Source organism: Campylobacter concisus UNSWCS (assembly GCF_000466685.1).
GTDB lineage: Bacteria > Campylobacterota > Campylobacteria > Campylobacterales > Campylobacteraceae > Campylobacter_A > Campylobacter_A concisus_A.
Genome location: NZ_ANNG01000039.1, coordinates 1 through 46,135 on the forward strand (window position 1 = coordinate 1; position 46,135 = coordinate 46,135).

Below are 46,135 nucleotides of genomic sequence, written 5' to 3' on the forward strand. Positions count from 1 at the left end.
ATTGACTACTAAAATTTGGCTTCGCTTACAGCTTAGCTCAAATTTTAGAGCCGAAATTACTCGTTCATGAAATTTTAAAATTTGTCAGAATTTCCTAAATAAAACGCATGCAGTGCGTTAGCACGATTGCATGCGCCTTGAACGTGCGAAGGGATTGGGGGATTTAAAAAGGGGGATAAGGGGACGGCTTTGCTTCGCTAGCTCGCAACTGCAAGCAGACCGTAACTCAAGTCCCCTTGTCTCCCTTCTAAATAAAAAGAAATTTAAAGATTTAATCAAGCAGTCTTTACAAATTTTAAAATTCCACTCACTCGCAAGAGTTGACTACTAAAATTTGGCTTCGCTTACAGCTTAGCTCAAATTTTAGAGCCGAAATTACTCGTTCATGAAATTTTAAAATTTGACTATCTGTATTTAAAATTTAAACCAAAAAACAAAAAATTTATCCCAAATTTTACTAAGGGCTAAATTTTTACATGCCTCTTTTTATCTCTTGCTCAAGCCTTTGAAGTTCAGCGATCCTGTCACTAGTGCTTGGGTGCGTTCTAAAAAGCACGCTAAGCTTGCTAGTTAGCGAGCCAAATGGATTTACGATAAACATATGCGCGCTTTGCTCGCTTGCGTTTTGCATGACGTAAGAATTCGAGTAGTTTTCAAGCTTTGTTAGCGCGCTAGCTAGCCACTCTGGGTGTCCCGTTAGATAGGCTGCGCCTTTGTCCGCCTTATACTCGCGCTCCCTTGAGATCGCCATTTGTATGACTGTGGCAGCTAGAGGCATCACAACGGCGATGATTAGCATAATTACTGGGTTGGCGTTTCGCTGCGAGTTTTGATTTTGCCCTGCCACGGTGCCTATCTTGGCGAAATTTGCGACCATCGCGATAGCACCAGCTAGTATGGCTGCGACTGAGCCAGTTAGGATGTCGTAGTGCCTTACGTGACTTAGCTCGTGAGCTAGCACGCCTTCGATCTCGTTTTCATTTAAAATTTTTAAAAGCCCCTCGGTTACTGCGACGGCTGCATGGCTTGGATTGCGGCCTGTGGCAAAGGCATTTGGCACCTCTTCTGGGATGATGTAAATTTTTGGCATCGGTAAATTCGCCTTTTGTGTGAGGCGAGAGACGATCTCGTAAAAGCCGTGAGCGTTGCTCTCATCGACTGGGATGGCGTTATATCTTTTTAGCACGAGCTTGTCGCTGAAAAAGTAAGAAAATAGGTTCATGCCAGCTGCCATCAAAAAGGCGATCATCATGCCTTGTTCGCCGCCCACGTAGCCGCCAACAGCGATAAAAACTAGCATTAAAGCAACCATTAAAAAAGCGGTTTTGAAAATTTCCATTTTTGTCCTTATTCTTTTATAGCATTTGGCAGGATCGCTGCGTCGATCTCAAATTTCGCAAGCTCGCAAAGGCTTGCTTCACTTTGGATCAAAACGGCGATAAGCGCGTCAAATAGGTAGTTTTGCGCAACTTTTGCCAGATCTTTTGCTAGCGTAATATCGGCAATAATAAATTTTGCTCCAGCGGCGTTTGCGATGATAGCTTCGTTTATGTCATTTGCGATGATGCTAAAGTTTGCTTCAGCTTCTAGCGCTCTTTTTATCAAATTTCTATCAAATTTAAAGAGATTTTGCCTGCTGTTTGAAATTTCATCTTCGCTTTTGCAAAGAAATAGCGGTTCAAATTTGATCAGCTCATCACCCAAAATTTTCATCTCTCACCCTTTATGCACTCTTTACAGATGTATTTTCCGTCTCTTAGCACCATTTGGTCGATGTCGCTAAAGACACCGCATTTGCTGCACTCCTCGAAGTTACTGGTGCTTATCTTGTCGCTTTTTTTTCTATTTTTAAAAAATATGATGTAAATCGCAACCAAAATCGCTACAAAAAGCAAGTATTTCAACGTATCTCCTCTTGGTTTTTGAGATTAAAATATATGTAGTTTCTGTTTTTTTCATTGTAAATTTGCGCGTCTATGCCTGAAATTTCATCCATGACACTTGATCCCTTGTAGATGAGAAATTTAGTGCTCTCATCATAAAATCCGTCGCAAATTTTTATAAGCTCTTTTGTCTTGCTAAGCGCCCTTGAGGTGATGAGATCAGCCGTAAATTTATCTGAAAGCTCGATCTTTTGGCTATGAACTTCTAAATTTTGCAAACCAAGCTCGATCTTAGCATAGCTTAGAAATGATGACTTTTTGGCTATCGGCTCAAAAAGGTGCCACTTCGTGCACGGCATCGCAAGGGCTAAAAATATCGCTGGAAAGCCAGCTCCACTGCCTATATCGATCGCCGTTTTGGCGCTTAGGTCAAAAATCTCAAGCGGCTTTATGCTATCAAGCACCTGCTCGCTTATATCTTTATAGTTGCTTAAGCTATGAACTTTATTAAATTTAGCAAAAATTTGAGCGTAAGCCTTTACTTTTTCGTCAAAAACTGCTGGCAAGCAAAGCTCATTTTTCATCACAAGATGTGCCCCATTTGCTCTTTTTTGACCTTTAAGTAGCCTTCGTTAAATTTATTTGGCTTGATGACGATAGGCACGCGTTTTACGATCTTTACTGAGCTTAGTCCGTGAAGTTTTAAAGGGTTGTTTGTGAGTAAATTTACCTCTTTTATGCCGTAGTGATTTAGGATAAAATCAACCACTTCATACGTCCTCTCATCAGCCTTAAAGCCTAGCTGGTGATTGGCTTCTATCGTGTCAAAGCCCTTGTCTTGGAGGCTATAAGCGTTTATCTTGTTTAAAAGCCCGATATTTCTGCCCTCTTGACGCAGATAGATGACCATGCCGCCATTTTCTTCGATATATTTTAGGCTCGCTTCTAGCTGGTCGCGACAGTCGCACTTTAGGCTCCCGATCGCATCGCCAGTTAGGCATTCGGAGTGAATTCTAAGATTTACTACTTCGCTCAAAGGCTCTTTGTAGATCACGAGGTGCTCTTTTGCCCCTTCTTTGAAGGCTTGAACCTTATAAGTGCCAAATCTTGAGGGTAGATTTGCGGCGTTTGAAATTTCTATTTTCATTTTAAATTTACTCCAACTGTGCTAAACTAGCTAAAAATCACGCATTTTAACAAAGAAAAGGCAAAAATATGTTTAAACGTTTTAGAAGATTAAGAATAAATCCAGCTTTAAGAGACATGGTAAGAGAGACTAGCCTTAGCGTAAATGACTTCATCTATCCGCTCTTTGTGGTCGAGGGCAAAGGCGTTAAAAACGAGATCGCTTCGATGCCAGGCGTCTATCAAATGAGTATCGATGAAATTTTAAAAGAGTGCGAAGAGATAGTAAATTTAGGCATAAAATCGATCATTTTATTTGGCATACCAAGCCTAAAAGATAGCGTTGGTAGCGACGCACTAAGCAACGACGGCATCATCGCAACCGCACTTCGTGCCATAAAAGATAAATTTCCAAATTTGGTAGTCGTCACCGATCTTTGCTTTTGCGAATACACAGATCACGGTCACTGCGGCATAATCGACCACGTGCATAACACCATCGACAATGACGCAACGCTTGAAATTTCAGCTAAACAAGCCTTGATACACGCTCAAAATGGCGCCGACATGATCGCACCAAGTGGCATGATGGATGGCATCATCGCAACGCTAAGAGAGACACTTGATAGCAACGGTTTTGAGAATTTACCAGTGATGGCGTACTCAACTAAATTTGCCTCAGCTTACTACGGACCATTTCGTGACGTGGCGCAAAGTGCACCAAGCTTTGGCGATAGAAAGAGCTATCAAATGGACAGCGCAAACCGCTTGGAGGCGATCAACGAGAGCTTGCAGGACGAGGCGCAAGGCGCTGATATCTTGATGGTAAAGCCAGCGCTTGCCTATCTTGACGTCGTTAGAGAGCTTAGAAATTTAACACTTCTGCCACTTTGCGTCTATAACGTAAGCGGCGAGTACGCACTGCTAAAAGCTGGCGCAAAAGCTGGCATCATCGACTATGAGCGCGTCATGATGGAGACATTAATCGGCTTTAAAAGAGCAGGGGCAAATTTGATCATCACCTATCACGCAAAAGAAGCGGCTAAAATTTTAAGGGGCTAAGATGAGGCACTTTTTGACGCTAAATGACTTTAGTAAGGATGAAATCGAGCAGATGATAGATTTAGCCCGCAAGATCAAAAAAGAGGCAAAGACTAGAGAATTTAAGCCTTATCTTAAAGATCAAAAGCTTGCGATGATATTTGAAAAAAGCTCAACTAGAACTAGAGTGAGCTTTGATGTGGGCATGCATGAGCTTGGCGGATATGCGCTATTTTTAAGCAAAAACGATATACAAATAGGACGTGGCGAGCCGATCCGTGACACCGCTAGAGTGATAAGCAGGATGTGTGATATGGCGATGCTAAGGGTCGATAAGCACGAGACGCTAGAAGAATTTGCTAAATTTTCAAGCGTGCCAGTGATAAACGGGCTGAGTGATAAATTTCATCCAGTTCAACTCATGGCAGACTATCTAACTATGCTTGAATTTAGCGCAGGTGAGAAGGTCGCATACGTAGGAGATGGCAACAACATGACTCACTCATGGCTCATGCTAGCAAGCAAACTAGGACTTGAGCTAAGAGTCGCCACGCCAAAAGGCTACGAGGTGGATGCTGAAATTTTAAAAATGGCCAATGAAAACGCAAAAATTTCAGGTGCGAAAATTTTTATCACAAATGATATAAAAGAAGCGGTAAATGGTGCCGATGTAGTGACTACGGACACTTGGGTATCGATGGGTCAAGAGGCCGAGAAAGAAAAGAGGCTAAAAGACTTTGCCGGATACTGCGTGGATGAAAATTTGATGAGTTTAGCTAAAAAAGATGTGATATTTTTGCACTGCTTGCCAGCTTACAGAGGCTACGAGGTGAGCGAGGCGGTCTTTGAAAGGCACGCAGATGAAATTTTTAGTGAGGCGGAAAATAGACTTCATGCACAAAAGGGCGTGATGGTCTGGTTAGATGAGAGAAGAAGATGAGTGAAGAGAAAAATATATATGATGAGATAGATGAGATCGGTAATAATCTTGGGCTAAGCGAGCCTGAAAAAACGGTCTTTGAGATAGTTTCAACGAAAAATCCAAACGAGCATATCTTAAATTTAAAAAGTGGCTCTTGGGACTCGAAAGAGCCGTGGTTTGGCATTGATGAAAATCAAAATTTACACACGGTCATTTCTGTACAATCGCTCTCAGCTTTGATAGAGGCCTTAAAAGAGTCACAAAAAGAGAATTTTGACCTGAGGCTTGAAAAGACGATCTGGCAAAATATCCCAGTTGATTTTAGTGATGTTTGGGTGGTTGCGATGGATGAGATCAAAAAGATCGCTCACGATAAAAAAAGCAGGCAGTTTAACATAGATCTTGAAAAACTAGTAAAAAATATAAAAAAAGAGCATCCAAATTTATTTGTAGATATAAAAGAGATGATCCAAATGGCAAGGAGCAGGGCAGATGATTGATTTTAGTGCGTATGTGAAGTATTCAAGGCCAGGGCCAAGATATACGAGCTATCCGACAGCACCGGAGTTTAGCGATAAATTTAGCTACGAGGCTTATATAAAAGAGCTTGAAAACCGCGATAAAAAAAGACCGCTTTCGCTTTATTTGCACTTGCCTTTTTGTAGGAGTGCTTGCTATTTTTGTGGCTGTAACGTCATCTACACTAGCAAAGAGGACCGCAAAGAGAGATATATAAGATATATAGAAAAAGAGCTTGAAATTTTAGCTCGCCACCTAGATACAAGCACTGAGGTCTTGCAGATGCACTTTGGTGGCGGCACTCCGACATTTTATAACGCGGCTCAACTTGATGATATCATCAAACTTATCAAGGCTAAATTTAAAAATTTCTCAAAAGAGGCTGAGATAAGCTGCGAGATAGACCCGAGATTTTTGACAAACGAGCAGCTTGATGTGCTCATATCTCACGGCTTTAACCGCATAAGCTACGGCGTGCAGGACTTTGATGAGAAAGTGCAAAAAGAAATTCATAGAATTCAGCCTTATGAGATCACTCAAAATGCCGTAAAAATGGCTAGACAAAAGGGCATAAAATCAATAAATATGGACCTGATATACGGTCTGCCATATCAAAGCTTAGAGAGCTTTAAAAAGACGCTTGAGCTTGCTCTTACGCTTGATCCTGACAGGCTTGCGGTATTTAACTACGCTCACGTGCCGTGGATAAAAAAGTCGATGCGTAAATTTGATGAGACAACCCTGCCAAATCCAGAAGTGAAGCTAGAAATTTTAAAATTTACAGCTGAGTTTTTAACTAAAAATGGCTATAAAATGATAGGAATGGATCACTTCGCAAAGCCAAATGATGAGCTTTTTGGCGCTTTGGCAAATGGCACTTTGCATAGAAATTTCCAAGGCTATACGACGAAAGGTGGTGCTGATCTTATCGGTATAGGCATTACAAGTATCGGTGAGTGCAAAAGACACTACGCGCAAAATCATAAAGATATGGACGAGTACGAAAAGGCGATCGATAGTGGAAAGTTGCCATACGCAAAGGGAATTTATCTAAGCGATGAAGACTTGCTTAGAAAAAGTGTGATCATGAGTTTGATGAGTAATTTTGGGCTTAATATCAAGGCAGTCGAGGATGAATTTCATATAAATTTCTTTGAACACTTCAAAAACGAGCTTGAAGAGCTAAAGAATTTAAGTGAATTTGTCGATGTTACGACAGATAAGATCAGCGTAAATGAGACAGGAACGCTGATAATACGAAATATTGCAATGTGTTTTGATGAGTATCTTAAGAAAATTCCTGAAAATTTAAGGCGATTTTCTAAGACAATATAAAAATTATTTTTTTGTCATAAGATATTTAAAATATATTTAATACTTTTTAGTGTATAATCCGCGAAAAAAGGTCGAGCCAAAGCTTGACAATAAAAAGGTAAAAGGATCTAGTTATGAAAAAGATATTGGCAATTAGTGCCTTGGCCGCAGCAACACTGCTGTCTGCTCAAGATGTTCCTTATAGGATTTTTCTAGCTTCATTCGCTCAAGATGATAGCGCTGCTAGAATCGATAGTGCTGTTAGTAAAGTAAACAGCAAAATATCAGATAGCAGACTAACTACTGGCGTTTATGAAGTTGGTGGAAGAAAGTTTTTATATGTTGATACAACTCCAGTTTCTGAAAATGAAGCTAATGAGTTGTTAGCTAAAGTTCAAAATGAGTCAGGTTATAAAGATGCTTTAATGAGAGCTAAGTCACCTGTAACAAATGCTCAGTCAGCTAAAAAATCTAATATAGAGCAAACTATATCAGCAGAGCCTAAAGCAGCAGCTACAGCACAAGCTGATGATAGTGTATTGACTTTGGATCAAGTTGTAAAAACTATTTTAAATGAAAACCCAAGCTTAAAAGCTACAGAATTTAACTACTTACAAGTAGGCAAAGATCTAAAAATAGCTAAAAATGCTTACTATCCAACACTTGATGCAGCTGCTAGAGTAGGATATGAGAGAAAACGTCTTGATGACGGTCTTACAACAAGAAGAGGCGATGGCAGAGTATCTGGCGCATCTTTAACTTTAGTTGAAAACCTTTATAATGGTGGTGCTGATAAAAACAGAATCAACTCTCAAAGTGCAAGACTTGACTCAGCTGCTTACACAGTAGCTCAAGCTGCGGATAGACTAACACTAAGCGCTGCAAATGCTTATCTACAAGTTCTTCAAACAAAGAGAATTCTTGACATTGAAGAAGAGAACGTAAAAAGTCACGAGGAAATTTATAATCAGATAAAAGATAGAGCCGCATCAGGTTACGGCGTAGCTTCTGAAGAGAGACAAGCTGGATCACGCTATACTTTGGCTCAATCAAACTATGTAGCTGCTAAAAATAACTATGAAGATGCACTTTCTACATTTGAAAAACTATATGGAAGAAAAGTTGCTGCTAAAAATCTGGTAATGCCTGAATTTAACCTGCCATTACCAAGCACTAAAGAGGCTGTTTATGATAAAGCTGTTCTTTGTAACCCAACACTTCTAGTTCAAAGATCAAATATCGCTATGGCAGAGTCAGTTGTAAAAGAGAAAAATGCACCATTCTTACCAAAACTAGATCTTGTTGTATCAGGTGCTTATGATCACTCAAATGTTTTATATGATGATTATGAAGAGCAAACATTTGATGCTCTTTTAAGACTAAACTATAACCTTTACAACAAAGGTAATGATAAGCTAGATAAAGAGAAGAGCCAACTTGCTGTTCAACAAGAGCAACAAACTATGGACAACCTTGTAAGAGAGCTTAAGGAGTCTTTAGAATTCTCATGGCAAAACTATGTTCTTAACCAAGAAAAAATGGGATATCTAAATCAACACGTTGAATATTCAAAAGCTACTCTTGATGCATACCAAGATGAGTTTAGAATCGGTCGCCGTGACCTTATCAACCTACTTGATGCAGAAAACGAGTACAACACAGCTTTAAAAGAGATCGCTACAACTGAGACTGCACTATCTTATGCAAAATATAGATTGCTAGATAATATGGGTATGGTTTCAGATAGTTTTGAGCCAGGCTTTGCTAAGAGATATATTCAAGGCGCTTGCAGTATTCAAAACGACTTAAGATAAAAATTTAAAAAGTGATGACCATGAGGGTCAAAGCAAAATTTTGGACGCTTACTTTAAGCGTCCTTTTTTCGTTATTAGCATTAAATGCTGTCGGGGATTTTATAAAACAAACAACGATAGCAAAGGTGGCTAAAATTTATGGAGAAGATGCAAGAAGAAGGGCATCGGCATTAAATTCTTTAATGACTTCATTGCAAGATGCAACCGAACAAGAGAAATTAATAAAAGTAAATGATTTTTTTAACTCTTTTAGGTGGGTTGATGATATGCAACTTTGGCATAAAAAAGATTACTGGGCTACCAGAATGGAATTTGTAGGAAAAGGCGCTGGTGACTGCGAAGACTATGTTATCGCAAAGTATTTCACCCTAAAGCAACTTGGAATTCCAACTCAAAAATTATACTTCACATACGTTAAAGCCTTAAGATACAACCAAGCACATATGGTTTTGGCATATTATGATACACCAAAGTCTATTCCATTAATTTTAGACAACATAAATGGTAAAATAAAAATCGCAACTCAAAGAACAGACCTCGTGCCAGTTTATAGTTTCAACGGTGATTCGCTATACTTGGCAAAACAAGAAGGTCTTGGTCAGGCAATACCAGGTGGAAATAAAAAACAAAATCCTAAGTGGATGGAACTAATAGATAGGATAGGAAAAGAGGATTTATGACGCTATTTAAACAGATTATGATCGCTGTGATAGCTTTTGGCATCGTGATTTTTATGGCTGTTGGCTACTTAAATTTTAAGAGCCTAAATGGATACATTAACGACCAGCTCGGTGAAAACGCAAGGCACACAGCAAACTCACTTGGACTTGCTTTAAAGCCGATTGTTGATCCTGAGGATATGTCTTTAGCGCAAACGATGATAAATTCTATGTTTGATAGCGGCAGATACAAGCTCATTAAACTTGAAGATGTCGATGGTAAGGTGCTTATAGAAAATTCTCAACAAACTATCGTTAAAGATATCCCTGAGTGGTTTTATAAGATTGCTAAATTTGAAGCTCCTGTTGCAACTAGCGAGATCATGACTGGCTGGGCTAAATTTGGCACACTCTATGTTCAAGGCAGCACAGCACTTGCTTACAACGAGCTTTACTCAAACTCAAAAAATATTTTTAACTTTCTAGCTTTAATGATCATCATCGCTCTTGTCGTGGCGTTTTTTGCTCTTAAGGCGATATTTAGACCGCTTGTTAAGGTTCAGGATCAAGCTGAAGCGATACTTGATAATAAATTTATCATTCAAAAGAGAATTCCATTCACAACAGACCTTAAAAAGATGGTGCTTGCTATGAACTCGATGGTTAGTAAGGTTCAAGACATCTTTGAAAGAGAGGCGGCTACGCTTAGCAAGTATCAAGAGCTTTTATATAAAGACTCTATGAGCGGCACTTATAATAGAAGATTTTTCCAAACTAAATTTAGTGAGTATCTAGCAAGTGAAGAGTATTCAAGCGGTGTTGCTTCACTTGTTAGCTTTAAAGATCTAGCTGGGTTAAAAGGCGTTCTTGGCTTTGAAAAATGGCAAAGTGTCATCATAAAAATAGCTCAAATTTTACAAGAAAAATCAACCGAAAATGACCAAAATGCGATTGTCGCAAGGTTAAATGACAACGATTTTATCTTGCTTTCTTACGGTAAAAACTCATCAAATTTCTCAGCTTTAGACGATAAGATCATGGCTGAGTTTAAAAAACTCTATGCAAATTTCTCTATAAATGATAGCGAATGCCCAGTCAATGCTGCTATTGTCGAGTACTCTCCAAGCACTGACATGAGGACGCTACTTACATCAGCTGACGTTACTTTGGCTAGTGCAAGACTGGCTGGCTGCTTTACTTGTAAAGAATTTAATGCAAATCAAAACACTCTAGTCATCGGCAAAGAGAAATACAAAGAGCTTATCTTTGACTCTATAAAAGAGGATAAATTTAAATTTGCAGCTCAAAAAGTAGTTGGTTTTGACTCAAACTTTGAGCAGTATGAACTTTATCTAAGGCTCGTTGATAGCGAGGGCAAATGGCGCATGGCATCATACTTTATGCCAATGGTAAATGAGCTAAATTTAGGTGCGATGCTCGATCTCCATATCCTAAATAGAATCGCTAGAATTTTGCCTGAAAATATCTTGCCTCAAGGAAGCTTGGCGATAAATTTAGGAAAAGAGATATTAAGCTCGGATGAAAATTTCTCAAAACTTGAAGCCACACTTAAAAAAATCGCTCAAATTTCAAAATCTAAAAACTATATAGAAATTCCAAACAAAGACGATATTAGTATCGAAAGTATAGTTAGACTTACTAAAAAATTGAAAGAACTTGGCTTTGGTTTTGGATTTGACCACTTTGATCTTAATGCAAAAGGCATTGAGAAGTTAAAAGAATTTAATCCAGACTACGTAAAGATCCAGTCAAATGTCTTAATCGACTTTTTAAGTGATAAATCAGGAGCAAATACAAAACAATCACTAGATGTTGTTTTAAGCTCAAAAGATATCATTTTGATTGCGATTGGTGTTGAGAGTGAAGAGCAAAAGAGTAAGCTAATTGAGCTTGGCATTAAAAATATGCAAGGAATTTACATAGATGAAATCAAAAATATTGGATGATAGATGCATAGCGATAAGATAAAAGACGAACTGCTTCAATGCTTGGTGATCTTTACCAAACTTCACAATAACCCATATAGTGCCGATGCTTTGACTATCGGTCTGCCTGTAAAAGATGGCGAAGAGATCGAGCTTTTTTCACTAAAGAGCTCGAAGTCTTTATTTTCTCGTGCAGCTTCACGTGCTGGCTTTGCATCGACGCTTGTCAGAAAAGATCTTGATCAAATTTCGCCTTTAGTTTTGCCTTGTATCTTGATGCTTAGAGGTAAAAAAGCTTGCATCTTGCAATCTTTCAGTGAAGACAAAAAGATGGCAAACATCATCACGCCTGATCTTTCAACTGGCACTAGCACGATAGAAACAAGCAAGCTAAAAGATGAGTATCTAGGCTATGCTTACTACCTAAAACGTGAATTTGTCCCAGAAGATACAAGCTCGACAAAGCTTATCGACGCTGGTAATGACCACTGGTTTTGGGGCACTTTAAAGCGCTCTAAGAAAATTTACTTTGACGTCGTGATAGCAAGCTTTATCATAAACTTATTTGTCCTTGCAAGCCCGCTCTTTACGATGAATGTCTATGACCGCGTTGTGCCAAATAACGCAGTTGAGACACTTTGGGTTCTAGCACTTGGCGTAAGCGTCGTTTATGGCATCGATCTATTTTTAAAATTTGTTCGTTCATATTTTCTTGAGATCGCAGGCAAGAAGAGCGATATCATTATGAGCTCGATCCTCTTTGAGCGCGTCATGGATATGAAATTTAGCAATAAGCCAAAGTCGGTTGGTTCATTTGCTAGCAACTTGAAAGAATTTGACACAGTTAGAAATTTCTTCTCATCTGCGTCGCTTGCTGCCATTGTGGATCTGCCATTTGCGTTAATCTTCTTGATAGTTACCTACTTTATAGGAAGCTACCTTGTGCTTGTGCCTATTGTTATCATGATAGCTATTTTGTGCTACACATTTTTTATAAAAGATCCGCTTCAAAACGCGATTAAAAGCACATTTGAGGCTTCAGCTATGAAAAATGGCATTTTGATAGAGAGTCTTAGCAGCTTAGAGACCATTAAAACTCTTGGTGCTAGCGGCCATGTGCAGTGGAACTGGGAAGAGGCGACTGGCGAGATAGCAAATAGAAGTATCAAGTCAAAGATCATCACTACTTCGATCACGACAGTTACGTCGTTTTTGGTACAGTTAAATACTATCGCTATCATCGTTCTTGGCGTTTATATGATACAAGATACGCACCTTACTATGGGTGGTTTGATCGCTGCTGTTATGCTTAGTTCTCGTGCGATTGCCCCTATGGGTCAAGTAGCCTCACTAGCTGCAAATTTCGAGCAGACAAAGACAGCTTATCAAAGCCTTAGTAAGATCATGCAGATGCCAGTTGAAAGACCTGAGGGCAAGAAATTTGTTAGAAGAAATTCTTTTGATGGTAAGATAGAGTTTAAAAACGTTAGCTTTACTTATCCAGACACCACAAAAGGCTCACTTGATAGGATAAATTTTGTCATTCAGCCGGGTGAGAAAGTAGGCATCATCGGTAGAAATGGCTCTGGTAAGACAACCTTGCAAAAGATAATCCTAGGTCTTTACGCACCGACTGAGGGCTCAGTGCTAATTGATGGTATCGATATAAATCAAATAGACCCAGCCGACCTTAGAAGAAATATCGGCTATGTGCCACAAGATGTTGTGCTATTTAAGGGAACGGTTAGAGAAAATATCGTTCAAAAAGCTCCTTATGTCGATGATATGCAGATCATTAAGGCGGCTAAGGTAAGTGGCGTTGATGAATATGTCAATGCTCACCCTCTTGGTTTTGATATGCCTGTCTTTGAAAGAGGCGATGGCATCAGTGGTGGCCAGCGTCAAAGTATAGCTGTGGCTAGGGCATTTTTGCTTGATAGTCCTATCATCTTGCTTGACGAGCCTACAAATTCACTAGACAATACAGTTGAGAGCAAGCTGAAAGCAAATTTAAAGGTAAATACCGTAAATAAAACTATGATTTTGGTAACTCACAGAACATCAATGCTCGATCTTGTTGATAGGCTCATAGTGATGGATAACGGCAAAATTTTACTAGATGGTCCAAGAGACGAAGTTTTAGCTAGACTTAGTGGGAAGTGATTATGCAAGAAGATATAAAAAATCAACAAAATGAAAATTTAAAGCCAGACGAAAAGCCGGTTCAAAAAAGTGACATAAAAGAGCAAGAGAGCGCTGGAGATCAAATTTTAAATAGCGTAGATGGCATCAAGTCAAACATCCAAGCTAAAAACTACGATGCCTATGACTTAAAATTTATGTCAAGCCTCTCAGAAGCTGTTTTGGCAAAGGCTCCATCAACCTCAAAAAAGATACTTTATGCAGTTAGCATAACTGTTTTTTGGCTACTTTTGTGGGCTTCATGGGCACAGATAGATGAGATAACAAGAGGTAGTGGCAAGATCATCCCATCAGGCAAAAACCAAGCGATACAAAACCTTGAGGGCGGTATCGTAGATCAAATTTTTGTAAAAGAGGGCGATGAGGTTAAAAAAGATCAGATCCTCATCAGGCTTGATAATAAAAATTTTACAAGTAGCTACGGCGAGTCAAAGCTAAGACTTGATGAGCTTCAGGCTAAATTTATGAGGCTTGATGCTGAAGCAAATGATAAAGAATTTGACTACAACGAAACAAGAGATGCGAACAATAGCAAAGCTGTAAGATACGAGATAAGCTTGCATAACTCAAACATCGATCACCTAAACGAGCAAATAGGAATTTTAACAGAGCAAATTCACCAGCGCCAAAGTGAGCTAACCGAGCTTAGAAATAAAATTTCTCAAACTCAAAATAGCTATAATCTTGTTTTAAAAGAAAAAGCTATCATGGAGCCTATCTTTAAAAAAGGTCTTGTTAGTGAGGTCGAGTATATCCAGCTTCAAAGACGTGTAAATGATCTAAAGGGCGAGCTTGACGCATCTGTGCTTGCCGTGCCAAGAGTCGAATCAACCATAAAAGAGGCGAAAAATAAGATAGAAGAGGCAAAGCTGGCGTTTAAAAATAATGCAAAAAAAGAGTTAAACGAAGTCTCTGCTGAGATCGCAAGGATAAACGAGTCGCAAATCAGCCTAAGCGACAGGGTTGAAAGAACTTATGTAAGATCTCCGGTAAATGGTATCGTTAGTAAAATGATGGTGCATACAGTCTCTGGCGTTATCAAGCCAGGTGAAAATATCGCTGAGATCGTCCCACTAGAGGATAAACTCATCGCTGAGGTAAAGGTTAAGCCAGCTGACGTTGCGTTCTTAAGACCTGGACTTGATACGATGGTTAAATTTACGGCGTATGATTTTAGTATTTATGGCGGCTTAAAAGGTAAAGTAACGCAGATCAGTGCCGATACCGAGACAAATGAAAAAACAGGCGAGAGCTACTATCTAGTCAGGATAGAAACTGAGAAAAACTATCTTGGAACAGAAAAAAAGCCACTTAGGATCAAGGTTGGTATGATAGTTTCAGCTGATATCATCACTGGTAAAAAGACGATACTTGACTATCTGCTAAAACCTATCTTAAAAGCAAAACAAAACGCTTTAACGGAGCGATAATGCAAAAGTCAGCTAGCTTTGAGCGAAATTTTAGCGAATATCAAATTTCAAGAGCGAAGTTGGCTGATAAATTTGTCATTGTAAATGATGGCAAAATATGCGATCTAATCGGAAGAGGGGTTGTTAAATTTTTCTTTAAAGACTGTGAAAAAAGCTTTGATGAGATGATAAATTTAAAAAAAGAAGAGCATATCAGCTTAGCTGGGCTAAAGATAGAAGATGAGCTAGTAAGCAGCATTAAAATATCAATTAGTGGCTACGATGAAAGCAGTGATAGCTTGGACTTTGATCTAAATTTACTATCTCTTAGTGTGCCATATAGATATGCCATATCAAATGGTTGTTTTGAGATGAGTATCTTTTTAAAAGAAGACAAAGAAGTAGTTGAGAAATTCTTATCCACTTTTAGTTATAAATTTGAGGCAAATAGTGGCAAGGAGCGCTACTTGATCGTTTTCGTAAATGAGTCAAAAATTTACGAGCAAACCTATATGTGACATAAGGAAATATGGTTATGAATGTGGTTTTTTTTACTCAAAATGGTTCGCTTAATAATCTTTGGCGAGGGTACTTTTCAGATGACGATGTGAAATTTACTCACAATAAAAAAGATTTTTTTGCAAATTTAAACGACGAGGTTGATATCGTCGGTATCGATACAAACGCTTTTAAAGATAGCCTTGATGAAAATATTAAAACCATTTATGAAAGTTTTCCAAATATAAAATGTCTAATCCTTGCAAACGAACCAAAATTTAGTGAAGGCAAACATCTGCTGGCTCTTGGTGTCAAAGGATATGCAAACTCACACATGAGAAAAACGCACTTTGAAGATGCCTTTGAGACGATTTTAAATGGCAAAGTTTGGCTTTATCCAGAATTTATCCAAGCGATGATCGGAGAGCTAACTGGCTCATATATAAATAATGAAAGTGAGACTTTGGAGAAAAAGTCTGATCTAAGCGAGCTTAGCTCACGCGAAAAAGAGATCGCAAACTTAATCTACCAAGGTCTAACAAACAATGAAATTTCAGAGCAAACAGGCATTACTTTAAGGACGGTAAAGGCGCACACTACGTCGATTTACAGCAAGCTAAATGTGAAAGATAGAATAGGTCTTGTGCTTTTGATGAAGCAGCTGCATGCGTAAAATTTTGCTTCTTTTCTTTTTTGTCTCTTCACTTTTTGCAAATAATTTTGAAATTTCTCCAAAAAATATATCTCAGTGCAAAAATCAAATTTGCAAAAATATCCTAAATCACTATGCAAATTTTATGAAAAAAATAGAACACGAAAGCTTTATCAGAAAGCTAGAACTCATAAATTCATACTTAAATTCTTTGATGCCAAGATATGATGATTTTTACAATACAAATGTCGATGTGTGGAGCACTAGGAGCGAGTTTTTAAGGCGAGGTGGCGGAGACTGCGAGGAGTACGCGATATCAAAGCGCGATAGCCTAAAAGATCTTGGCGTGGATAATCAAAAATGCCTTCTGGTTGTTCAAGAAAAAAATACAAAAAAATATCATATGGTGCTAGCTGTTTGGGAAAATTTACACAAAGAGCCTTTGATACTGGATAATCTAAGCTTTAGAGTTTTGCCGCTTTCGAAGCGCTACGACTTGGTGCCAGAGTATTGCTTGATGGATGGAAAATATTTTAAGATAAAAAAAGATGGCATAAATTTAGAACCTGTAAATATAAGAATGCAAACTTACGAAAATTTGATAAAAAAGGAAAAAGAAGAGAAATTTTGGAAGAATTAATCTTCCAAGTCGATGTCTATTTTTTCAACATTTGTTGTAATATCTTTAGTATTTTTCTCAATGTTATGTTTATTTTTTTCGATTAATGATCTGTTTTGACCTATAAGGTCTCTATTTTCTTTGATACCATCACTGTTTTGCTCGATCATTTTGCTTAGCGTCGCTATCTTTTTTTCATAGCGGATCATTAAGAAATAGATCACGTAAATTAGCAGTAAAATTACCGCCCAAGGTAAAAATTGCATATTAAATCCTTTGTAATTTTTCGTAATTATAGAAATTTTAGCTTTTAAAAAAAATAAAACTATTGAAATATGAAATTTTATATATGTAAAATTTATTTTTATTTTTGTTAAAAATGGCTCAGTCTAGCGGGTATTTTTAAAATTTTTTATAAAATTTATAGGTTTTGATTGCAAAAAAAATTAGATGAAATATTTTTCAAAATCTCCTTGACTTTTATTTTATTTTGGGCTATAATTACCACTTCACAAAACAGGTGCTGGTGTAGCTCAGTTGGTAGAGCTACTGCCTTGTAAGCAGTGGGTCGGCGGTTCAAGTCCGTTCACCAGCTCCATTTTGTAACAGTGTTTGACCAGAAAATACCAAAATAACTTATTAATGTTTAAGGTGAGATACTCAAGCGGCCAACGAGGGCAGACTGTAAATCTGCTGACTATGTCTTCCGTGGTTCGAATCCACGTCTCACCACCATTGTTATGCGGGAGTAGCTCAGTTGGCTAGAGCATCAGCCTTCCAAGCTGAGGGTCGCGGGTTCGAGCCCCGTTTCCCGCTCCAAAATTTGGGAAAGTAAACTGGGAGCTGTATCTAGATTTTACTAAACACAGTTATTCCATCTTTATTTTCATGAATTTTTAGTTGTTTGTATGTTGATTAAAATCATCTCAGCCAAGCGTTTTTCGCTCATATGGCTCAGAGGTAGAGCACTTCCTTGGTAAGGAAGAGGTCGCGGGTTCAAGTCCCGCTATGAGCTCCACTGGTTTATATGATTTTATATTGCTATACGAATTTGAATTAGATAAAGACACATATCATAACGGAGGAAAAGATGGCTAAAGAAAAATTTTCACGCAACAAGCCACACGTAAACATAGGCACTATCGGTCACGTTGACCATGGTAAAACTACTTTAACAGCTGCAATATCTGCTGTTCTTTCACGCAAAGGTCTTGCTGAGCTAAAAGATTATGATAATATTGATAATGCTCCAGAAGAGAAAGAGCGTGGTATTACAATTGCTACTTCACACATTGAGTATGAGACAGAAAAACGTCACTATGCTCACGTTGACTGCCCAGGCCACGCCGACTATGTAAAAAACATGATTACAGGTGCTGCTCAAATGGACGGCGCTATTCTAGTTGTTTCTGCAGCAGACGGCCCAATGCCACAAACAAGAGAGCACATCTTACTATCTCGTCAAGTTGGTGTTCCTTATATCGTTGTTTTCATGAACAAAGCAGATATGGTTGATGACGCTGAGCTACTTGAACTAGTCGAGATGGAAATTCGCGAACTGCTTAACGAGTACAACTTCCCAGGTGATGATACTCCAATAGTTTCTGGTTCAGCACTTAAAGCTCTTGAAGAGGCAAAAGCTGGACAAGACGGTGAGTGGTCAGCAAAAATTATGGAACTAATGGATGCGGTTGATAGCTATATCCCAACTCCAGTTCGTGCTACAGATAAAGATCTTCTTATGCCAATCGAAGATGTTTTCTCAATTTCAGGTCGTGGTACAGTTGTAACAGGTAGAATTGAGAAAGGTGTTGTTAAAGTTGGCGACACAATAGAAATCGTTGGTATCAAACCTACACAAACAACAACAGTTACTGGTGTTGAGATGTTTAGAAAAGAGATGGATCAAGGTGAGGCTGGCGATAACGTTGGTGTTCTTCTTCGTGGTACTAAAAAAGAAGACGTTGAACGTGGTATGGTTCTTTGCAAACCTAAATCAATTACTCCTCACACAAAATTTGAGGGTGAGGTTTATATTCTAACTAAAGAAGAGGGTGGTCGCCATACTCCTTTCTTTAACAACTATAGACCACAATTCTATGTAAGAACAACTGACGTTACTGGTTCTATTACATTACCAGAAGGCACAGAGATGGTTATGCCAGGTGATAACGTAAGAATTTCTGTTGAGCTTATAGCTCCAGTTGCACTTGAAGAAGGTACTCGTTTTGCTATCCGTGAAGGTGGTAGAACTGTTGGTTCAGGTGTTGTTTCAAAAATACTTGGTTAATTTATAAAATTATGCCAAAGGGGAAACCCTTTGGCTTTCTATAAGGAATATATATGAGAATTAAAATCGGTTTAAAATGCTCTGAATGTGGTGATATCAATTATACTACTACAAAAAACAGCAAAACCACTACAGATAAGGTTGAGCTCAAAAAATATTGCCCAAGATTAAAAAAACATACTGTTCATAAAGAAGTTAAGTTAAAAAGCTAATTAAGAATAAGTAGCTATTAGGGCAATAGCTCCAACGGTAGAGCGCTGGATTCCAAATCCAATGGTTGGGGGTTCGAATCCCTCTTGCCCTGCCACAATTAAGGTTAAGATTATGGAAAAATTTATAAATTATATAAAGCTATCTAAATTGGAAATAATGAAAGTTATCTTTCCTACTAAAGAACAAATTAGAAATGCTTTTATTGCAGTTTTTATCGTGGTCGCTGTTGTTTCACTTTTTTTAGCTCTTGTTGATGTTATTATGTCCTTTGTTCTTTCTAAAGTTATATAGGATAAGGAAAAATAATGTCACACAAATGGTATGCTATACAAACTTACGCTGGTAGCGAAATGGCAGTAAAAAGAGGAATTGAAAATTTAGTTAGAGATCACGGTATCGAAGATCAACTAAAAGAAGTTATCGTTCCTACAGAAGACGTAATAGAGATAAAAAACGGTAAGCAAAAAATTAATGAAAGAACTCTTTATCCTGGATATGCTTTTGCATGTTTAGATCTTGATACAGCTCTTTGGCATAAGATTCAGTCTTTGCCAAAGGTCGGACGTTTTATCGGTGAGGCCAAAAAGCCTACACCATTAACTGAAAAAGATATAAATACTATCTTGGAGAAAGTTCAAAAAAGAGCGGCACCAAAACCTAAAATATTTTTTGAGGATGGTGAAAGCGTTCGCATAACAGAAGGTCCTTTTGCTAACTTTACAGGTATCGTTGAAGAATACGATATGATACATGGTAAGCTTAGACTCAATGTTTCTATTTTTGGTAGAAGTACCCCTGTTGATATTTTGTATTCACAAGTTGAGAAGATAATTTAAGGAGCAAGAAATGGCTAAAAAAGTTATAGGTGAAATAAAATTACAAATTGCCGCAACAAAAGCAAATCCTAGCCCGCCAGTTGGTCCAGCATTAGGACAAAAAGGCGTTAATATTATGGAATTTTGTAAAGCCTTTAATGAAAAAACAAAAGATATGGTTGGATTTAATATCCCAGTTGTTATTACTGTTTATGCTGATAAAAGTTTTACATTTATCACAAAACAACCACCTGCTACAGACCTTATTAAAAAGGCTGCAGGTATAACAAAGGGAACAGATAATCCTTTAAAAAATAAAGTAGGTAAATTAACAAAAGCTCAAGTTTTAGAAATTGTTGAGAAAAAACTTGTTGATTTAAATACAAATGATAAAGAGCAAGCAGCTAAGATTATTGCTGGTTCAGCTCGTTCAATGGGTGTCGAAGTAATAGGCTAAAACCTTTACCGTCAGGTTGATTTTCAAAAGACGGAAGCAATTTATATGCGGAGAAATTTATGGGAAAAACTAGTAAGAGATTTCAAGAATTGCTCAAAAAAGTAGAGCAAGATAAAATTTATAACCTTAGCGAGGCTATCGATACAGTTAAAACTCTAGCTTCTGCTAAATTTAATGAGACAGTTGAGATTGCGTTAAAATTAAATGTTGATCCAAGACATGCTGATCAAATGGTTCGTGGTTCTGTTGTTCTACCAGCTGGTACAGGCAAAGTTGTAAGAGTTGCTGTTATAGCAAAAGATGCTAAAGCTGATGAGGCAAAAGCTGCTGGTGCTGATATAGTTGGTGCTGATGATCTAGTTGAGGATATCCAAAAGGGTATAATGAACTTTGATGTTCTTATAGCTACTCCAAATTTAATGGGTCTTGTAGGTAAAGTTGGTAGAATTTTAGGACCTAAAGGTTTAATGCCAAATCCAAAAACTGGAACAGTTACAATGGATGTTGCACAAGCTGTTAATAATGCAAAAAGTGGTCAGGTGAATTTCCGTGTTGATAAGCAAGGAAATATACATGCAGGTCTTGGCAAGGTCAATTTTACTAAAGAGCAATTAAATGAAAATATTTCAACATTTATTAAAGCTATTAATAAACATAAACCTGCGACTGCAAAAGGTAGATATGTGAAAAATGCTTCATTGTCTTTGACGATGAGCCCTTCTGTAACTCTTGATACTCAAGAAGTTATGGATTTAAAATAAGAATTTAAAGAAATTTATATCTTAGATTGGAGATAGCCGAGGCCATTGGGCTTAATTGATTCGACCCGCTCTGCTTGAAATTACCGGTCGGAAAGGAGAAAAAGTGACACGTAACGAAAAAACTGAAGTTGTTGCAAAATTAGAGAGTGAATTTAAAACTGCTGAAGCTATTGTAGTTTGTGACTATCGTGGTCTTTCAGTTAAAAAACTTGAAGTTTTAAGAAATTCTGCAAAAGAACAAAATGTAAAAGTTCAAGTTATTAAAAATACTCTTGCGAATATTGCTCTTAAAAATTCTGATAAAGTCGGAATGGAACTCAAAGATACAAACATCTATCTTTGGAGTGAAGATCAATTAGCAGTAACTAAAGTAGCCGCAAAATTTGAAGAGTCAAATTCTGATCTTTTCAAAATTAAAACAGCTTATATTGATGGCGAAGTTGCAAGCGTTGATAAAGTTAAAGCTCTATCTAAAATGCCTAGCCGTGATGAGCTTATTGCGATGCTTTTGCAAGTTTGGAATGCGCCAATTCAAAATTTCACAATTGGTTTGAATGCGCTTAAAGAGAAAAAAGAACAATCAGCTTAATTAAATTAAAAAATAATAAGGATTAAAAATGGCAATTACAAAAGAAGACGTATTAGAGTTTATATCTAATCTTTCTGTACTTGAACTTAGCGAACTTGTAAAAGAGTTTGAAGAGAAATTTGGTGTTAGCGCAGCTCCTGTAATGGTAGCTGGTGGTGCAGTTGCTGCTGGTGGTGCAGCTGCTGCTGAAGAAAAAACAGAATTTAATATCGTTCTTGTTGATTCTGGTGATAAAAAAATCAACGTTATTAAGGTTGTTAGAGCACTTACTGGTCTTGGTCTTAAGGAGGCTAAAGACGCAGTTGAAGGAACTCCATCTGTTCTTAAAGAAGGCGTTAGCAAAGACGAAGCTGAAGCAGCTAAAAAAGAGCTTGAAGAGGCTGGTGCTAAGGTTGAACTTAAATAATTTTTTATTATTTAGGCTTAATATTTCAAGAGAGAGCAGAGGCTCTCTCTTTTTTAAATTTTAGATGCCTTGTTAAAAGGCTATACTTTTCTTTCAAAATTACCACGAGGTAGATGCAATGTTAAATAGCTTATACTCAGGAAATCGTCTTAGGGTTGACTTCTCTAATGTCGTTAAAGAGATAGACGTTCCGAACCTACTACAACTACAAAAAAAGAGCTTTGATAATTTTTTAAATCTAAATAACAATCAGACAGAAAGCGGTATCGAAAAAGTTTTTAAGTCGATTTTCCCTATACATGATCCGCAAAATCGTTTGACTTTAGAATATGTTAGTTCAGAGATTGGAAAACCAAAATATACAATCAGAGAGTGCATAGAAAGAGGTCTTACATACTCTGTAAATTTAAAAATGAAAATACGCCTTATTGTCCATGAAAAAGATGATAAGACTGGTGATAAAGTTGGCGTTAAAGATATAAAAGAACAAGAAATTTTCATACGTGAAATTCCGTTGATGACAGATAGAATTTCATTTATTATAAATGGTGTTGAGCGTGTTGTTGTAAATCAACTTCATAGAAGCCCTGGCGTTATCTTTAAACAAGAAGAGAGTGCGACTGTTGCAAATAAACTTATTTATACAGCTCAAATAATCCCAGATCGCGGATCTTGGTTGCACTTTGAATATGATACAAAAGATATTTTATATGTTAGGATAAATAAGCGCAGAAAAGTGCCTGTAACTATCTTGTTTAGGGCATTAGGATATAAAAAACAAGACATTATTAAGCTATTTTATCCGATACAAAATTTAGTTATTAAAAATAATAAATTTTTAACTCTTTTTAACCCAGAGGATTATCTAGGAAGAGTTGAGTATGATATAAAAAATGAAGATGGAGAGATTCTTCACCAAGCTGGCAAGCGTCTAACAAAGAAAAAAGCCGATAAATTAATCGAAGATGGTGTTAAATTTGTTGAGTATCCAATAGAAGCACTTATTGGTAGATATTTGGCAAACCCTGTGATAAACACAGAAAGCGGCGAAATTTTATATGACACACTATCTGCTCTTGATGAGAATAAACTGGCAAAAATTTTAGCTGAGCATGAAAGTATCGAGATCATAAATAACTCCGCAGCCGGTGTTGATGACGCTATTATAAATTCATTTATCGCTGACAATGATATGCTTAAAGTTTTAAAACAAACTGAGGGTGTAGATGATGAAAATGACCTTGCTGCTATTAGAATTTACAAGGTTATGAGACCTGGCGAGCCGGTAGTTAAAGAGGCTGCAAAAAGCTTTGTAAATGATATATTGTTTAACCCTGAAAGATATGACCTAACAAAAGTTGGTCGTATGAAGATGAACCATAAGCTTTCGCTTGATGTGCCAGAGTACGTTACTTTGTTAACTAGCGAAGATATCATCAAAACTGCAAAATATCTTATAAAAGTTAAAAATGGACAAGGTCACATTGACGACCGCGACCACCTTGGCAACCGCCGTATAAGATCGATCGGAGAGCTACTTGCTAGTGAGCTTCACCTTGGTTTTGTTAAGATGCAAAAGGCTATCCGTGATAAATTTACAAGCCTAAGCAATAACACTGATGAAATCATGCCTTATGATCTTATCAATCCAAAAATGATTACAGCAACAATCATGGAATTTTTCACAGGCGGTCAGTTAAGCCAGTTTATGGATCAGACAAACCCACTTAGTGAGGTTACTCATAAGCGCCGTCTATCTGCGCTTGGCGAGGGTGGCTTGGTAAAAGAGCGTGCTGGATTTGAGGTGCGTGACGTTCACCCAACTCACTACGGCAGAATTTGCCCGGTTGAAACACCAGAAGGTCAAAATATCGGTCTTATAAACACTCTTTCAACTTATGCAAAAGTAAATGACCTTGGCTTTGTTGAGGCGCCTTATAAAAAGGTCGTCGATGGCAAAGTGACTGACGAGATAGTCTATCTAACAGCGACACAAGAAGAGGGTAACGTTATCGCTCCAGCATCAACTAAGCTTGATGAAAATGGACATATTGTTGAGGATTTGATCGAGGTTAGAAAAGAGGGCGAGATGATGCTTGCTCGTAGAGAAGATGTTACTTTGATCGACCTTTGCTCTGGTATGATAGCCGGTGTTGCAGCTTCGCTTATCCCTTTCCTAGAGCACGACGACGCTAACCGTGCGCTTATGGGATCAAACATGCAACGCCAAGCAGTGCCGTTACTTCGCTCAACTGCTCCTATCGTTGGAACAGGTATGGAGAGCGTTATCGCAAGAGATGCTTGGGAGAGCGTAAAAGCAAAACGTGGCGGCGTAGTTGAAAAGGTTGATAATAAAAATATCTTTATCCTTGGTGAAGATGAAGCTGGTCCATATATCGATCACTACTCTTTAGAGAAAAATTTAAGAACAAACCAAAATACGACATTTTCACAACATCCGATCGTTAAAAAAGGTGATGAGATCGTTGCTGGTCAGATAATAGCCGATGGTCCAAGCATGGAAAAAGGCGAGCTAGCTATTGGTAAAAACGCACTAATCGCATTTATGCCTTGGAATGGCTACAACTACGAGGATGCCATCGTTATTAGTGAAAAAATGATACGTGAAGATGCCTTTACAAGCGTTCATATCTACGAAAAAGAGATTGAGGCTCGTGAGCTAAAAGACGGCGTTGAAGAGATAACAAAAGATATACCAAACGTCAAAGAAGAGGAGCTTATGCACCTTGATGAAAGCGGTATCGTTAAAATCGGTACAGAGATCAAGCCTGGCATGATCCTTGTTGGCAAAGTATCTCCAAAAGGCGAGGTTAAGCCAACTCCAGAAGAAAGACTACTACGTGCGATCTTTGGTGAAAAAGCTGGTCACGTGGTAAATAAATCGCTCTATGCTTCTGCTTCAATGGAAGGCGTGGTTGTTGATGTTAAAATTTTCACTAAAAAAGGCTATGAAAAAGATAGCAGAACAAACAAGGCTTATGAAGAAGAGAAGACACTTTTAGAAAAAGAGCACCACGATAGACTGCTTATGCTAGACCGTGAAGAGATGCTAAAAGTTACAGCACTTCTTTCTAAAAACCCGCTAGCGAGCGATCAAGAGGTAAATAAAAAAGAGTATAAAAAGGGCTCAAAGATCAACAAAGCTGACTTTGAAAATATCAATAGATTTACCCTAAATGCTATCGTAAAGAGCTTTTCAAAAGATATCCAAAAGAAATATGATGAGCTAAAAAATTACTTCCAAAATGAGAAGAAAAAGCTTAAAGAAGAGCACGACACTAAGATAGAAATTTTAGAAAAAGATGACATTTTACCAAGTGGCGTTGTAAAACTTGTAAAAGTTTATATAGCTACAAAACGCAAACTAAAAGTTGGCGATAAGATGGCTGGACGTCACGGAAACAAAGGTATCGTTTCAAATATAGTAAGAGAAGTCGATATGCCGTATCTTCCAAGCGGACAGATCGTAGATATCGTGCTAAACCCACTAGGCGTTCCAAGCCGTATGAACATCGGTCAAATTTTAGAGAGCCACCTTGGTCTTGTTGGTTATCGCTTAGGCGAGCAGATCAATGAAATTTTTGAGACCAAAAAAGGCGAGTGGATAAAAGAGCTAAGAGCTAAGATGATAGAGATCGCAAGCGTTGCTAAGCTAATGGACGCTAAAAAAGCTCTTGGTAAGATGAGCGATGAGAAGCTTCTTGAGTATGCAAAAGATTGGAGCAATGGCGTAAGATTTGCAACTCCGATTTTTGAAGGCGTTAAAGCTGACGAATTTGCAAAACTATTTGAGATGGCAAAGATAGATAGTGACGGTAAAACCGAGCTATATGACGGACGCACAGGCTCAAAGATAAGAGAACGCGTTAACGTTGGTTGTATGTATATGCTAAAACTTCACCACTTGGTTGATGAAAAAGTTCACGCAAGAAGTACTGGACCATACAGCCTTGTTACACAACAACCAGTCGGTGGTAAGGCGCTATTTGGTGGTCAAAGGTTTGGTGAGATGGAGGTTTGGGCACTTGAGGCTTATGGTGCTGCTCATACACTAAGAGAGATGCTAACTGTAAAATCAGACGATGTTGAGGGAAGACTCTCTGCTTACAAAGCTTTAACAAGAGGTGAAAACGTTCCTGAGACTGGTATCCCTGAGACGTTCTTTGTTCTAACAAACGAGCTAAAATCACTAGCTCTTGATGTGGAAGTATATGATGAGGATGAGACAAATGAAACTAACTAATTTAAAACCAGTTGAGATAAAAGAAGAGCATAGACCTCGTGATTTTGAAGCTTTCCAACTTCGTTTAGCAAGTCCTGAGAAGATAAAATCTTGGAGTTATGGCGAGGTTAAAAAACCAGAAACTATCAACTACCGCACGCTAAAACCTGAGCGTGACGGTCTATTTTGTGCCAAAATTTTCGGACCGATCCGTGATTATGAGTGTCTTTGTGGCAAATATAAAAAGATGCGTTATAAGGGCATCAAGTGCGAAAAGTGCGGCGTTGAAGTAACAACATCTAAAGTTCGTCGCTCTCGCATGGGTCACATCGAGCTTGTAACTCCAGTGGCTCATATCTGGTATGTAAATTTCTTGCCAAGCCGTATAGGTGCGCTTCTTGGTATCAAGATGAAAGACCTTGAACGCGTACTTTACTACGAGGCATACATTGTTGATAATGCTGGCGAGGCTTATTATGACAATGAAAATTCTAAAAAAGTTGAAAAATATGACGTTTTAAACGAGGAGCAATACCAAAGCCTAGCTTCAAGATATGAAGAAACTGGCTTTAGCGCTAGAATGGGTGGCGAGGTCATCTATGATATGCTAGCTGAGCTTGACCTAACTCAAATTTTAAATCAGCTACAAGAAGAGATGGAGGCTACAAATTCTGAGGCCAAGAAAAAGACTATCGTAAAACGTTTAAAGGTTATCGAGAGCTTTTTAAATTCAGGTAACCGCCCAGAGTGGATGATGATAACAAATTTACCAGTTCTTCCGCCTGATCTTAGACCACTTGTTAATCTTGATGGCGGTAAATTTGCTGTTTCAGACGTAAATGATCTATATCGCCGTGTAATAAATAGAAATAGCCGTCTAAAACGCCTACTTGAGCTTGATGCACCTGAGATCATTATCAGAAACGAAAAGAGAATGCTTCAAGAGGCTGTTGATGCGCTATTTGACAATGGCCGTAGAGCAAATGCAGTAAAAGGTGCAAACAAGCGCCCACTAAAATCACTAAGTGAGATCATCAAAGGTAAGCAAGGCCGCTTCCGTCAGAATTTGTTAGGTAAGCGTGTTGATTTCTCTGGACGTTCTGTTATCGTCGTTGGTCCAAAGCTAAAAATGGATCAGTGCGGTCTTCCAAAGAAGATGGCTTTAGAGCTATTTAAGCCACATTTGCTTGCTCGCCTTGAAGAAAAAGGCTATGCGACAACCGTTAAGCAAGCTAAAAAGATGATAGAAGATAAGACAAATGAGGTTTGGGAGTGCTTAGAAGAGGTCGTTAAAGACTATCCAGTCATGCTAAACCGTGCTCCGACACTTCACAAGCTTTCTATCCAGGCGTTTCACCCAGTGCTTGTTGAGGGCAAGGCTATCCAGCTTCACCCACTAGTTTGTGCGGCTTTCAACGCTGACTTCGACGGTGACCAAATGGCTGTTCACGTGCCACTATCTCAAGAGGCTATCGCTGAGTGCAAAATTTTGATGCTTAGCTCAATGAACATCTTACTTCCTGCAAGTGGTAAGGCTATCACAGTCCCTTCACAAGATATGGTTTTAGGAATTTATTATTTAAGCCTAGAGAGAAACGATGAAAAAGGTGCAAACAAAATTTTCTCAAGCGTTGATGAAGTAATGATCGCTGAAGAGGCTAACACTCTTGGTCTTCACGCTAAAATTAAGACAATGGTTGATAACAAGATCATCTTTACAACTGCTGGTCGCTTGATCCTAAGAGCGATACTTCCTGATTTTGTCCCTGAAAATATGTGGAATAAGATCATGAAGAAAAAAGACATTGCGAATTTGGTTGATTATGTTTATAGAAATGGCGGCCTTGAAGTAACGGCTGACTTCCTTGATAAGCTTAAAAATTTAGGCTTTAGGTATGCTACAAAAGCGGGAATTTCTATCTCTATCGCAGATATCATCGTGCCAGACAGCAAGCAAAAATATATCGACGAAGCTAAGAAAAAAGTTCGTGAAATTCAAAAGCAATATGGCGCTGGTCTTTTAACAGATAGTGAGAGATACAACAAGATCATCGATATCTGGACAGATACAAATAATAGCGTTGCAAGTGAGATGATGAAGCTTATCCAAAGTGACAAGGGCGGATTTAACTCAATTTATATGATGGCTGACTCTGGTGCGAGAGGTAGTGCAGCGCAAATTCGCCAGCTAGCTGGTATGCGTGGTCTTATGGCAAAACCAGACGGCTCGATCATCGAAACACCGATCATTTCAAACTTCCGTGAAGGTCTAAACATAATGGAGTACTTCAACTCAACCCACGGAGCTAGAAAGGGTCTTGCAGATACCGCGCTAAAAACTGCCAACGCTGGTTACTTAACAAGAAAGCTAATCGACGTTGCTCAAAACGTTAAAGTCACGATGCACGACTGCGGTACGCACGAGGGCGTTGAGATCACAGATATCACAGAGAGTGGTGAGCTAATCGAAAGCCTTGAAGAGAGAGTCTTGGGCCGTGTTTTAGCAGATGATGTGATCGATCCTATAACAAATGAAATTTTATTTAGTGAAGGCACTTTACTTGATGAAGAGAAGGCTAAGGCAATAACAGAAGCTGGCATAAAATCAGTAAGCATTAGAACACCTATCACGTGCAAGGCGCCAAAAGGCGTTTGTGCAAAATGTTATGGATTAAATTTGGGTGAGGGCAAACTTGTAAAACCAGGCGAGGCTGTCGGTATCATCTCAGCCCAATCAATCGGTGAGCCAGGTACTCAGCTAACGCTAAGAACATTCCACATCGGTGGTACGGCTTCTACTGAGCAGCAAGATCGTCAAGTCATCGCTCAAAAAGAGGGCTTTATTAGGTATTACAACCTTAGCACATACGAGAACAACGGCAAGAAAATCGTTGCAAACAGAAGAAGTGCAGCTGTGTTACTTGTTGAGCCAAAGATAAAATCAACAATCGATGGTAAAATCGAGATCGAATATGCTCACGAAGATGTAAATATCGTAATCAAGGGCAAAAAAGAAGAGATCAAATATACCATCAGAAGAAACGACCTTGCTAAACCAAACGAACTAGCTGGCGTTAGCGGCAAGATCGAAGGCAAGATGTATATCCCTTATGCAAATGGCGACAAAGTAAAAGAAAACGAAAGTATCGTCGAGATTATAAAAGAGGGCTGGAACATTCCAAATCGTATCCCTTATGCTAGTGAGCTTAAAATTTCAGATGGCGATCCAGTAACTAGAAAGATCACAGCAGATGCAAATGGTGTGGTTAAATTTTTCATACTAAAAGGTGACTTCCTTGATAGACTAAAAGACATCAAAAAAGGTCACAAAGTAACTGAAAAAGGCTTCTTTGTTGTTGTTTCTGACAAGGATGGACGTGAGGCGGTTCGCCACTATATCCCAAGAAATTCTATCATTCAAGTATCAGACAATGATGCGGTAGAAAGAGCGACAGTGGTCTCACTACCTGAAAAAGATGACAAGCTAATAATCGCTGAGTGGGATCCATACTCAACTCCAACTATCGCAGAAGAGGCTGGTGTGGTTAGCTTTGAAGATGTCGAGCCAGGATATAGTGCGACCGAACAAGCTGACGAGGCAACTGGTCAAAGACGTCTTGTTATCAACGAGTATTTGCCAAGTGGCGTAAAACCAGCGATCATTATCACTACAAAGAGCGGACATTTGATCAAGTATCCGCTTGATCCAAAAACTGCGATCTTTGTTTCAAGTGGTGATGAAGTAGCTCAGGCTGACATTTTGGCTAAGACTCCAAAAGCTGTTGCTAAGTCAAAAGATATCACCGGTGGTCTTCCAAGAGTTAGTGAGCTATTTGAAGCAAGACGCCCTAAAAATACAGCTATCGTTGCAGAGATCGACGGTGTTGTTAGATTTGACAAGCCACTTCGCTCAAAAGAGCGCATCATCATCCAAGCAGAAGATGGCACGACAGCTGAGTACTTGATCGAGAAGAGCCGCCAGATCCAAGTAAGAGACGGCGAATTTGTTCACGCTGGTGAGAAACTAACAGACGGACTTATCTCAAGCCATGATATCTTAAGAATTCTTGGCGAAAAGGCACTTCACTACTATTTGATCAGTGAAATTCAGCAAGTTTATCGTCGCCAAGGTGTTGCGATCGCTGATAAGCACATCGAGATCATCGTCTCTCAAATGCTTCGCCAAGTCAAAATCGTCGATAGCGGAAATACAAATTTCATCGTTGGCGACATGGTTTCAAGAAACAAATTTAAAGAAGAGAACGAGCGCATTATGAAGATGGGTGGCGAGCCAGCTATCGCTGAGCCGATCCTTCTTGGTGTTACAAGAGCGGCTATCGGAAGTGATAGTGTGATCTCTGCTGCGTCATTCCAAGAGACAACTAAGGTCTTAACAGAAGCCTCAATCGCTGCTAAATTTGACTATCTTGAAGATCTAAAAGAGAACGTCATCCTTGGACGTATGATCCCAGTTGGTACTGGTTTTTATAAAGATAAAAAGATAAAAATCAAAGAAAACTAATATATTAAGCCCCGCATTTGGGGCTTAATCCTCTTATAAATTTACCCACTTAAATTTACAAAATTTCAAAATTTACAAGCCATTAATCAATATTAAATAAAATCCATAACTAAAAATATGTAACGGAGATATTATGAAAAATGTCGATCTTGGACTTTTATTTCTGCGCTTAGGTCTTGGAATTTGCCTTTTTATGCACGGCTTTGGCAAAATTTTACACGGAGTTGGCGGCGTAAAGAGCATTTTAGTTGATGCTGGACTACCTAGTTTTCTGGCGTATTTTGCCTATTTTAGTGAGGTTTTAGCCCCTATAATGATCGCCGTTGGTTTTTACTCAAGGCTTGGCGCGCTCCTAGTTTTTGGCTCAAGTCTTGTCATTTTGTATTCGTATTTTGGCTTGTCAAATTTACTTGAGCTAACTAATGTAAATGGCTTTAAAGCAGAGCTTATATATCTTTATATCGCTATGTCACTTTGTATCATCTCGACTGGCAGCGGCAAATACGCTATCAAGCAAGACTGATCTAAATTTAGCACATATCAGATGTGCTAAATTTTCACACATTTTATTTAAATTTTAATTTTATTTTATTTTTTTATAACAATTTAAGTTTGTAGCCTTTAAATTAAAAAATATCTCAAATTTAAAGGACACATGATGAACTCTATAAAAAAAGAGCCTTCGTTTCTGCTAGCCCTTACGCCTATCTTGGTTATGATCGTAGGTCTTGCGCTTGGCGTTGGTTATATGAAGCTAAAGGTTGAGCCGATCATTTTGATAGCAGCCCTTGTGGCTGGTGGCATCGCTTGGAGGCTAGGATATAGCTGGAGCGAGCTTCAAGAAGGGGTGATAGAGAAAATTTCAAGCTCATTGCCAGCACTTATGATACTTTGGGCAGTTGGTCTGCTTATTGGCTCATGGGTATTTTCAGGCACCATCCCTATGATCATCTACTATGGCGTGGATCTTATAAGCCCGCAGTATCTAGTCCTAACAGCTTTTGTCATCGCAGCTATCATATCAACCGTAACTGGCACATCTTGGGGTTCTGCTGGCACAGTTGGCGTCGCTATCATGGGCATAGCTCAAGGTCTTGATGTAAATTTAGCAGCAACTGCTGGTGCGGTAGTCGCAGGAGCATACTTTGGCGATAAGCTCTCTCCACTCTCAGACACGACAAACCTAGCTCCGATAGCAGCTGGCTCAGAGCTTTATGAGCACATCAGACATATGTTTTATACGACTATCCCAGCAACTATCGTTGCGATAGCAGCTTATCTATTCTTTGGTAGCGAGGCGGCAAGCAGTGGTGCAAATGTTTCAGAGTCGGTTTTGGCGCTTCAAGGTCAGCTTGATAAAATTTTTCACTGGAACATCATCTTACTTTTGCCTGTGCTTTTTGTCTTGGCTGGCTCGGTGCTAAAGTGGCCAACCATCCCAGTAATGATCATCGCATCTCTATTTTCAGTGCTTCTTGGTGTGATCGTTCAAGATTTTAGCTTTAAAAATGGCTTTATCTCAGTGATGACTGGCTTTAACGTCACGATGAGCGGCATTAATATGGAGTTTTCAAAAGATATCACGAAGCTTCTAAACAGAGGTGGCGTGAGCTCGGTAAATTCAACCACCATCCTAGTCATCTGCGCTATGGGCTTTGCTGGTATCATCTCAAAAACTGGCATGCTTACAAAGGTGCTTCACACCATCATGGCAAAGGTCAAATCAGCAGCAGGCGTCATCATTTCGACTATCGGATCATGCCTAACTGTCGCATTTGTCACAGGTAGCTCATATCTTTCTATCCTTATCCCTGGCGAGATGTTTAAAGACTTTTATAAAGAGAAAAATTTAGCAGCCAAAAACCTATCAAGAACGCTTGAAGACTCTGGCACCGTGATCGTCCCACTCATCCCTTGGTCAGCAGCAGGCGCATATATGACAGCTACACTTGGCGTGCCAACGGTAGATTATTTGCCATGGGCGATACTGAACTACATGGGCGTTGTCTTTGCTATCATTTTAGCTCTTACTGGCATCGGCATAGCTAAGATAAACAAGGATGCCAAATGATACTTATAAAAAATGCCAAAATTTACTCGCCAAAATTTCTTGGCAAAAAAGATATATTTATATGTAATGGCAAGATCGTCTGCATAGCTGAAAATATAGAGCCAAATTTACCAAACGTAAAGGTGATCGATGCTTTAAATTTAGTAGCCATACCAGGCCTTATTGATAAGCACGTGCATATCACTGGAGGTGGCGGTGAAGGCGGCTTTAAGACTAGGGTGCCTGAGATCATGCTTTCAAATTTAATAGAAGCTGGCATAACGACAGCAGTTGGCCTACTTGGAACTGACAGCACGACAAGAAGCGTTGAAAATTTAGTCGCAAAAGCTCACGCATTAAACGACGAGGGCATCACATGCTATGCTCACACGGGCGCATATAGCTCTAAGACGCCAACCATAACTGGTGAAATCGAAAAAGATATTGTTTTTGTTGATCCCATAATCGGAACCAAGCTAGCCATAAGCGATCACCGCTCATCAAGCGTTAGTAAAGATGAGCTAGCTCACATCGTTTCAGCCGGCAGGGTGGCTGGCATGATCAGCTCGAAGTCAGGCCACACCACACTTCACATGGGTGATGGCAAGAAGGGTTTAAATTTGATCTATGAAGTGCTAAATGAGTACGACATGCCGATCACGCTATTTCAGCCAACGCACGTAAATAGAAACGAGGAGCTTTTTAAACAAAGCCTTAAATTTATAAAAGATGGCGGTTATATCGACTTTACTTGCATGCCAGGACTTACGCCACTTGAGGCTGTAAAGCGCATCAAAAAAGAGAATTTACCAACAAACAAGCTCACGATAAGCTCGGACGGCTTTGGTAGCTACTCTAGCTATGATAGCGATGGAAATTTACTAAAAATTGGCATCGCTAGCGTAAAAAGCCTATATGAAGAGTTTATAAATTTTGTAAAAGATGGCTTTAGCATCGAGGAGGCGTTGCCATATTTTACGACAAACGTGGCAAAAAGCGTGGCCTTGCAAAACAAAAAAGGCGAGATAAAAGAAAATTTCGATGCAGATATTTTGCTAATCAATGAGAAATTTGAGATTAAATTTGTCGTTGCAAAGGGTGAAATTTTAAAAGACGACAGTGGTTTTATAAAAAAAGGAACTTATGAATAAAACTAACTTATTAACCGTTATTTAAGCTTTTTTTAAATAAAATTAGGTTTTTTTAATAAATTTAGTTGAAAGGAATTATTGTGCCAACCATAAATCAATTGGTCAGAAATGAACGCAAGAAAGTGACTGTTAAGTCAAAATCTCCAGCGTTAAAAGAGTGCCCTCAAAGAAGAGGAGTTTGCACTAGGGTTTATACTACAACTCCTAAAAAACCAAACTCAGCTTTGAGGAAAGTTGCCAAAGTTAGGCTTACAAGCGGTTTTGAAGTCATCAGCTATATCGGCGGTGAAGGTCACAACCTACAAGAACACAGTATCGTTTTAGTTCGCGGCGGTAGGGTTAAAGACTTACCAGGTGTTAAATATCACATCGTTCGTGGTGCACTTGATACTGCTGGTGTTGCAAAAAGAACAGTTTCTCGTTCTAAATATGGTGCAAAACGCCCTAAAGCTGGCGCTGCTGCTCCAAAAAAGTAAAAAATTAGGTTCGCAGACGTTGCTTAAATTTGCAAACGTTTGAGTAAAATTTCATAAAAATTTGAAGGAAAAATCAAAATGAGAAGAAGAAAAGCTCCTGTAAGGGAAGTTTTACCTGATCCGATTTACGGAAATAAAATAATCACTAAATTTATTAATTCTCTTATGTATGATGGCAAAAAAAGCGTCGCTACAGAGATAATGTATGGTGCTATTAAAGCTATCGAAAAGAAAAATGCTGAGGTTAAAGGCATCGACGTTTTTAACGACGCTATCGAAAATGTAAAACCTATTTTAGAAGTTAAATCACGCCGTGTTGGTGGTGCTACTTATCAAGTACCAGTTGAGGTTCGCCCAGCTCGCCAACAAGCTCTTGCTATCCGCTGGCTTATAACTTTTGCTAGAAAAAGAAGCGAAAGAACAATGGTTGATAAACTAGCAAATGAGCTTTTAGATGCGGCAAATTCAAAAGGTGCATCTTTCAAGAAGAAGGAAGATACTTACAAGATGGCAGAGGCTAATAAAGCATTTGCTCACTACCGCTGGTAAGAAAGAATTAGCATGGCAGAGAGAAAAACGCCTTTACATAAGGTAAGAAATATCGGTATTGCGGCTCACATTGATGCTGGAAAGACAACCACTAGTGAGAGAATTTTGTTCTTCACTGGTATGAGCCATAAGATAGGTGAGGTTCATGATGGCGCTGCTACTATGGACTGGATGGAGCAAGAAAAAGAGCGTGGTATTACTATTACATCAGCTGCAACTACAGCGTTTTGGAAGGGCTACCAAGTAAACCTAATCGACACTCCGGGACACGTTGACTTTACTATTGAAGTTGAGCGTTCTATGCGTGTTCTTGACGGCGCTGTTGCGGTATTTTGTTCTGTTGGTGGTGTTCAGCCACAGTCTGAAACTGTTTGGAGACAAGCAAATAAATATCACGTACCAAGAATTGTTTTTGTTAATAAAATGGACAGAATTGGTGCAAATTTCTTTAGAGTTGAAGAGCAGATCAGAGAAAGATTAAAAGCAAATCCAGTGCCTATCCAAATTCCAATCGGCGCAGAGGATAACTTTAAAGGTGTGGTTGATCTTGTGAGAATGAAAGCATACGTTTGGAATGACGAGAAAAAGCCAACTGACTATGTAGAAGAAGAAATTCCAGCTGAAGTTAAAGATAAAGCTGAAGAATACCGCGCAAAACTAATCGAAGCTGTTTCTGAGACAGACGATAGTTTGATGGAGAAATTCTTTGCAGGCGAAGAGCTAACTGAAGAAGAGATCAAAAAAGGTATAAAAGCAGGCTGCTTAAGAATGACTATCACGCCTATGCTTTGCGGAACTGCGTTTAAGAACAAAGGTATCCAACCTCTACTTGATGCGGTAGTTGATTATTTACCAGCTCCAGATGAGATCGCAGCGATAAATGGTGTTTATGAAGATGGCACTGAAGTGACTGTTGAAAGTACAGATGATGGCGAATTTGCTGCTCTTGCGTTTAAGATTATGACTGACCCATTTGTTGGACAGCTAACATTTATCCGTGTTTATAGAGGAAGCCTTGAAAGTGGTAGCTATGCTTACAACACAGTTCAAGACTGCAAAGAGAGAATCGGCCGCTTGCTAAAAATGCACTCAAATAAACGTGAAGAGATTACAGAGCTTTTTGCTGGTGAAATCGGCGCTGTTGTTGGCCTAAAAAGTACCCTAACTGGCGATACTCTTGCAAGTGAAAAAGATAAAGTTATCCTTGAGAGAATGGACTTCCCAGAGCCAGTTATTAGCGTTGCAGTTGAGCCAAAAACAAAAGCAGATCAAGAGAAGATGGCGATAGCTCTTCAAAAACTAGCTCAAGAAGATCCAAGCTTTAGAGTTAGCACTGATGAAGAGAGCGGACAAACTATCATTAGTGGTATGGGTGAGCTTCACCTAGAGATCATTGTTGATCGTATGCTTCGTGAATTTAAAGTTGATGCTGAAGTTGGTCAGCCACAAGTTGCTTACCGCGAAACTATCCGTAAGGCAGTTGAGCAAGAGTATAAGTATGCTAAACAATCAGGTGGTCGTGGTCAATATGGTCACGTATTCTTACGCATCGAGCCACTTCCAGCTGCTAGCGGATTTGAATTTGTTAACGATATCAAAGGTGGTGTTGTTCCAAAAGAGTACATCCCAGCTGTTGAAAAAGGTTGTAAAGAAGCGCTTCAAAGCGGTGTTCTTGCTGGATATCCAGTTGAAGATGTTAAAGTTACACTATTTGATGGTAGTTACCACGAAGTTGACTCATCTGAAATGGCATTTAAACTTGCTGCTTCAATGGGCTTTAAAGAGGGCGCTAGAAAAGCAGGTGCGGTTATCCTTGAGCCTATGATGAAAGTTGAAGTCGAGACTCCAGAAGAGTATATGGGTGATGTTATCGGTGACCTTAATAAGCGCCGTGGTCAAGTAAATTCAATGGATGATAGAAATGGTGTAAAAATCATTGCAGCTTATTGTCCGCTAGCTCAAATGTTTGGCTACTCAACAGATCTTCGCTCAATGACTCAAGGTCGTGCGACTTACTCTATGGAATTTGATCACTACGAAGAAGTTCCTAAAAATGTAAGTGAAGAGATTATTAAAAAGAGAAATGGCTAATTAACCAAAATAGGGCAGAGCGATCTGCCCTTTAAATTTAGCTGCTCGGCTAAAAAATAAACCAACTTGCAAATTTGTCCTCATAGCTCAGCTGGATAGAGCGCAGAATTCCTAATTCTGAGGTCGTGAGTTCGAACCTCGCTGGGGACACCATAACTTAGAAAAATAAGTAAAAAGTTGTAAAAAATACATTAGCAAAAACCAGCTAATTATCCTAAAAATAGACAAAAAGTTGTAAAAATAAGTAAAAAGTTATAAAAAGATAGCGAAATATTTTTTAACTGACTTTTTTACTGACTAATGTTATAATCCGCAAAATCTCAAAAAATAGGTCAGTAAAAACTATGCCAAAGACAAGCCCACAAGTAAATGACACCCTTTTGAAATCGCTAAAGCCTAAAGAGAATAAATATTTTATTAGTGACGGCGAGAATATGCTAATAGAGATACGCCCTAATGGCAAAAAATCTTTTATTTTAGAGTATAAAAGCCCTGCGACCAACAAAATGGCAAGAATAACTTTGGGGCAGTATCCGATAATGAGCCTAAAGGAAGCTCGAGCACTAAAACTGGAGCTAAAAGAGCAGATAAGCAAAGGTATAGACCCTAAAAAGAATAATACGGGCGAGGGAAAAAGATTTAAAGATATATTTCACGAATGGTTTATGAGGAAGCAAAAGCAGGTTTTGGCAAAACAACAAAAAACAATAAAAAGCTTCTTTGATAGATTTTTTTTGCCTAAATTTGGCGATATGGATATTAAGAAAATAAGTAGACGTGATATTGTTTCGGCGTTAGAGTTTTTGGAGTTTGAGAAAAAATATATAGCATTTAGTAAGGCGCTAGGAGCGATAAAAGAGCTTTACAAATACGCCGTATTGAAAGAATATGTAGAACATAATATAATCTTAGATATTGATAAGAAAGCACTTTTTAAAGCCCCTGAAACAAAACACTACGCCGCTATAACAGACGAGCAGGCGCTAACACAACTACTAAATAATATAATCTATTACAGCGGCGATATTAGGGTTAAGGCGTGCTTAGTGCTTAGCATAATGACTGCCGTACGCCCACTCAATGCAAGGTCGGCTAAATGGTCGGAGTTTGACCTAGATAATGGGCTTTGGCGCATCCCAGCCGAGCAAATGAAAATGAAGCGCCCGCACGTTGTTTTTTTGTCTGACGAACTTTGCAAATTCTTGCAATCGTATAGAGGCGCTTTTAAAAGTGAATATCTATTCCCAAGCGTAAGAAGTTTAACTAGACCTATTAGTGATAATGCGTGTCGCTGCTCCCTTAGAAATATGGGTTACTCAAACGAGGAAATAACCCCACACGGCTTTAGGGCTACATTTAGCACCATTTGCCACGAAAAGAGGGCAGAGCATAAACAAAGCAGTGATATTATTGAGCTTTGCCTAGCACACATTGAAACAAACAAGGTAAAAGACGCATATAACCACGCAAAGAATTTAAAAGAGCGTAAAGAGCTTATGTTTTGGTGGCAAGGGTTTATTTACGCCCTTTGTCCTGACATATATTCTTTTATTGAGGCTAAGTCGCAGTAGATAACACGCTGGTTTATTTTATTAGCCTTGATTATACCAGCGTCGATGAGTTTTTTTAGGGTCGGCTTTGAAATGTTTAAAATTTCCCTTGCGTATTTAGATGGGATAAAGCCGACCGCTTCACTTAGGGCTGCTATCTCGCTCATTTCTTATCCTTGATATAATCTTTCAAATCTCGCAAAGCGTTCCGTAAATAGCGGACGTCGCATTTAAAGAGCAAACCTTGTATTTGCTCGACTAAATTTATCTTTTCATTGTGTGCCTCGCAAAACGCCTCTAAATTTGCAAGGGCAGCTAAATGCTTTTCTCTTTCTGGGCTACTCATCTAATAGCTCCTTATTCTCATAGATGTTGCCAACTACAACCCACTCACCAAGTTCGTTTAGAAAAAAATGTATCCCTTCTCGTTTTCTATCAATAGGTCTAACTGCAAAACTTCCTATGTCAAAAAATATTTTACCCATTTCACCATATCGTGGATTAGGTAATTCTTCACTACGAGGAGACTGCGGGTAAAATTTCACTATATCGCCCTCGTAAATTTCTTTGCCATTTTGGTCTTTTAAGCCAGTGTATTGCACAACATTAAAACGTTCAGTATCCTCTAGTATATCTCCAAAAGAGGCGCAACTTGTCCCTACATCATCATAAATATACTCTATGTCATAGTGCATCTTCTCTAGCTCTTTATCCCACGCTCTAAATTTAATCTCTCTCATTTACTATCCTTTAATGTTTTATATGCTTCAAGCAGCCTTTCTCTCTCAGCACTTTTTAGATAAAACCAGTCATAGATAGAAAAATTTACCCATACTGGGTCTATATCAAATCTTAAAAGTGATGTATTTAATTGTTTTAATTTTCTATAATCTCTTGTGGTAAATTGCCAATCATGGCTTAAAAACCACTCCAAAAGCCCTATTAATCTCTCTTTTTCCGTTTTTCGCCAAAACATTATCAATCCTTTCAAATATTCTCAATATAAAAATAAGCCAGTGTTTGGCTATCCTCTGCTTCTCTTGCGTTATCTAGGTTTTCCCTCTAGTTGTCATCGCTCGCCCCGTTTAGATTTTTGCCTTTTAATATTTGTAGCACCTCTTGCTTTGAAAATTTAGAGGATGGGCTTAGCTCGATTTTGCTAAGCCAGTAGCGATCTAGTTTTTCGCAGTAGTATTTCATCGCACTTTCAAAGTTTAGCCGCTGTGGCAGTGGCACGCCTATCTTAAACGTGCCTTTTACTAGCTTCATCTTATCTTTTGCGCTCATAATCGCTTCGCCGTAAGTCATCACACTGCCTTTAGCTCATCGATATTAAATAGCTGCTTTAATATCTCAACATCATAAGTATTTACCCTGCCATATCTTGGGTCGATAACCGCACCCATAAAAGCGCCCTGCTCGATGCTTAGCTTTTTAGCCTTTTTGCCTAAGCTTGGGATGTGATGCCCCTTTTGGCTAATAGCGTATAAATTCATAAACGCAATTATCGTCATATACCTATCGTTGCTTAAAAGGCGGTTTATGTTGTGCTTTGCTTTTAACTGCTCTTTGTGAATTTCGTCTGTCTTGTCTTCTAGCTCGTGTATCTTTCTATCCTGCTCTTTCATTAAATTTAATTGCATTTGCAGGTAGTCGATAGAGTTAAGTGGTTTTTACGTATAGCTTCCCGTTTTTCTAATGCTAGGCAATACCTCTTTATTGACAAACATTCTAAACGGCTTTGCGTTCGGTTTATCGCTACGCATAAGCACGAAGTAAAGTTGTGGCTCGGTGATAAAAGTCGCATTTTGCTCCCTGCCTAAACTATCAAAGATGGGGTAAGTTAAACTTAGGTCATCATCAAACTCCGATATAATCGCACTTTTAACTACACTTGCGTTAGTAAGTTCCAAAATCTTACAAACGTCGCTCAAACAAAAAAGCGGTTCATTGTTTTCATCAACCGCAACTCTAACCTCGAAATTTTCGTTTTTAAAAATTTCTAAATTCATTTTATATCCTTTTTATCTGGTTGCATTGCATTTAAAATTTTGGCTCTCATCGCATTATGATTTTTTGCTAACGCTTCCAAGGCGCAGAATAGATCATAAGCGCAGTCAAGCACCTTGTAGCTTACTTCTTCGTTGCTATCGCTTGGCTCTATCTTGTAAGCTTTTAAATACTCGGCAAATTTCTGTTTAGTAGGGGACTTTCATTTTTGCCCCCTTGTAAGAAATATCCAAATGCAAGTAGCGAAAAAGGCTACAACCATTATGACATCGGTAAAATCTACTGACATTTTTGCTCCTTAGGGTATAATGTCAAAAGGCATCAGATTAAAGATTTTCTTTGTCCACTTTTGGGGAGTGGATTAAATCCACCCAAAAATTCGCAAAATCTAATAAAGGATTTGCAAAATCAGACACAGAAGTTGCAACAATCTTGTCATATGATGCTCCTTTGATTTATTTCAAAACGTATTTAATCCGTTTTGATAGAAGCATTATACAAAAATTATACGTTACTTGTCAATAGTTTTAAGTATTTTATTTGTGTTTATGGATAAAATAAGCGTAAAATATACGCCTATTTTGAAAGTTCTTTTATGATAATAGAGAGAGTATCAAGAGTTTTTAACTTGTTTTTTAGCTCTAAATTCTCAAGATAAAGCAATAAAGCTTTATTCATCGTTGCTGAAATATTGCCTGTTCTAGCGGCTTTACTTACGGCTTCTTCACCATACCCTATCGCCTCGCCAAGTTGCTTGTAAGTTAAATTTAGCTCTTTGCAGGTTTGTTTTATTAAATTTTCACTCATTTTATTCCTTTTTAAATTTATTAGACTACAATTAAACAATTTAAAAGTGTTGTAGGCTTGATTGAGCTTAGACCACTTTCAAAACGAAAGGATTATTGCCCCCTTGCTTTGCAAGGCTCGGGTCCCCGGTCTTAGTGCCGGGATACTATCTTATAATCTTATCTTTCACCTTGATTTTTATCTTCTCAAAATCAGCTTTTAACACTGAAATATTTGCGTTGCTTATCACTCTTTTTGTATCAAATAGCCTTATTTGGGCTAGTAGTGCGACTTGTTTTATACCTTGTTTATCGGTAAATTTATGATATAAGCATCCTGATTTTTGAGAAGCTTTTGAGCTAAGTGGCACACCGATAAAGGCGTTTATGTAGTTTTTTATATAGACCTTATTTAAAACAAGCACTGGGCGTTTAAAATCCGCCCCTTTGCCATAAGTTTCACTGCCTAAATTTTGCCCTACGCTTAACCAATATACCTCGCCATTAGCAACGCCAGTTCCAGTTTTTTGCTCTAGCTCTTTTTTAACCTCGTTCCACTTATCAAATTTATCCACGTGCTAGCCCTTGTATTTTTGGATTTGATTTTACAAAAAGCCAAATTCAAAAGACCTTACGACTTAAAATGGTATTTCATCGCTATCGCAATATTGGCTCACATCTATTTCATCGCTTGCACTCTCGCTAGCTTGTGGCGTGTGGGAGCTATTATTTCTTTTTGGTGCGCTCCATGTGGCTTCAAACATTAGTCCGTTAGGCTCTTTTGGGCTAAATAATGCTAGATAAACACGTCCGCCAGCTACTAGAGGCGTTTCTATATGCCCCCTAAAATAATTTGTTTTTCCGTCGTTGCTTACTGCGTTCCAAATGCCCCCTATAAATTTTATTTCCTTGCCGTCTTGAGCTTTGAAAGTTTGATTTTTAAAATAGCCTACATTCATTAGTTATCCTTTAAATTTTCTATTAAATTGTCTATGCTACTTGGGCCATTTAGATAGGCAGTAGCCTCGTCGATACTTAGCCTCTCAACTAAATTTTCAGCCTCTATTTCACTAGCGCCTCGTTTTACTAGCTCGCTTTGTAGTAGGTCGAGGGGCATTGGTTCAACTGTCAAATTTTCTTTTACAGTTGCGATTTCAACTTCAAGGGGCGCGGCTTCGATGTATTCGGTTTGTGAATTTTTGCACCAACTGAGCTGTTTGGTTTTTCCGTACTACTCAAAAGCTCGTTTAGTCCAGCTTTTGGTGCTTGGCTGGCTTCTTGTTTTGTGATAGGCTCATCCTCCGCGCTTACAGCTTCGGCTAGGCGATCATTTATCGGTAAGCGTGAAGCAACGTATTTCAGAGCTTTAGCTTTATACATTTCCTCCGCCCAGTCTAGCCAAATGTATTCTAATTTGTCTTTTTTGCTTTGGTTTTGACTTTTTAAGCGTAATTTCTCGAGCTTTTTCTTACTGACAAACTCACTGAAAACATTATCGTTGCTGTCTTTTGCATATACGATCACACCCACCAAATGGCTAAATACCCAGTCGCCGTCATCGTCGCTTCGTTCGTCATAATTTGGTGCAAAGTGTATCTTGTCATCAAGCCCATTAAACTCTAGGCTAAAATCATCACAATCATAAACGGCTACTGCTCTAAATTTCCAGCCGTTTTTCATACCTAAACTAATAAGCCCTTTGTAGCCTATTTGTAGTTGAGCGGTTTCACCACCATTTTTTAGTTTAAAAGGTACTACATAAGCTTGACCGAAAAGCTTATTTGGGTTTAGTCCTATTTGGACTATCTGCATGGCCGTATTTACTATGCTTTCAACGCTACAATTCTTTAGCCCATAATCGTTCGCCATATTCGCGATAGCACTAGCAAAAATTGAAGCCTTAGCCTTATCGTTGCCAACTATGGTTGAGATTTGGTTCATTTTTGAGCCTACTAAAGCTCTCGCTTGTTGCTCTCTTGGTTGTATTTGGTTCATTTGTTATCCTTTCAAAATTTCATTTTGTTCCATAAAAAAGCGGTCGTCGTTCGCCACGTATGCTTCGACCGCGCCTATTGCCGTATAGACGTGTTCTAGTTGTTCTTTCGTCTGCTGCAACGCTCTAAATGTCCTCAATTCCTTATCCCTTTTTTCATTCTCTAGTTTTATGCTCTTCTTTCTGTAAAAATCCCGCTCTTTCCTCGCGTGTTCTAGTAGTGTTTTTAAGGTTTCATATCTAGGTTCGCCGTTTTTAGGTTTAAATTCGGCTAGCTCGTTTTTTAAACTAGCGATAACGGCGTTGTATTGAGAAATTTGGGATTTGTAGCCGTTGATTTGATTTTGGCGGTCTTTAGCGTCTTTGATAGCGCAAGCCTCGAGGGAATTTACCTTATCGACTAGTTCTAGGTTGCGCGCTCTAGCTTCTTTGTAGTCTTGCGCCTGTTTTAGTAGCTCACGCTCTAGCTGATTGCTCGCCCAAATGCGGAAATTTTTAGCCTCTTTTGAGCGAATAAAAAAGCCTAAGACAACGATACCTTTTAAAGTCCATTTTACGATTGGGCGGTTGCGATCGTTTTTGTGAGTTACAAAATGGATATTTTCGATTAATTCTTCAAAATGCTCTTGCTTATGTTTCTTGATGGTATCTTGCGAAATGCCGTAACTTTTGGCAACTTGCTCGGTAGTAAAAAGCGTGTTTAAAGTGATGTTTTGCATAAATTCCCCTTGTTTGATTTTGCAAATTAGGGGAATTGTTAGTTTAGATTAGTGCTGAAGTCTTTCTTTTTTGTATTCTTTGATAGCTTTTGCACCTAAAAAAAGAATGATTATCGCTCCTGCTATCAGCATAATATCTTGATTTGTCATTTGTTTGCCTTTCTTTCAAGATAAATGGCTATCGCCATTATAGTTACTCCTTCGATTATCGCAAGAAGTCCTTTTGTTGTTGCTTCGCCAAACTGCCAAGCAAACGCACCATTTACAAAAATACCTAAGCCGATATTTTTAAATAACTCTATCATACTTAACCTTTTTCGTATTTTAGCAAACCAATCTAAATTTAACAATTCCGCCTAAAAGAACAAAATCTAATGTTTTATTAGATTTATGCGGAAATTATACTATATATTATTAACTTTGTCAATAGTTAATCTAATAATATATTTGATTTTCTATAAAAAGGCATAATTTTTTATTAGACTTTTTAATAGGGAGGATTTCTCCCCATTAAATTACAAGCACTAAAAAATAGATACTCAAAATTTTTAATTAGGGAATTTCCAACAATTAAAACTAACAGGGGAAATTTTCCCCTGTTATGAAACCGCGTCTTTTAGGGCACTTTTTAGATTTTCGTATTTTGATAGTTCTTTTTTTAGGGTTTCAACCTCTAAAACTAAATTTATGGCAGTTTCAGCCATTTTACTAATTTTATTTTGATTGACTGCATTATTTAAGCTATCCGCACTCATTCCTATCCTATCCGCCAGCTCCCTTTGCGTGATGCCTAGCTCTTTACACACACGCTTAACGATGTTTTCCTCTGCGGTCATATTATTTTCCTTTCATTATCTGGTAAATAGATTTTTGACGATAGTTTTCACAAGTAAAAACGTATGCGTTAAGGTGCCGCAAAATACCGAGCCTAGAAGCCATTCTTTGATTTTAAATCCCCATACGTTAAAGCCGTCTAAAAAAACGATAACTCCGAGAAAGACTATTTCGGCGAGCAAAAGCCAGTAAATTTTATTGGCGTATTTCGTCCTAAGCTCTATCCACTCAAATTTGTCTTTATCGTCGATATTTTTTATAAGAGGTTTGTCGGTGTCTATCTCTTTGGGGGCATCGGGGGACTTGGGCTTTTTCTCCCGCGGTACGTCTTCTTCGGGCGGTATTTGCTCGTCGATAGCGAGCCTTACCGAGCTTTCAAGGCTCATATGAGCCCTAAATTTATAAGCCTAATGGCTGCGGCTTTCCTTGAGACTTTCATCGCTCTAGCGAAATCGTCGACATCGCCCGTAAGCCCCCAAACTTCAAGGCTTCTAGCCTTAGGCATAAGCAGGGCGGCCGCGAAATTATCGGCCTCGAATTCTTTCTTGTCGTATCGATCGTTGTTTCTGTAGTCGGTAAAATCAATATCTTGCCCGCCGTTGTGATGTAGTAAGATGTGACCTATCTCGTGGGCTATGGTAAATCTTTGACGCTCGGGGAGCTCGTTTTCGTTAATAAAAATCTTAGCTTCGCTTGAGTTTTTTTCTACCATGCCCGCGACGCTACCGCCTAAATCGGCTTGAAAAACGGAGTAGCCGAGCAAATTAGCCACCTTAACTACATCTACGTTTTTATCGTTAAAGCCCGTAGACGATAGCACGATGTCCGCTATTTTTTCTAGTTGTCTAACAGTATACGTCGCCCTTTGTTCTACGGCGTCAAAAAGTGGTAGCATTGGTTCAGTAGCCATATTCGACATTTCCCTTACGTAAATTTTTAGCCCGTAAATATTACACTAAATAAGTTAAAAGGGATATAAAAGGTATATTTTTAACTAACCTTGCCGTAAAACTTAACGGCTTGGACTA

At 38.6% G+C, this 46,135-nt stretch carries 52 protein-coding genes and 6 tRNA genes; 35 read left to right on the top strand and 23 right to left on the bottom strand.

From position 1 onward, the window contains the following. Positions 1–472: 472 nt before the first annotated feature. From htpX to ribA, 5 genes are read right to left on the bottom strand one after another with little or no spacing between them, the layout of a single operon-like run. On the bottom strand, positions 473–1,339 hold the full coding sequence (gene htpX, locus UNSWCS_RS08420; RefSeq protein WP_021088175.1) for a zinc metalloprotease HtpX: 867 nt from the start codon (positions 1,337–1,339) through the stop codon (positions 473–475). An 8-nt stretch (positions 1,340–1,347) separates the two neighbouring features. Next, positions 1,348–1,713, bottom strand: a complete 366-nt coding sequence (locus UNSWCS_RS08425; RefSeq protein WP_021088186.1) for a hypothetical protein — start codon at positions 1,711–1,713, stop codon at positions 1,348–1,350. Further along, positions 1,710–1,904, bottom strand: coding sequence for a hypothetical protein (locus UNSWCS_RS08430; protein ID WP_009294554.1), 195 nt, complete (start codon positions 1,902–1,904; stop codon positions 1,710–1,712). Before UNSWCS_RS08430 ends, UNSWCS_RS08425 begins: the two co-directional genes overlap by 4 nt. Continuing rightward, the gene (rsmG, locus tag UNSWCS_RS08435) at positions 1,901–2,467 is read right to left on the bottom strand and encodes a 16S rRNA (guanine(527)-N(7))-methyltransferase RsmG (protein WP_021088172.1); all 567 of its coding nucleotides are present in this window, start codon (positions 2,465–2,467) and stop codon (positions 1,901–1,903) included. Before rsmG ends, UNSWCS_RS08430 begins: the two co-directional genes overlap by 4 nt. Next, entirely contained in the window at positions 2,467–3,030 is a 564-nt protein-coding gene (gene ribA / locus UNSWCS_RS08440) for a GTP cyclohydrolase II (protein WP_012001491.1), read from the bottom strand. The genes rsmG and ribA overlap by 1 nt, the downstream gene beginning before the upstream one ends. Before the next feature lie 68 nt (positions 3,031–3,098). Between ribA and hemB the strand changes: the two genes are divergently transcribed. From hemB to UNSWCS_RS08500, 12 genes are all read left to right on the top strand, one after another. Further along, positions 3,099–4,070 carry a porphobilinogen synthase gene (gene hemB, locus UNSWCS_RS08445; RefSeq protein WP_021088181.1) on the top strand — a complete coding sequence of 324 codons (972 nt, stop codon included), beginning with the start codon at positions 3,099–3,101 and terminating at the stop codon, positions 4,068–4,070. Position 4,071: 1 nt separating this feature from the next. Further along, positions 4,072–4,989 (top strand): ornithine carbamoyltransferase, encoded by a 918-nt coding sequence (argF, locus tag UNSWCS_RS08450; protein WP_021088182.1) that lies wholly within the window; start codon positions 4,072–4,074, stop codon positions 4,987–4,989. After that, positions 4,986–5,471, top strand: coding sequence for a DUF2603 domain-containing protein (locus UNSWCS_RS08455; protein WP_021088189.1), 486 nt, complete (start codon positions 4,986–4,988; stop codon positions 5,469–5,471). The genes argF and UNSWCS_RS08455 overlap by 4 nt, the downstream gene beginning before the upstream one ends. After that, positions 5,464–6,825 carry an oxygen-independent coproporphyrinogen III oxidase gene (gene hemN / locus UNSWCS_RS08460; protein ID WP_021088171.1) on the top strand — a complete coding sequence of 454 codons (1,362 nt, stop codon included), beginning with the start codon at positions 5,464–5,466 and terminating at the stop codon, positions 6,823–6,825. The genes UNSWCS_RS08455 and hemN overlap by 8 nt, the downstream gene beginning before the upstream one ends. Positions 6,826–6,938: 113 nt before the next feature. Beyond that, positions 6,939–8,618 (top strand): TolC family outer membrane protein, encoded by a 1,680-nt coding sequence (locus UNSWCS_RS08465; RefSeq protein ID WP_021088193.1) that lies wholly within the window; start codon positions 6,939–6,941, stop codon positions 8,616–8,618. 20 nt (positions 8,619–8,638) lie between these two features. After that, entirely contained in the window at positions 8,639–9,298 is a 660-nt protein-coding gene (locus tag UNSWCS_RS08470) for a transglutaminase-like cysteine peptidase (protein ID WP_012001497.1), read from the top strand. Continuing rightward, positions 9,295–11,244: a LapD/MoxY N-terminal periplasmic domain-containing protein gene (locus UNSWCS_RS08475; RefSeq protein WP_021088191.1), complete on the top strand. Its 1,950-nt coding sequence runs from the start codon at positions 9,295–9,297 to the stop codon at positions 11,242–11,244. The genes UNSWCS_RS08470 and UNSWCS_RS08475 overlap by 4 nt, the downstream gene beginning before the upstream one ends. Positions 11,245–11,247: 3 nt before the next feature. Beyond that, the gene (locus tag UNSWCS_RS08480) at positions 11,248–13,386 is read left to right on the top strand and encodes a type I secretion system permease/ATPase (protein WP_021085509.1); all 2,139 of its coding nucleotides are present in this window, start codon (positions 11,248–11,250) and stop codon (positions 13,384–13,386) included. A gap of 2 nt (positions 13,387–13,388) precedes the next feature. Continuing rightward, the gene (locus tag UNSWCS_RS08485; protein WP_021088167.1) at positions 13,389–14,855 is read left to right on the top strand and encodes an HlyD family type I secretion periplasmic adaptor subunit; all 1,467 of its coding nucleotides are present in this window, start codon (positions 13,389–13,391) and stop codon (positions 14,853–14,855) included. Then, positions 14,855–15,352 carry a DUF5416 family protein gene (locus tag UNSWCS_RS08490; protein WP_021088177.1) on the top strand — a complete coding sequence of 166 codons (498 nt, stop codon included), beginning with the start codon at positions 14,855–14,857 and terminating at the stop codon, positions 15,350–15,352. The genes UNSWCS_RS08485 and UNSWCS_RS08490 overlap by 1 nt, the downstream gene beginning before the upstream one ends. Positions 15,353–15,369: 17 nt before the next feature. Then, positions 15,370–16,005 (top strand): response regulator transcription factor, encoded by a 636-nt coding sequence (locus UNSWCS_RS08495; protein WP_021088197.1) that lies wholly within the window; start codon positions 15,370–15,372, stop codon positions 16,003–16,005. Positions 16,006–16,129: 124 nt separating this feature from the next. Beyond that, positions 16,130–16,624: a transglutaminase-like cysteine peptidase gene (locus UNSWCS_RS08500; protein WP_223228736.1), complete on the top strand. Its 495-nt coding sequence runs from the start codon at positions 16,130–16,132 to the stop codon at positions 16,622–16,624. Here the strand turns inward: UNSWCS_RS08500 and UNSWCS_RS08505 are convergent. After that, complete coding sequence (locus UNSWCS_RS08505) at positions 16,621–16,869, bottom strand: hypothetical protein (protein WP_002941090.1); 249 nt, start codon at positions 16,867–16,869, stop codon at positions 16,621–16,623. The two genes, UNSWCS_RS08500 and UNSWCS_RS08505, sit on opposite strands and share 4 nt — an antisense overlap. A gap of 256 nt (positions 16,870–17,125) precedes the next feature. On the opposite strand from UNSWCS_RS08505, the gene UNSWCS_RS08510 reads away from it, so the two are divergent. The 23 genes from UNSWCS_RS08510 to UNSWCS_RS08620 all read left to right on the top strand — a co-directional run bounded on the left by UNSWCS_RS08510 (position 17,126) and on the right by UNSWCS_RS08620 (position 38,787). After that, positions 17,126–17,201: transfer RNA gene (locus tag UNSWCS_RS08510), tRNA-Thr, on the top strand. Between the two features lie 52 nt (positions 17,202–17,253). Next, positions 17,254–17,338 (top strand) — tRNA-Tyr (locus UNSWCS_RS08515). 7 nt (positions 17,339–17,345) lie between these two features. After that, positions 17,346–17,422 (top strand) — tRNA-Gly (locus tag UNSWCS_RS08520). 124 nt (positions 17,423–17,546) lie between these two features. Then, a tRNA-Thr gene (locus UNSWCS_RS08525) sits at positions 17,547–17,621 on the top strand. A gap of 72 nt (positions 17,622–17,693) precedes the next feature. Next, positions 17,694–18,893 carry an elongation factor Tu gene (gene tuf, locus UNSWCS_RS08530; RefSeq protein WP_002941132.1) on the top strand — a complete coding sequence of 400 codons (1,200 nt, stop codon included), beginning with the start codon at positions 17,694–17,696 and terminating at the stop codon, positions 18,891–18,893. 53 nt (positions 18,894–18,946) lie between these two features. Beyond that, positions 18,947–19,105, top strand: a complete 159-nt coding sequence (gene rpmG / locus UNSWCS_RS08535) for a 50S ribosomal protein L33 (RefSeq protein WP_002941157.1) — start codon at positions 18,947–18,949, stop codon at positions 19,103–19,105. A gap of 19 nt (positions 19,106–19,124) precedes the next feature. Beyond that, positions 19,125–19,200: transfer RNA gene (locus tag UNSWCS_RS08540), tRNA-Trp, on the top strand. Between the two features lie 17 nt (positions 19,201–19,217). Further along, a complete protein-coding gene (gene secE / locus UNSWCS_RS08545; protein WP_002941070.1) occupies positions 19,218–19,397 on the top strand; it encodes a preprotein translocase subunit SecE in 180 nt (59 codons plus the stop codon). A gap of 11 nt (positions 19,398–19,408) precedes the next feature. Next, entirely contained in the window at positions 19,409–19,942 is a 534-nt protein-coding gene (nusG, locus tag UNSWCS_RS08550; protein ID WP_180385147.1) for a transcription termination/antitermination protein NusG, read from the top strand. Between the two features lie 10 nt (positions 19,943–19,952). Beyond that, positions 19,953–20,378 carry a 50S ribosomal protein L11 gene (rplK, locus tag UNSWCS_RS08555; RefSeq protein ID WP_021088168.1) on the top strand — a complete coding sequence of 142 codons (426 nt, stop codon included), beginning with the start codon at positions 19,953–19,955 and terminating at the stop codon, positions 20,376–20,378. 59 nt (positions 20,379–20,437) lie between these two features. Beyond that, positions 20,438–21,139 carry a 50S ribosomal protein L1 gene (gene rplA / locus UNSWCS_RS08560; protein WP_002941167.1) on the top strand — a complete coding sequence of 234 codons (702 nt, stop codon included), beginning with the start codon at positions 20,438–20,440 and terminating at the stop codon, positions 21,137–21,139. Between the two features lie 103 nt (positions 21,140–21,242). Continuing rightward, on the top strand, positions 21,243–21,728 hold the full coding sequence (gene rplJ / locus UNSWCS_RS08565) for a 50S ribosomal protein L10 (protein WP_009294520.1): 486 nt from the start codon (positions 21,243–21,245) through the stop codon (positions 21,726–21,728). 28 nt (positions 21,729–21,756) lie between these two features. Next, positions 21,757–22,134 carry a 50S ribosomal protein L7/L12 gene (gene rplL / locus UNSWCS_RS08570; protein ID WP_012001504.1) on the top strand — a complete coding sequence of 126 codons (378 nt, stop codon included), beginning with the start codon at positions 21,757–21,759 and terminating at the stop codon, positions 22,132–22,134. A gap of 118 nt (positions 22,135–22,252) precedes the next feature. Then, a complete protein-coding gene (rpoB, locus tag UNSWCS_RS08575) occupies positions 22,253–26,398 on the top strand; it encodes a DNA-directed RNA polymerase subunit beta (protein WP_035143791.1) in 4,146 nt (1,381 codons plus the stop codon). Next, positions 26,385–30,899, top strand: a complete 4,515-nt coding sequence (gene rpoC, locus UNSWCS_RS08580; RefSeq protein WP_002941087.1) for a DNA-directed RNA polymerase subunit beta' — start codon at positions 26,385–26,387, stop codon at positions 30,897–30,899. Before rpoB ends, rpoC begins: the two co-directional genes overlap by 14 nt. A 133-nt stretch (positions 30,900–31,032) precedes the next feature. Further along, a complete protein-coding gene (locus tag UNSWCS_RS08585; protein ID WP_012001506.1) occupies positions 31,033–31,422 on the top strand; it encodes a DoxX family protein in 390 nt (129 codons plus the stop codon). A gap of 135 nt (positions 31,423–31,557) precedes the next feature. Continuing rightward, positions 31,558–32,970, top strand: coding sequence for a Na+/H+ antiporter NhaC (nhaC, locus tag UNSWCS_RS08590; RefSeq protein WP_021088179.1), 1,413 nt, complete (start codon positions 31,558–31,560; stop codon positions 32,968–32,970). Next, the gene (gene iadA, locus UNSWCS_RS08595) at positions 32,967–34,100 is read left to right on the top strand and encodes a beta-aspartyl-peptidase (protein WP_021088192.1); all 1,134 of its coding nucleotides are present in this window, start codon (positions 32,967–32,969) and stop codon (positions 34,098–34,100) included. The genes nhaC and iadA overlap by 4 nt, the downstream gene beginning before the upstream one ends. An 80-nt stretch (positions 34,101–34,180) precedes the next feature. Beyond that, complete coding sequence (rpsL, locus tag UNSWCS_RS08600) at positions 34,181–34,576, top strand: 30S ribosomal protein S12 (RefSeq protein ID WP_002941121.1); 396 nt, start codon at positions 34,181–34,183, stop codon at positions 34,574–34,576. 78 nt (positions 34,577–34,654) lie between these two features. Further along, positions 34,655–35,125, top strand: coding sequence for a 30S ribosomal protein S7 (gene rpsG, locus UNSWCS_RS08605; protein ID WP_002941142.1), 471 nt, complete (start codon positions 34,655–34,657; stop codon positions 35,123–35,125). A 12-nt stretch (positions 35,126–35,137) separates the two neighbouring features. Further along, positions 35,138–37,216, top strand: coding sequence for an elongation factor G (gene fusA / locus UNSWCS_RS08610; RefSeq protein ID WP_021084241.1), 2,079 nt, complete (start codon positions 35,138–35,140; stop codon positions 37,214–37,216). A gap of 76 nt (positions 37,217–37,292) precedes the next feature. Continuing rightward, positions 37,293–37,369, top strand: a tRNA-Arg gene (locus UNSWCS_RS08615). A 191-nt stretch (positions 37,370–37,560) separates the two neighbouring features. Continuing rightward, positions 37,561–38,787 carry a tyrosine-type recombinase/integrase gene (locus tag UNSWCS_RS08620; RefSeq protein WP_021088190.1) on the top strand — a complete coding sequence of 409 codons (1,227 nt, stop codon included), beginning with the start codon at positions 37,561–37,563 and terminating at the stop codon, positions 38,785–38,787. Here UNSWCS_RS08620 and UNSWCS_RS08625 read toward each other — a convergent pair. The 17 genes from UNSWCS_RS08625 to UNSWCS_RS11545 all read right to left on the bottom strand — a co-directional run bounded on the left by UNSWCS_RS08625 (position 38,736) and on the right by UNSWCS_RS11545 (position 46,017). Continuing rightward, positions 38,736–38,933 (bottom strand): helix-turn-helix domain-containing protein, encoded by a 198-nt coding sequence (locus UNSWCS_RS08625; protein ID WP_035143794.1) that lies wholly within the window; start codon positions 38,931–38,933, stop codon positions 38,736–38,738. The two genes, UNSWCS_RS08620 and UNSWCS_RS08625, sit on opposite strands and share 52 nt — an antisense overlap. Beyond that, a complete protein-coding gene (locus tag UNSWCS_RS08630) occupies positions 38,930–39,112 on the bottom strand; it encodes a hypothetical protein (RefSeq protein ID WP_021088198.1) in 183 nt (60 codons plus the stop codon). The genes UNSWCS_RS08625 and UNSWCS_RS08630 overlap by 4 nt, the downstream gene beginning before the upstream one ends. Next, a complete protein-coding gene (locus UNSWCS_RS08635) occupies positions 39,105–39,506 on the bottom strand; it encodes a YopX family protein (protein WP_021088194.1) in 402 nt (133 codons plus the stop codon). The genes UNSWCS_RS08630 and UNSWCS_RS08635 overlap by 8 nt, the downstream gene beginning before the upstream one ends. Beyond that, complete coding sequence (locus UNSWCS_RS08645; protein WP_021088170.1) at positions 39,503–39,742, bottom strand: hypothetical protein; 240 nt, start codon at positions 39,740–39,742, stop codon at positions 39,503–39,505. The genes UNSWCS_RS08635 and UNSWCS_RS08645 overlap by 4 nt, the downstream gene beginning before the upstream one ends. A gap of 86 nt (positions 39,743–39,828) precedes the next feature. Further along, complete coding sequence (locus tag UNSWCS_RS08650) at positions 39,829–40,074, bottom strand: hypothetical protein (RefSeq protein ID WP_021088169.1); 246 nt, start codon at positions 40,072–40,074, stop codon at positions 39,829–39,831. Next, the gene (locus tag UNSWCS_RS08655) at positions 40,074–40,409 is read right to left on the bottom strand and encodes a hypothetical protein (RefSeq protein WP_155242309.1); all 336 of its coding nucleotides are present in this window, start codon (positions 40,407–40,409) and stop codon (positions 40,074–40,076) included. The genes UNSWCS_RS08650 and UNSWCS_RS08655 overlap by 1 nt, the downstream gene beginning before the upstream one ends. 30 nt (positions 40,410–40,439) lie before the next feature. Further along, positions 40,440–40,778 carry a Bro-N domain-containing protein gene (locus UNSWCS_RS08660; RefSeq protein WP_021088174.1) on the bottom strand — a complete coding sequence of 113 codons (339 nt, stop codon included), beginning with the start codon at positions 40,776–40,778 and terminating at the stop codon, positions 40,440–40,442. Between the two features lie 574 nt (positions 40,779–41,352). Further along, on the bottom strand, positions 41,353–41,583 hold the full coding sequence (locus UNSWCS_RS08670; protein ID WP_021088196.1) for a hypothetical protein: 231 nt from the start codon (positions 41,581–41,583) through the stop codon (positions 41,353–41,355). 145 nt (positions 41,584–41,728) lie between these two features. Beyond that, a complete protein-coding gene (locus tag UNSWCS_RS08675; protein ID WP_021088183.1) occupies positions 41,729–42,136 on the bottom strand; it encodes a type II toxin-antitoxin system PemK/MazF family toxin in 408 nt (135 codons plus the stop codon). Between the two features lie 63 nt (positions 42,137–42,199). Continuing rightward, complete coding sequence (locus UNSWCS_RS08680; RefSeq protein ID WP_021088166.1) at positions 42,200–42,520, bottom strand: hypothetical protein; 321 nt, start codon at positions 42,518–42,520, stop codon at positions 42,200–42,202. After that, positions 42,520–42,678, bottom strand: coding sequence for a hypothetical protein (locus UNSWCS_RS12570; protein WP_021088180.1), 159 nt, complete (start codon positions 42,676–42,678; stop codon positions 42,520–42,522). The genes UNSWCS_RS08680 and UNSWCS_RS12570 overlap by 1 nt, the downstream gene beginning before the upstream one ends. Positions 42,679–42,701: 23 nt before the next feature. Continuing rightward, the gene (locus UNSWCS_RS11705) at positions 42,702–43,556 is read right to left on the bottom strand and encodes a recombinase RecT (RefSeq protein WP_021088173.1); all 855 of its coding nucleotides are present in this window, start codon (positions 43,554–43,556) and stop codon (positions 42,702–42,704) included. Between the two features lie 3 nt (positions 43,557–43,559). Then, positions 43,560–44,273: a hypothetical protein gene (locus UNSWCS_RS11540; RefSeq protein WP_021088188.1), complete on the bottom strand. Its 714-nt coding sequence runs from the start codon at positions 44,271–44,273 to the stop codon at positions 43,560–43,562. A gap of 146 nt (positions 44,274–44,419) precedes the next feature. Next, positions 44,420–44,578 (bottom strand): hypothetical protein, encoded by a 159-nt coding sequence (locus UNSWCS_RS12390; RefSeq protein WP_021088176.1) that lies wholly within the window; start codon positions 44,576–44,578, stop codon positions 44,420–44,422. Between the two features lie 294 nt (positions 44,579–44,872). Beyond that, entirely contained in the window at positions 44,873–45,109 is a 237-nt protein-coding gene (locus UNSWCS_RS08700; protein WP_021088187.1) for a helix-turn-helix domain-containing protein, read from the bottom strand. 15 nt (positions 45,110–45,124) lie between these two features. Continuing rightward, the gene (locus tag UNSWCS_RS08705) at positions 45,125–45,493 is read right to left on the bottom strand and encodes a hypothetical protein (protein ID WP_021088185.1); all 369 of its coding nucleotides are present in this window, start codon (positions 45,491–45,493) and stop codon (positions 45,125–45,127) included. After that, positions 45,490–46,017, bottom strand: coding sequence for an ImmA/IrrE family metallo-endopeptidase (locus tag UNSWCS_RS11545; RefSeq protein ID WP_021088184.1), 528 nt, complete (start codon positions 46,015–46,017; stop codon positions 45,490–45,492). The genes UNSWCS_RS08705 and UNSWCS_RS11545 overlap by 4 nt, the downstream gene beginning before the upstream one ends. Between the last annotated feature and the right edge of the window lie 118 nt (positions 46,018–46,135).

Excerpts from the sequence above, each read along its gene's own strand:
- htpX (WP_021088175.1), bottom strand. The coding sequence starts at position 1,339 with ATGGAAATTTTCAAAACCGCTTTTTTAATGGTTGCTTTAATGCTAGTT.
- UNSWCS_RS08425 (WP_021088186.1), bottom strand. The coding sequence starts at position 1,713 with ATGAAAATTTTGGGTGATGAGCTGATCAAATTTGAACCGCTATTTCTT.
- rsmG (WP_021088172.1), bottom strand. The coding sequence starts at position 2,467 with ATGAAAAATGAGCTTTGCTTGCCAGCAGTTTTTGACGAAAAAGTAAAG.
- ribA (WP_012001491.1), bottom strand. The coding sequence starts at position 3,030 with ATGAAAATAGAAATTTCAAACGCCGCAAATCTACCCTCAAGATTTGGC.
- hemB (WP_021088181.1), top strand. The coding sequence starts at position 3,099 with ATGTTTAAACGTTTTAGAAGATTAAGAATAAATCCAGCTTTAAGAGAC.
- argF (WP_021088182.1), top strand. The coding sequence starts at position 4,072 with ATGAGGCACTTTTTGACGCTAAATGACTTTAGTAAGGATGAAATCGAG.
- UNSWCS_RS08455 (WP_021088189.1), top strand. The coding sequence starts at position 4,986 with ATGAGTGAAGAGAAAAATATATATGATGAGATAGATGAGATCGGTAAT.
- hemN (WP_021088171.1), top strand. The coding sequence starts at position 5,464 with ATGATTGATTTTAGTGCGTATGTGAAGTATTCAAGGCCAGGGCCAAGA.
- UNSWCS_RS08465 (WP_021088193.1), top strand. The coding sequence starts at position 6,939 with ATGAAAAAGATATTGGCAATTAGTGCCTTGGCCGCAGCAACACTGCTG.
- UNSWCS_RS08470 (WP_012001497.1), top strand. The coding sequence starts at position 8,639 with ATGAGGGTCAAAGCAAAATTTTGGACGCTTACTTTAAGCGTCCTTTTT.
- UNSWCS_RS08475 (WP_021088191.1), top strand. The coding sequence starts at position 9,295 with ATGACGCTATTTAAACAGATTATGATCGCTGTGATAGCTTTTGGCATC.
- UNSWCS_RS08480 (WP_021085509.1), top strand. The coding sequence starts at position 11,248 with ATGCATAGCGATAAGATAAAAGACGAACTGCTTCAATGCTTGGTGATC.
- UNSWCS_RS08485 (WP_021088167.1), top strand. The coding sequence starts at position 13,389 with ATGCAAGAAGATATAAAAAATCAACAAAATGAAAATTTAAAGCCAGAC.
- UNSWCS_RS08490 (WP_021088177.1), top strand. The coding sequence starts at position 14,855 with ATGCAAAAGTCAGCTAGCTTTGAGCGAAATTTTAGCGAATATCAAATT.
- UNSWCS_RS08495 (WP_021088197.1), top strand. The coding sequence starts at position 15,370 with ATGAATGTGGTTTTTTTTACTCAAAATGGTTCGCTTAATAATCTTTGG.
- UNSWCS_RS08500 (WP_223228736.1), top strand. The coding sequence starts at position 16,130 with ATGAAAAAAATAGAACACGAAAGCTTTATCAGAAAGCTAGAACTCATA.
- UNSWCS_RS08505 (WP_002941090.1), bottom strand. The coding sequence starts at position 16,869 with ATGCAATTTTTACCTTGGGCGGTAATTTTACTGCTAATTTACGTGATC.
- tuf (WP_002941132.1), top strand. The coding sequence starts at position 17,694 with ATGGCTAAAGAAAAATTTTCACGCAACAAGCCACACGTAAACATAGGC.
- rpmG (WP_002941157.1), top strand. The coding sequence starts at position 18,947 with ATGAGAATTAAAATCGGTTTAAAATGCTCTGAATGTGGTGATATCAAT.
- secE (WP_002941070.1), top strand. The coding sequence starts at position 19,218 with ATGGAAAAATTTATAAATTATATAAAGCTATCTAAATTGGAAATAATG.
- rplK (WP_021088168.1), top strand. The coding sequence starts at position 19,953 with ATGGCTAAAAAAGTTATAGGTGAAATAAAATTACAAATTGCCGCAACA.
- rplA (WP_002941167.1), top strand. The coding sequence starts at position 20,438 with ATGGGAAAAACTAGTAAGAGATTTCAAGAATTGCTCAAAAAAGTAGAG.
- rplL (WP_012001504.1), top strand. The coding sequence starts at position 21,757 with ATGGCAATTACAAAAGAAGACGTATTAGAGTTTATATCTAATCTTTCT.
- rpoB (WP_035143791.1), top strand. The coding sequence starts at position 22,253 with ATGTTAAATAGCTTATACTCAGGAAATCGTCTTAGGGTTGACTTCTCT.
- rpoC (WP_002941087.1), top strand. The coding sequence starts at position 26,385 with ATGAAACTAACTAATTTAAAACCAGTTGAGATAAAAGAAGAGCATAGA.
- UNSWCS_RS08585 (WP_012001506.1), top strand. The coding sequence starts at position 31,033 with ATGAAAAATGTCGATCTTGGACTTTTATTTCTGCGCTTAGGTCTTGGA.
- nhaC (WP_021088179.1), top strand. The coding sequence starts at position 31,558 with ATGAACTCTATAAAAAAAGAGCCTTCGTTTCTGCTAGCCCTTACGCCT.
- iadA (WP_021088192.1), top strand. The coding sequence starts at position 32,967 with ATGATACTTATAAAAAATGCCAAAATTTACTCGCCAAAATTTCTTGGC.
- rpsG (WP_002941142.1), top strand. The coding sequence starts at position 34,655 with ATGAGAAGAAGAAAAGCTCCTGTAAGGGAAGTTTTACCTGATCCGATT.
- fusA (WP_021084241.1), top strand. The coding sequence starts at position 35,138 with ATGGCAGAGAGAAAAACGCCTTTACATAAGGTAAGAAATATCGGTATT.
- UNSWCS_RS08620 (WP_021088190.1), top strand. The coding sequence starts at position 37,561 with ATGCCAAAGACAAGCCCACAAGTAAATGACACCCTTTTGAAATCGCTA.
- UNSWCS_RS08625 (WP_035143794.1), bottom strand. The coding sequence starts at position 38,933 with ATGAGCGAGATAGCAGCCCTAAGTGAAGCGGTCGGCTTTATCCCATCT.
- UNSWCS_RS08630 (WP_021088198.1), bottom strand. The coding sequence starts at position 39,112 with ATGAGTAGCCCAGAAAGAGAAAAGCATTTAGCTGCCCTTGCAAATTTA.
- UNSWCS_RS08635 (WP_021088194.1), bottom strand. The coding sequence starts at position 39,506 with ATGAGAGAGATTAAATTTAGAGCGTGGGATAAAGAGCTAGAGAAGATG.
- UNSWCS_RS08645 (WP_021088170.1), bottom strand. The coding sequence starts at position 39,742 with ATGTTTTGGCGAAAAACGGAAAAAGAGAGATTAATAGGGCTTTTGGAG.
- UNSWCS_RS08650 (WP_021088169.1), bottom strand. The coding sequence starts at position 40,074 with ATGACTTACGGCGAAGCGATTATGAGCGCAAAAGATAAGATGAAGCTA.
- UNSWCS_RS08655 (WP_155242309.1), bottom strand. The coding sequence starts at position 40,409 with ATGCAATTAAATTTAATGAAAGAGCAGGATAGAAAGATACACGAGCTA.
- UNSWCS_RS08660 (WP_021088174.1), bottom strand. The coding sequence starts at position 40,778 with ATGAATTTAGAAATTTTTAAAAACGAAAATTTCGAGGTTAGAGTTGCG.
- UNSWCS_RS08670 (WP_021088196.1), bottom strand. The coding sequence starts at position 41,583 with ATGAGTGAAAATTTAATAAAACAAACCTGCAAAGAGCTAAATTTAACT.
- UNSWCS_RS08680 (WP_021088166.1), bottom strand. The coding sequence starts at position 42,520 with ATGAATGTAGGCTATTTTAAAAATCAAACTTTCAAAGCTCAAGACGGC.
- UNSWCS_RS12570 (WP_021088180.1), bottom strand. The coding sequence starts at position 42,678 with ATGCCCCTCGACCTACTACAAAGCGAGCTAGTAAAACGAGGCGCTAGT.
- UNSWCS_RS11705 (WP_021088173.1), bottom strand. The coding sequence starts at position 43,556 with ATGAACCAAATACAACCAAGAGAGCAACAAGCGAGAGCTTTAGTAGGC.
- UNSWCS_RS11540 (WP_021088188.1), bottom strand. The coding sequence starts at position 44,273 with ATGCAAAACATCACTTTAAACACGCTTTTTACTACCGAGCAAGTTGCC.
- UNSWCS_RS12390 (WP_021088176.1), bottom strand. The coding sequence starts at position 44,578 with ATGATAGAGTTATTTAAAAATATCGGCTTAGGTATTTTTGTAAATGGT.
- UNSWCS_RS08700 (WP_021088187.1), bottom strand. The coding sequence starts at position 45,109 with ATGACCGCAGAGGAAAACATCGTTAAGCGTGTGTGTAAAGAGCTAGGC.
- UNSWCS_RS08705 (WP_021088185.1), bottom strand. The coding sequence starts at position 45,493 with ATGAGCCTTGAAAGCTCGGTAAGGCTCGCTATCGACGAGCAAATACCG.
- UNSWCS_RS11545 (WP_021088184.1), bottom strand. The coding sequence starts at position 46,017 with ATGGCTACTGAACCAATGCTACCACTTTTTGACGCCGTAGAACAAAGG.